Below are 55,184 nucleotides of genomic sequence, written 5' to 3'. Positions count from 1 at the left end.
GTCTTCCAGTCGTTCCACCTGCTCGGCCGGACGTCGGCGGTGGACAACGTGGCGCTGCCGCTGGTGTACCGCGGGGTGGGGAAGGCGGAACGGCGGACGCGGGCGCGGCGGGCGCTGGAGGCGGTGGGGCTGGGGCACCGGCTCGACCACCGGCCCTCGCAGATGTCGGGCGGTGAGCAGCAGCGGGTGGCGATCGCGCGGGCGCTGGTCGGCGAGCCGTCGGTGCTGCTGGCCGACGAGCCGACCGGGAACCTGGACACCCGCAACGGGGACGAGGTGATGGCGATCCTCGACCGGCTGAACGCCGACAGCGGGGTGGCCATCGTGCTGGTCACCCACGAGCCGGACATCGCGGCCCACGCGCGCCGCCAGATCCACGTGCGCGACGGCCGGGTGGAGCTGGACACCGCGCACCGGCCCGCCGCGACCGGCGAGGAGGCAGACGCGTGAGGGGCGCGGAGGCGTTCTTCATGGCGCTGGAGGCCCTCAGGGTCAACCGGCTGCGCAGCACGCTCACCATGCTCGGCGTCATCATCGGCGTCCTCGCCGTCGTCGTCCTCGTCGCCATCGGCTCCGGCGCCAAGAACGCCATCGAGCGCGAGATCTCCGGCCTGGGCAGCAACATCATCCTTGTCGTCCCCGGCCAGCTCAGCGTCGGCGCCGTCCCGACCCAGAGCAGGATGAACCTGTCGGACGCCGCCTACGTCCGCCGCGTCGTCGGCGACCCCGGCAAGGTGACCGTCTCCGTCCAGTCCGGCGAGACCGTGCGCGTCGGCAGGAAGGATGCCTTCGTCACGATCGTCGGCACGGACGAGAACCTGCCCAACATCTTCCAGCGTCCCCTCGACCGTGGCCGCTACCTGACCGAGACCGACGTCGACACCCGGCGGAGGGTCGCGGTGCTGGGTGCGGAGGTGGCCGACGAGATGTTCGGCGACGTCGACCCCGTGGGCCGCCAGATCACCGTCTCGGGCGCCCGCTTCCGCGTGGTCGGCGTCTACACGACGGTCGGCGCGACCTTCGGGGTGGCCCGCGACAAGGAGGTGCACGTCCCCGTCACCACCGCGCAGCGGCTGATCGGCGCCAGCAGGATCAACGGGATCGCGGTCGGCGCCTCGGGCCCCGACGAGATCGAGCCGCTCCAGCGGAAGGTCGTCGCCGCCCTGGGCGAGCGGTATCCGGGCGAGCGCTTCTCCGCCGTCACCCAGACCCAGCTGCTCGGCACCATCGGCAGCGTCCTCGGCATGCTCACCGGCGTGCTCGCCGCCATCGCGGGCATCTCGCTGCTGGTGGGCGGGGTCGGCGTGTCCAACATCATGCTCGTCAGCGTCCGCGAACGCACCCGGGAGATCGGCCTGCGCAAGGCGCTCGGGGCGCGCCAGCGCGACATCCTCGCCCAGTTCCTCATCGAGGCCGTGCTGCTGACGACCATCGGCGGCCTGGTCGGCATCCTGTTGGGTGTGGGCGGCGCGCTGGCCATCCAGTCGCTCACGCCGGTGCCCGCCGCCATCACTTGGTGGTCGATCGCGCTGGCGTTCGGGGTGTCGGCCGCGGTGGGCGTCTTCTTCGGGGTCGCCCCTGCACGCCGGGCGGGCCGCCTCGACCCGGTCATCGCTCTGCGCGCCGAGTAACGCGCGCGAGGCCCGGTCATCGCCCCGCGCGCCGAATGACCCGCGCGAGATCCGAGGGTCGATGGCCGGTCAGGGGTCGCGCTTCCTCAGCCGCCGGGGGTGACCAGCCCCCGCTCGTAGGCGACGATCACCGCCTGTGCCCTGTCCCTGACGTCGATCTTGGCGAACACCGCGGTCACGTGGTTCTTCACGGTGCTCGGCGAGACGGCGAGCCGTTCGGCGATCTCGGCGTTGGACAGGCCTTTCGCGATGAGCACGAGCACCTCCTGCTCCCGCGCGGTGAGCCCGTCGATCTCCGCGCGCGGCCGGCCCCCGCGGACGTAGGTGCGGATCAGCCCGGTCAGCAGGCGCGGCGCGACGGCCGCCGCGCCGCCGTGGACCACCCTGACGGCCTCGACCAGTTCCTCGGGCGAGACGTCCTTCGGCAGGAAGCCGTCGGCTCCGGCCCTGAGCGCCGTCACGACGTTCTCGTCCAGGTCGAAGGTGCTCAGCATGAGGATCTTGGTCAGCGCGAACTCGGCGACGATGGCCGACGTCGCCTCGATGCCGTCCACGCCGGGCATGTGCAGGTCCATGATGACCACGTCGGGGCGCAGCTCGCGGCAGCGCGCCACGGCGGCGGCGCCGTCGCCCGCCTCGCCGACCACGGAGATGTCGGGCTGGGCGTTCAGCATGAGCCGGTATCCGGTCCTGACGAGGGCGTGGTCGTCCACGAGCAGCACGGTGATCACAGCGGAAGCCTCGCACGGACCTCGAAGCCGCCGACCTCGCGGGGCCCGGTGAACAGCTGCCCGCCGCAGAGCGCCACCCGCTCGGCCATGCCCGCCAGCCCGAAGCCGCCGGGGGAGGACGAGGGCCCGGCCGTACCGTCGTCCAGCACCTCGACCTCGACCGCCCGCTCCTCGTAGCTGATCCGCACGGTGGCCCGCGCCCCGCGCGTGTGCTTGCGGGTGTTGGTGAGCGCCTCCTGCACGATCCGGTAGACGGCCAGGTCGATCGCCGCGGGCAGCGGCACGGGCGTGCCGTCCACCGCCAGGCTCGCCGGCAGCCCCGCCGCGCCGGCCTGCTCGACCAGCGCGGGCAGCCCGGCCGCGCCCGCCCCGGTCGCCTCGCCGCCGCCGGGGCCGTCGGCCCGCAGCACGTCGAGCAGGTGCCGCATCTCCGTCAGCGCCTGCCTGGCGGTCTGCTCGGCCCACAGCAGCGCCTCGCGGGCCTCCGGCGGATCCGGGGGCATGACCGCGCGCGCCCCGCCGACCAGCGCGTTGATCACGCTGAGGTGGTGGGCGACGACGTCGTGCAGCTCGCGGGCGATACGGCGGCGCTCCGCGCGGACCGCCTCGTCGGCGCGCTCCCTGGCCGAACGCTCGCGCAGCTCGACACGTGCCCTGACGAGCTGCCCCACGCCCACGGCCACCAGGTAGGAGGCGATGGCCAGGCTCTCCGTGGGCGTCCTCACCGCGAGGGCGATGCCGTAGGCGGTGGCGAGCGCGACAGCGGTGACCAGCGTCCTCCTGCCCTCGGTGTAGCGGCCGAGGCTGTAGAGGGCGATCAGCGCGGTGGTGGCCACCGAGTTGGTGCCGGTGAGGGTGCCGACGACGTCGAGCCCGGCGACGGCGACGGCGACGGGGATCGGGTGGCGGCGCCGGGCGAGAAGAGGGAGGGCGGAGGCCAGGAGCATGGCGCCGCCGGCGACGAGGGGCGGATCGCCGACGAGTCCGGCGACGAGGCCGACCACGGCGATGGTGCCGAGCACGATGACCAGCGTCGCGTCGAACACCTCGGGACGGCCGAAGAACCGCCATATCGCCCGCCCTACGCGCATGGCCTGAACCCTAACCAGTCGCCGCGGTCGGCGCGGGTCTCCGGGCGGCGGGGCAGGAGAGTGGATCATGTGGTGCGGGTTTCGCCCGGGTCGCCGGCACTGCGGTAACGTCGGCGCATGAGCGAGTCGGTGCGAGTCGTCTGGGACGACGCCCTCACTGCCTATGATTTCGGCCCGGGTCACCCCCTCGCTCCCATCAGGGTCGAGCTGACCATGGCGCTGGCCCGCGAGCTCGGCGTTCTCGACCGGACCGAGGTCGTCGGCTGCGTACCGGCCACCGACGACGAGCTGGCCCTCGTCCACAAGCGTGACTACATCGAGGCGGTCAAGCGCGTCTCGGCGGACGGCCGCCCTGACCTGGCCGCGGGCCTCGGCACGCCGGACAACCCGTCCTTCGCGGGCGTCCACGAGGCCTCCGCGCTCATCGCGGGCGCCTCGCTGGCCGCCGCCCGCACGGTCTGGGAGGGTACGGCCGAGCACGCCGTCAACATCGCCGGCGGCCTGCACCACGCCATGGCCAACGTGGCCAGCGGCTTCTGCGTCTACAACGACCCCGCAGTGGCGATCGCCTGGCTGCTGGCGCAGGGCGCCTCGAAGGTCGCCTACGTCGACGTCGACGTCCACCACGGCGACGGCGTCCAGGCGCTCTTCTACGACGACCCCCGCGTGCTGACCATCAGCCTGCACGAGAGCCCCCGCACGCTCTTCCCCGGCACGGGATGGCCGGAGGAGACCGGCGCGGAGGGCACCGCGGTCAACGTGGCGCTGCCCGCGGGGTGCGGCGACGAGGGCTGGCTGCGCGCCTTCCACGCGGTCGTGCCGCCGCTGCTGAGGGAGTTCGCGCCCGAGATCCTGGTGACCCAGCACGGCTGCGACAGCCACGCGCTCGACCCGCTGGCCCACCTGATGCTGAGCGTCGACGGCCAGCGCGCCGCCTATGCCGCGCTGCACCGCCTGGCCCACGAGACGGCCGGCGGGCGCTGGATCGTCACCGGAGGCGGCGGTTACGAGCTGGTCCAGGTGGTGCCGCGGGCGTGGACGCACCTCATCGCCGAGGTGTCGGGCCATCCCGTCGACCCCTCGACGAGGACGGGCGCGGCCTGGCAGGCCCTGGTGCGCGAGCGGACGAGGGAGACGCCGCCGCTCACCATGACCGACGGGCGCACCCCGGCGTTCAAGGACCTGTCGGGCGGCTACGACCCGGGCGACGCCGTCGACCGCGCGATCATGGCGACGCGGCAGGCCGTCTTCCCCTACCACGGCCTCGACCCGATGCCCTGACGCCGCGGGCCCAGCACGTTCGTGAGCGTGCCTACGACGCGCCCGGGCGCCCGACGTGAGCGTGCCTATGACGCGCCCGGGCGGTCGATGTGTGCGTGTCCGCGACGCGCCCGGGCGGTCGATGTGTGCGTGTCCGCGACGCGCCCGGGCGGTCGATGTGTGCGTGTCCGCGACGCGCCCGGGCGTTCGATGTGTGCGTGTCCGCGACGCGCCCGGGCGTTCGATGTGTGCGTGTCCGCGACGCGCCCGGGTGCCCGAGTCGTCGGAATTTCGCAGCCTGTGCGGTGGTTCAGACCATTCGTGGGCCGTTAGGCTCCGACAGGTGGGAAGGAGAGTCCATTGCTGACCCGTGACGAACTCCGCGAGCACCTGATCAGGACGCGCATCGCCGGAGATGTGGCCACCAGCAGGGAGAACAATCTCGACCACTACCGGTCCGTCGCGAACCGAGACCCTTACTTCCTCTTCGGCCTGACCAGTCTCGAGAACTGGTCCTACCGCGACGTCCTCGCCCAGATGGCCAAGTCGGCGGGTGTCGTCGCCGATCCCGGGCACCGCGAGGGCCAGGACACCATCGATCCCGAGCGCACGATCGACGCGCTCGACCTCATGGCCGACCGCATCGTCGGCGTGCTGGCCAGGCCGGCGCCGCGCGTGCTGTTCGCCACGGGGCATCCGACCGGTCTGCTCGCCATCCACCTGCCGCTGGCCGCGGCCGTGGCGGCCAGGGGCGCGACGCTGCTGAGCCCCGCCGAGGGCTGGACCTACTGGGGCGCCGGCTTCGGCAGGAAGCGCAAGATCCGCTACCTGGGCGACGTGGCGATGCTCGACGACCGGGGCGGTTTCGTGCACACGCACGACTCGGCGCCCATGGAGGCGATGCTGGCCGAGCTCGGCGACGCGCGTCCCGATCTGGTGATCGCCGATCACGGCTGGGCGGGAGCGGCCGGAGAGGCGGGCATCCCGACCGTCGGGTTCGCCGACAGCAACGACCCCGCGCTCTTCCTGGGCGAGGCCGAGGGCAAGATCGACGTGGTCGTCCCACTCGATGACAATGTGCTACCGCGCTATTACGCGCCGTTGACCGATCGGCTCGTCACACGAGTCTCACGAGCCCTTTGAGTCGAATTCGGCCCTCCCTATACCGTCTTTTCGCGCCTGCATTCCAAGAGGCTCGTCGTCCCTTTGCCAACTTTTGAGGGGCGCTGGGCGACTCTTATGTGTACGAACATAGACAGGTGGCACGTCCAGGCGAGGGGCACGGCCCGGCTGCTGGCCAGCAATTTCGCTGGTTTCGCTGACAGGCGGCTCCGATGACTGAGAAAGTAGGGGGTTTGCGCACTCGGAGTCCCGACTTACGCTGACGGCAGTACACGTGCGTGAGCAATGGCACCAGTGGGGATAACCCGGAAACACGTGCGGAAGAGGCGTCCGATGGGTGCAGGCGAAAGACCTCTCAGCGAGGTGAAGTTCCTGACCGTTGCCGAGGTGGCCACGGTCATGCGGGTGTCCAAGATGACGGTGTACCGGTTGGTGCACTCTGGCGAGCTGCCGGCCATCAGGGTCGGGCGCTCGTTCCGAGTTCCTGAGCAGGCGGTCCACGACTACCTCAGGGAGGCGTACATCGAGGCTGGGTAAGCCCGAGAGGTAGCGGTGTGATCGGTGGTCACATCGCGAGTGTTGCCACACGGTCACCCCCAGGGGGCGATCTACCGTGGATCGCCGGTAGTCTGTTGACCGGTGTGCGCTCGCACACCGATTCAGCCTTGCTATCAGTTACCTGGGGGTCCCGTGGGCTCTGTGATCAAAAAGCGCCGCAAGCGGATGGCCAAGAAGAAGCACCGCAAGCTGCTGAAGAAGACGCGCATCCAGCGTCGTAACAAGAAGTAGCCGCAGTCTGTGAGGCGCCGATGACCCACACCGTGCTTGTCACCGGGGTCTCGCGCCACGTCGGCGCCCGAGTGGCGAGCGTTCTCGCGGCGGACCCGGGCATCAGTCGCGTCATCGGAGTGGACACCGTGCCGCCGCCCTCGCTCACCCGAGATGGCGGCATCTCCCTCGGCCGGACGGAGTTCGTCCGGGTGGATCTTCGCAGCCCCGACATCGCTCAGGTGATCGCGGCGGCGGACATCGACATCGTTGTGCACATGAGCCTGGTCAGCGCTCCCTCGGGCAGCGCGGGCCGAGCCTCCATGAAAGAGCACAACGTGATCGGCACCATGCAGTTGCTCGGTGCCTGTCAGCGGTCGTCGACCGTGCGCCGCGTGGTGGTGCGTTCCACCACCGCGGTCTACGGCTCGTCGCCCAAGGATCCGGCGGTGTTCACCGAGGACGTCGTACCTCACGACAGCCCGTCTCATGGCTATGCCAAGGACGCGGCCGAGGTCGAAGGCTATGTCCGGGGCTTCGCGCGCCGCCGTCCCGATGTCACGGTGTCGACGCTGCGTTTCGCGAACTTCATGGGTCCCGGCGTCGACTCGCCGCTGACGCGTTATTTCAGCCAGTCCGTCCTGCCGTCCGTGTTCGGGTTCGACCCCCGGCTGCAGTTCGTCCACGAAGACGACGCGGTCGAGGTGTTGCGGCGGATGGCGCTGGACGACCACCCCGGCACGTACAACGTGACCGGGGAAGGCGTGCTTCTGCTGTCGCAGTGCGCGCGCCGGGCGGGCGCCATCACCCTCCCGCTCCTCTCGCCCGCCTTCCGCCTGCTGGGCGAGGCCGCTCGCGGCGCGGGCCTGGTCGACTTCTCGCCGGAGCAACTGCGGCTGCTGTGTCACGGCAGGGTCGTCGACGGCACCAAGCTCGCGGCCGAGCTCGGCTGGAAGCCCAAGTTCACCACCGCGGCGGCTTTCGACGACTTCCTGCGGTCGAGGAGAGGTGTCCGGAGTTGAGCGCTTCGCCCGAAGAACGCCGGGTGATTCCCATCACCGATGCGCCCTCCTACGCGGGAGAGGACCACGACGACGCGATCGCCCGCCTGCTGGCCTTCCTGCGCCGCCGGATCGCCGGCGAGTACGAAGTGGACGAGTTCGGCTACGACTCCGAGCTCACCGACAAAGTCCTGCTGGAGCTGATCAGGCCGCTCTACCACCGGTGGTTCCGGGTCGAGACCGTCGGCCTGGACAACATCCCGGCCGACAGCGGCGCGCTGATGGTCGCCAACCACTCGGGCACGCTCCCCGTCGACGCCCTGATGATGCAGGTGGCCGTCCACGACGAGGGCGGGCGGGCGCTGCGACTGCTCGGCGCCGACCTGGTCTACCAGCTTCCGGTGCTCGGCCACCTGTCCCGCAAGACCGGCCACACCCTGGCCTGCCCCGAGGACGCCGACCGCCTGCTGCGCAAGGGCGAGCTCGTCGGCGTGTTCCCCGAGGGCTTCAAGGGCGTCGGCAAGCCGTTCTCCGAGCGATACCAGCTGCAGCGCTTCGGCAGGGGCGGCTTCGTCGCGTCCGCCATCCGCGCCGGCGTGCCGATCGTGCCCACGGCGATCGTCGGGGCGGAGGAGATCTATCCCAAGATCGGCGACCTGCGCTTCCTCGCGCGCCTGCTCGGCCTGCCGTACCTGCCGATCACGCCGCTGTTCCCGTGGTTCGGCCTGTTCGGCCTGATCCCGCTGCCGTCGAAGTGGATGATCGAGTTCGGCGAGCCGATCAGGACCGACACCTTCGAGCCGGCCGCCGCCGACGACCCCATGCTGGTCTTCGAGCTCACCGACCACGTCCGCGAGGTCGTCCAGCAGCTGCTCACGGCCCTGCGCCTGCGCCGCGGTCACGCCTTCTTCTGAGCCCCCCGGTACGGCACGCCGCACCCCTCGCGGAGGGCGCGTGAACCCGGATCGCCCCTGAGGGAGAGATACCGGGGACCGCGTCGATTCCACGAAGGGGGCCGGCCTGTTGACCGCGCCAACTCCTGTCGGGTTCAGGGACGACGAGCTGATCCGTGGCTCCCTGGCCGACCCTGAGCAGTTCGCCGAGCTGTTCGACCGCTATGCGGGAATGCTGTACCGCTACGTCTCCCGGCGCCTGGGGCCCGAACCCGCCGAGGACCTGGTCGGCGAAACCTTCCTGATCGCCTTCGCCAAGCGCAAGAAATACGACATGTCCTACACGGACGCGCGGCCGTGGCTGTTCGGCATCGTCACCAAGTTGCTCGCACGCCACCACCGCAGGGAGGCCACCAGGTACCGGGCGCTGCTGCGGGTGCCGACGGACGAGGTGACGGAGTCGCCCGTGGAGCGGGTGCTGACGGGCGTGACGGCGCAGGCGGCGCGGCCGCTGCTGGCCGGCGCGCTCGCCGCGCTGCCCGCGAGGGACAGGGACGTCCTGCTGCTGATCGCCTGGGGCGACCTGGCCTACGAGGAGGTGGCGCAGGCGCTGTCCATCCCGGTCGGCACCGTGCGCTCCCGCCTCAACCGAGCGCGCAGGAAGGTCCGCGCCGCGCTCGGCGACACCAACCCGATGCTGGAGGAGGCGTGACCATGGACGACCTGCGGATGCTCCGCGACTTCGGCGACGAGCTGGAGCACGAGCCGCCCGCCACGCTGGCCGGCCGGCGCCGGAGCTTCATGGAGCGCCGCCCCCGCCGAGGGTTCAGGCTGGGCGGCTGGCCGATGCTGGGCCTGGCCGCCGTCGCGACCGCGGCGGCCGTCGCCGTCCCGATGGTGGTGCTCAAGGGTGGCGACCAGCTCACGGCCGGTACGGTGGCCCCGCCCGCGGGCGCGCGCCCGGCCAAGTCCGGCCAAGCGATCAACGTGCTGCTCGTCGGCTCCGACACCCGCGAGGGCGAGGCCAACGCGAAGTACGGCCCGATCCAGTCCAGGACCGGGGCGGGCGCCCGAGCGGACACGATCATCCTGCTGCACCTGTCGGCCGACGGGAGGAGCGCGGACGCGGTCAACCTGCCCCGCGACTCGATGGCGGAGCTGCCCTCCTGTGCCGGCGCGCCGGGCGGGCAGCGGATGCTCAACGCCGCGCTCGACGCCGGTGGCCTGCGGTGCGTGTGGGAGAGCGTCGAGAAGCTGACGAAGGTCAGGATCGACCACGCGGTGGAGGTGGACTTCGCCGGTTTCAAGACGATGGTCGACGCCGTCGGGACGGTGCGCGTGAAGGTGGACACCCCGATCGACGACAGGAAGTCGAAGCTGAAGTTGCCCGCGGGCGAGCACGAGCTCAACGGGGAGCAGGCACTGGGCTACGTCAGGCTCCGCTACTACGCCGACGGCAGCGACCTGTCGCGCATCAAGCGCCAGCACGGTTTCCTGGCCGCGATGGCGGCGGAGGTGCGGAGCGACCCGGCCAAGCTCGCCGCGCTCATCCGGGCCGCGAGCGAGGTGGTGACGACCGACGACGGGCTCGGTGTGAGCCAGATGGCCGACATCGCGCGCGGCGTGTCGGGCGCGAAACTGCACTTCTCCACCGTCCCGGTCGAACCGCATCCGCAGGACCGCCACCGGCTGCAGTGGAAGCAGCCCGAGGCTGGCCGGCTGTTCCAGGCCATCGCCGACGACCAGCCTATTGGACCAAAAGTCCAGTAAAGGTTATCGTCGGCGCATGAGAGCGTGGACGATCGCGGCAGGGGTGCTGGCAGGTGTGGCCATCGGGGCGGTCGCGGCCCGCGGGCGGCGCGCCCCTCACCTGGTGACGGCGCGAGGACGGGCCCTCACCGTCACCACCCCTGACGGCGTACGGCTGGCCGTGGAGGTCGACGAGCCCGACGCTCCGGCGTACGCCGTCGTGTTCGCCCACGGCTGGGTGCTCACCAGGCACTCGTGGCACTTCCAGCGGGAGGCGCTGGCCGGACGCGCGATGCTCGTCGGCTACGACCAGCGGGGACACGGCGACTCCGGCGCGGGGCCCGCCGACCGCCGCACGATCGAGCAGCTCGGCGAGGACCTGCACGCCGTCATCGAGGCCGTCGTGCCCCCGGAGCTGCCCGTGGTGGTGGTCGGCCACTCGATGGGCGGGATGACGGTGATGGGCCTGGCCGCTTCCCGTCCCGCGCTGTTCGGCTCCCGCATCGTCGGCGCGGCGCTGGTCAGCACGTCGTCCGGCCGGCTGGGCGAGAGCACGTTCGGCCTGCGCGGCCCGCTGGGCAGGCTGGCGCCGCGGGTGACCCCCCTCGTCATGAACGGGCTGCGGGACTCCATGATCAACCCGATGACGACGCTGCCCGTCACCCGCTTTCTCGCCTTCGGCCCGCGCAGGGAGCACCTGCGCTTCGTCAACCGCATGATCGCCGGTACGCCGGCGGCGGTGATGGCGGGCTTCTTCCACGGCATGCTCGCCCACGACAAGCTGGCGGCGCTGCAAGCGCTGGCCTCGGTGGAGACGCTGGTGCTGGTCGGCGCGCTCGACCGGCTCACACCGCCGGAGCACAGCCGCAGGATCGCCGCGGCGCTGCCGTCGGCCAGGCTGGTGGTGGTGCCGGGAGCGGGGCACATGGTCGGGCTGGAGAACCCCACGGCGGTCAGCCGGGAGCTGGCCGCCCTGCTGGAGCGCTGCGCCGCGCGACCGCCGGTTCCCCGGCCACCCGAAGGCGCGGGTGCCGCCGCCCTGTGAGCCTCCCGCGTGGGGGCGGCGGGTCAGCCGGAGCGGTGCTGGCGGCGCAGCGCGATGCCCGCGGCGATGCCGCCCGCGACGGCGCCCACCCCGGCGGCGATCGGCAGGGCGGTCAGCGTGGCCTTGCGCCCCGTGCGGAAGTCGCGGATCGGCCAGTTGTGCTTCTTGGCGTGCTCGCGCAGCTCCGAGTCGGGGTTGATGGCCACGGCCCGGCCGACCAGCGACAGCATCGGCAGGTCGTTGGCCGAGTCGCTGTAGGCGGTGCAGCGGGTCAGGTCGAGGCCCTCGCGGCGGGCCAGCGCCCGCACCGCCTCGGCCTTGGCGGGGCCGTGCAGCAGGTCGCCGACCAGGCGGCCGGTGTAGACGCCGTCCTGCGACTCGGCCACCGTGCCGAGGGCGCCGGTCAGGCCCAGCCGCTGGGCGATGACCCTGGCCAGCTCGACAGGGGTGGCGGTGACCAGCCAGACGCGCTGCCCGGCGTCGAGGTGCGACTGGGCCAGCGCCCGGGTGCCCGCCCAGATCCGGTCCGACATCGTCTCGTCGTAGATCTCCTCGCCGAGCCGTACGACGTCGTCGACCTTGCTGCCCGCGACGAAGGCCAGCGCGGTCTCGCGAGCCACCGCGATGTGCTCGGGGTTCTCGTTGCCGCGCAGCCGGAAGACCGCCTGGCCGACCGCGAACTTCAGCAGGTCGGACGTGGTGAACATGCCGCGCGTGGCGAGGCCGCGGGCGAAGTGGTAGATCGAGGCTCCGCGCATCATCGTGTTGTCGACGTCGAAGAAGGCCGCGGCCTGCATGTCGGGCTCGGGGGGAACGGTGGCCACCGCGGCGGCTGCCGCCACCTCGCCGGCAATCTCCGCCTCAGCCGCCCGATGCCGTCGTAGTAGCCGCCTCATAGCCCCTCAGCTTAACCGGGAAGTATTGACTAGCCGTTAGGCAGCCGCAGCCCGTCGATGTAGTCGAGGTAATCGTTGGCCTGCTGCTGGTCGACGTCGTTGAGCTGCTCCAGCATCGGGTCGACCTTCTCGTGCTGCTCGGCCACGAAGTCGTCGATCTTCGACTGGTCGCGGGGCACCGCCCGGTCCATCCGCTCGATCGCCGAGCGGGTGCTCTCCTCCATCTCCTGGAGCGTGGCGCCGACGTGCGGGCCGCCGCCGCCCGCGTCGAGCAGCGCCGCCAGCTCCTCGGCCCGCTCGCTCGCGGCGTCGAGGGCGCCGCCCGCCTTGTCGGGGTTCAGCTCCATCACCGCGCCCTCCGCGGCCCGTTTGAGCGGATAGAGCATGTCGCCCGGCACCGCGCGGTAGGTCACGATCGTCGACAGCGTCATCGCCGTCGCGAGGCCGGCCGCCAGCACCGGGGAGAGCCAGCGCAGCGGTCCACGACGGCGCGCGGGAGGCGCCGCGGTGGCCGGTCCGGGCGCCGCCAGGGTCTCGGACAGCAGCGTCTCGCGCAGCCTGGCTCTGAACGCGGGGTCGGGCCCGCCTCCCAGGGGGAGGTTCGCGCCGAGGTCGGTCAGCTGTCCGAGGAGGGCATCAGCGTCATGATCGGACAGCCGGCGATGGAATGGCGACCTACCCATGAACGCTCCCTGCCGCCCCCGCATGTCGATCCACTGGTGATACCTGCCTAACGACCTGCCGCGGGGTGAGGTTACGCCAGATCCGGCTTGAGAGCCCTGGCCAGCGATCGGATCGCTCGGAACTGCAGCGCTTTGATCGCTCCACTCTTCTTCCCCATGATCAGTGCGGTCTCCGCCAGTGACAGGCCGTGCAGGAACCTCAGGACCACGCATTCCTGCTGCTCGGGATTGAGCTCCCGGACGGCGCGCAGCACGCGGTCGTTGATGATCGCCGTGACGACGGCGTTCTCAGGGATGTGCTCGCCGTCGACGGGGACGTCGAGCACCTCCGCCGTGGTGACCTCGAGGCGGTAGCGACCGGACTTGAAATGATCGGTGACCAGGTTCCGGGCGATGGTCACGAGCCAGGCGCCGAAGTCACGACCCTGCCAGGTGAAGTCGGTGATTCGGCGAAGCGCGCGCAGGAAGGTCTCGCTGGTGAGATCCTCGGCGAGGGGATGGGAGCCGACTCTGAAGTAGATGTACCGGTAGACGAGGTCGAGATAGCGGTCGTAGAGCGTTCCGAAAGCGTCGTTGTCGCCGGCTTTGGCCCGTAAGACCAGTGCGCGCAGCTCATTGTGATCGGTGTCCGGCACGTCTTCACGTACAGCAAGCTCGCCCGTCCGGGCTCCTCCGAGTGCGGAGGGGGGAAGTAGCCCGGCGAACGACCACGAGTCAGGCATCCGGTATCCCTAGGGGTAAGGGGTGCGGCGTGCTCGAACACTCTAGAAATCAACTGGAAATTCCACAATCCGCACAGGGTGCGTCATGGCTACCAGTAACCGGCGGATACCGTGTGGACCGACCCGCTTCCCTCTTCGGCTACCGGTTGGGAGGTAATGTCCGGCAGCATTGGGGGCACCATGGAACTCCTCGTCGCAGTGATCGCGTTCGCCGGTGCCCTGCTCGCCGGGATCGCCGCGTTCGCCCTGGTACGCCGTTTTCAGGAAGACCGTGATGGCTGGCTGATCGCCTGGACCGTGGCCGCGATCGCCCTGTGCCTCTCGCTCGCCGCCGTCGGGCTCGGCACGCTGCAGACCTTCGGGCCGCTCACCTTCCGGCTCTACCAGCTGTTCGGGGCGCTGCTGGCGCCGCTGTGGCTGGCCATCGGCCTCGTCCAGCTGCTGGCGGAGAAGGGCAGGGCCAGCTTCGCCACCTGGCTGCTGGGCATCGCCGTCACCATCGTCTCCGGCTACATCCTGATCCTCGACCCCGTGATCGAGGAGGCCAAGCTCAAGAACACGGTCCTGCCGTCCGGCAGCCTGCACTGGGGTCTGGTCGCCGGATCGGTCCTGACGGGCGTCCACGCGCTCGTCGTCCTGGTGATGCTCGGCTGCCTGGTGATGGCGGGCCTGCGCTGGCGCAAGGGCGACGAGTACGACACCGACAACCTGCACGCCAGCCTGGTCGTCGGGCCCAGCGCCATCGCGCTGGTCGGCGCCGTGCGGTTCAGCGTGCCGGCGGTCTTCACCGTCGCGCTGCTCGTCGTGGCCGCGGCCGGTGTCTGGTACTCCGTGCTGCGCCCGCTGGCGCCGTACGAGGACGAGGAGGAGGGCGAGATCGCCGAGGAGCAGTGGGAGTCCCGTCCCGCCGGCCGCAGGGCCGCGAGGGAGCCCGCCGTGCCGCCGCCGGCCGTCCAGCAGCCGGCGGTCCAGCAGCCGGCCGTCCAGCAACCGGCGCAGCCCCGCAGGTCGGGTCTCGGCGATCTGGTCGCTGAGTACCGCGCCGGCGAGCAGGAGGTCGACTACGCCGCCCGCATGGATCCCTTCGCCTCGGGTCCTGCCACCGGCACGTTCATGTCCAACGGCGCCGACGGCCGCTACGGCCAGCTCCCGCCCAGCGGCCCCCAGGGCGGTCACCACGCGGCCACCCCGGCCGGCGCCCACGCGACGAGCTCGCACACCGGCCCGCACTCCATGCCGGGCGGCCACGCGAGCCCGCACACCGGCCCGCACTCCATGCCGGGCGGCCATCCGCCGGAGACCGGCATGTTCGGCGTGCCCGAGGGCCTGGCGGCGGCATCACCCGGCTACGGCGGGCACGCCCGCGAGCCCGAGTACAGCATGCCCGCCACCGGCGCCGTCTACCCCGGCGCCGAGATCCCCGGCTTCTCGACCGGCTCCACCACGGTTCCCGCCGGTGGCGGCTCGCGGCCCTCGCCGAGCATCTACGGCCTGCTGACCGTGTTCACGATCATGGACGGCTCCGGCGAGGCCTTCGACCGGCTGGCCGAGCAGACCGTGGAGGCCGTCCGGCGCAGCGAGCCCGACACGCTGGTCTACGCCTGCCACGCGGTCAAGTCGGCCCCGCTGCAGCGCATCGTCTACGAGCTGTACCGCGACGAGGTCGCCTACGCCGACCACCAGCGCCAGCCCCACATGGAGCGCTTCCTCACCGATCGCCAGTCGATGGTGCTGGCCACCAACGTCATCGAGCTCAGCGTCAACGCGGCCAAGGTCGTGCCGTTGCCGACCGCCTTCCAGGTCTGAGGCGGGCCGTCCGCACGGGTCAGCCGCACGAGTCAGCCGCGCAGGTCAGCCGGACAGGTCAGGCGGAAAGGGCCGCGCGCAGACGCTCCTCGGAGACCCGCCAGAAGTCGTGCTGCACCCCGTCGACGAGAGTGACGGGAATCATCTCCCAGTACTTCTCGGTCAGTTCGGGCGAGGAGTTGATGTCGACCTCCTCCCACGGGACGCCCGTGTCCGCCGCCACCCTGGCGATGATCGCGCGGGCGTCGTCGCACAGGTGGCAGCCTGGCTTGCCCAGCAATGTGATGCGGTGCATCCCCTCAGCCTAGCCACGACTTTGTGCGTCGGTTCACAAAGGGATTAATCTGAAAGGCGGCCCGATTACTGATACCGCAGCCCAAGGAGCCTCGGCACGTGATGCGTCAGTCCCAACCGCGTGACCGCGGCATCCCCGAGGCGACGGTGGCCAGACTCCCCTTGTACCTGCGCGCCCTCAACGGGATGGCCGAGCGCGGCATCGCGACGGTGAGCTCGGAGGACCTGGCGGCCGCGGCGGGCGTCAACTCGGCCAAGCTGCGCAAGGACCTGTCACACCTCGGCTCCTACGGCACCCGCGGCGTAGGCTACGACGTGGAGTATCTCGTCTACCAGATCTCGAGGGAGCTCGGTCTCACCCAGGACTGGGCCGTCGCGATCGTCGGAGTCGGTAACCTCGGCCGGGCGCTCGCCAACTACGGGGGCTTCGTCTCCAGGGGTTTCCGCGTCGCCGCGCTGCTCGACGCCGACCCCGAAATCGTGGGCGACGACATAGCGGGGTTGAATGTTGAGCACATCGACGAGCTGGAAGCCGTCATCAAGAGGCGTGGGGTGTCGATCGTCGTGCTGGCCACCCCGGCGGCCGCGGCGCAGGAGTTGTGCGACCGCGTGGTCGCGGCGGGGGTGACCAGCATCCTGAACTTCGCCCCTGTCGTGCTCTCTGTGCCTGACACTGTCGATGTCCGTAAGGTCGACCTGTCGATCGAGCTGCAGATCCTCGCGTTCCATGAGCAACGCAAAGCGGATCGGATGAGTGGGGGGCCGTTGATGGCCGTGGACAGCCAGTGAGCGTTCTTGCGATCGGACTGAGTCACCGGACCGCTCCGGTGTCGCTGCTCGAGCGCGTGTCGGTGTCCGGCGACGCGCTGGTCAAGCTGATGCAGGACGTTCACAGGGAGGTGAACGTCGCCGAGGTCATGGTGATGTCGACCTGCAACAGGGTCGAGATCTACACCGCGGTGGACAGGTTCCACGCGGCCGTGACCGCCGTCACCACCCTCCTGTCCACGCACTCGGGCGTCCCCGTGGACGAGCTGACCCCGCACCTCTACGTGCACTACGAGGACCGCGCGGTCGAGCACCTGTTCACCGTCGCCGCCGGCCTCGACTCCATGGTCGTCGGCGAGGGCCAGATCCTCGGCCAGACCCGCCAGGCACTGCGGCTCGCCCAGGAGCAGGGCACCGTCGGCGCGACCCTGAACGAGCTGGCCCAGCAGGCGCTGCGCGTCGGCAAGCGGGCCCACGCCGAGACGGGCATCGACCGCGCGGGCGCCTCGCTCGTCACCGCGGGCCTGTCCTTCGCGGGTGACCTGACCGGCAGGCGCGCCCTGGTCGTCGGCGCCGGCGCGATGAGCGGCCTGGCCGTCGCCACGCTGGCGCGGGTCGGCATCACCGACGTCGTGGTCGCCAACCGCACCTACGACAAGGCCGTACGGCTGGCCGAGTCGGTCGGCGGCAGGGCCGTGCAGCTGTCCGAGGTCTCCCGCGAGATCGGCGACGCCGACCTCGTCATCTCCTGCACGGGCGCGGGACACCACGTCATCACGCCCGACATGCTCGAGGGCCCGGCCTTCCTGCTGGACCTCGCGATGCCGCACGACATCGACCCCGCCGTCCGCGCCGTCGACGGCGTCACCCTGGTCGACCTGGAGACGATCCAGCGGTCCGGTGTCGGCGCCGGCGAGCGCGACGCGGTCGAGGCGGTCCGGCGGCTGGTCGCCCAGGAACTCGAGGCGTTCCTGTCGGCCGAGCGCGCCGCCCGCGTCACCCCGACGGTGGTGGCGCTGCGCAGCAAGGCGGCCGACGTCGTCGAGGCCGAACTCGGCAGGCTGATGATGCGCCTGCCCCACCTGGACGGCCGGGCCCGCGACGAGGTGGCGCAGACCGTCAGGCGCGTGGTGGACAAGCTGCTCCACGAGCCGACCGTGCGTGTCAAGCAGCTCGCGGCCTCGCCCGCGGGCGATCATTATGCCGAGGCTCTGCGCGAGCTGTTCGATCTCGATCCCACGGTGCCCGAAGCCGTGAGAGGGGTGGACCTGTGAAGCTCGGCACCCGTCGCAGCCTGATGGCGACGACCCAGTCGCAGATGGTCGCCGACCTCTACACGGAGAAGACCGGCCAGGCCATCGAGCTGGTCGGCATCACGACGTTCGGCGACGTGTCCAAGGCCCAGCTGTCGCAGCTCGGCGGCACCGGCGTGTTCGTCAGCGCCCTGCGTGACAAGCTCGTCACGGGTGAGGTCGACTTCGCCGTCCACTCGCTCAAGGACCTGCCGACCAAGCAGGACCCCCGCTTCGTGGTCGCGGCGCTGCCGGCGCGCCACGACGTCCGCGACGCGCTGGTGGGCCGGACGAAGTTCGCCGACCTGGCGCCCGGCGCCAAGGTCGGCACCGGGTCGCCCCGGCGCATCGCGATGCTGCGCGCCCTGCGCGACGACCTCGACTACGTGCCGATCCGCGGCAACGCCGACACGCGCATCGGCAAGGTCACCTCGGGCGAGCTCGACGCGGTCGTTCTGGCCGCCGCGGGCCTGACCCGCATCGGCAGGGTGTCCGAGATCTCCCAGATCTTCGAGGTCGAGGAGATGCTGCCTGCTCCCGGTCAGGGCGCTTTGGCCGTAGAGTGCCTCTCGACCAGGTCTGACCTGGTCGACTTCCTCAGCGTGCTCGACGACCCGCGGACCAGGTCCGCGGTGACGGCCGAGCGCGCGGTGCTGTCCGCTCTCGAGGCGGGATGCTCGGCCCCGGTCGGCGCGTTCGCCCTCGACGACGGGCACACGCTGAATTTGACCGCGACGGTCGTCGCCCTCGACGGCCGGGAAGCGGTGCGCAAGTCCGCCGCCGGTTCTCCTTCGGAGGCCATGGAGCTGGGCCGCGATCTCGCGGCCACCATGATCGCTGAGGGGGCCGACAGATTGATGGGGGAGCAGTCCCATTGAGCCCCGATAGTCCGACCGCTGCTTTCGTCGCCTTCGTGGGCGCGGGTCCAGGCGACGCAGGCCTGCTCACGCTCCGTGGCGCCGAACTCCTGGGCAAGGCCGACGCCGTCGTCCTCGACCAGGAGGCCTTCGGCCCTCTTCTCAAGCACTGCAAGGAAGGCGTCGAGGTCGTCCAGGACGACTTCGTCAAGCGCGCCAAGGCAGGGCAGCTCGTCGTACGGCTGTGCGAGGGCGATCCGATGCTGTTCTCCTCGATCACCGAGGAGGTCGCGGCGTGCGCCGCGGCCGAGGTGGACTTCGAGATCGTGCCCGGTGTCCCGCCCGCCACGGCCGTGCTCGCCTACGCGGGCATCCCGCCCGCCTCCGACGTCCCCGAGTTCAGGATCGTCGACGCCGCGCAGGAGCAGGACTGGGCCGCCCACGCCGCGTGCGCGGGCACGCTGGTCATCTACAACGGGATCGAGCAGGCCGTCGCGATCGGCAAGGCGCTGATCGCCAACGGCAAGCCCGACTCCACGCCGGTCGCGGTGAGCAGCGCCGGCACCACGACCGAGCAGTTCACCGTCGCCACCACGCTGGGCCGGCTGCAGCCCGACCTCAAGCACGCCGGGTTCACCGAGCCCGCGCTCATCGTGGTCGGCGAGGCGGTCGGCCTGCGCGACAGGCTGTCGTGGTTCGAGACCAAGCCGCTGTTCGGCTGGCGCGTGCTGGTGCCGCGCACCAAGGAGCAGGCCGCGGGCCTGTCGGAGCAGCTGCGTTCCTACGGCGCGGTGCCGGAGGAGGTGCCGACCATCTCGGTCGAGCCGCCGCGCACCCCGCAGCAGATGGACCGCGCGATCAAGGGCCTGGTCACGGGCCGCTACGAGTGGGTCGCCTTCACCAGCGCCAACGCCGTCAAGGCGGTGCGGGAGAAGTTCGAGGAGTACGGCCTGGACGCCCGCGCCTTCGCCGGGCTCAAGGTCGCCGCCGTGGGCGAGGCCACCTCGCGGGCCCTGGTCGACTTCGGCGTCAAGCCCGACCTGCTGCCCTCGGGCGAGCAGTCCTCCGAGGGTCTGGTCGCCGAGTGGCCGCCGTACGACTCGATGCTCGACCCGATCAACAGGGTCCTGCTCCCGCGCGCCGACATCTCCACCGACACGCTGGTGGCCGGGCTGACGGAGCTGGGCTGGGAGTGCGATGACGTCACGGCCTACCGCACCGTCCGCGCCGCGCCGCCGCCCGCGCCGATCCGCGAGGCGATCAAGGGCGGCGGGTTCGACGCCGTCCTGTTCACCTCGTCCTCGACGGTGCGCAACCTGGTCGGCATCGCCGGCAAGCCGCACAACGTCACGGTGATCGCGGTCATCGGCCCGCAGACCGCCAAGACGGCCGAGGAGTTCGGGCTGCGCGTCGACGTGATGGCCGACAAGCCGTCGGCTTCGGCCCTGGCCGCCGCGCTGGCCGAGTACGGGCGTAAGCAGAGGCAGGCGGCGCTGGAGGCGGGCGACGTCCCGCGCAGGCCGTCGCAGAACCGCAGGGGAGCGCGCAGGCGCGCCAAGTAACCCCCGTCCCCGGGGGCACGTGTGAGGAGAGTCATGACCGCCGAGTTCCCCGCCGCCCGACCGCGGCGGCTGCGCCGTACCCCCGCGCTGCGGAGGATGGTGTCCGGCACGCGGCTGCATCCGGCCGATCTGATCCTTCCGCTGTTCGTCAAGGAGGGCATCACCGAGCCGCAGCCCGTCGGCTCGATGCCGGGCGTGGTCCAGCACACCCGCGAGTCGCTGCGCAAGGCCGTCCACGAGGCGGCCGAGGTGGGCCTCGGCGGGGTGATGCTGTTCGGGGTCCCCGCGGTCAAGGACTCCTACGGCACGGCCGCCGACGACCCCGACGGCATCACCCAGCAGGCGCTGCGTGACGTGGTGTCCGAGGTGGGCGACGCGCTGGTGGTCATGGCCGACACCTGCCTCGACGAGGTCACCGACCACGGCCACTGCGGCATCCTGACGCCCGAGGGCGAGGTCGACAACGACGCCACGCTCGACCGCTACGTCTCCATGGCCGTCGCCCAGGCCCGCGCCGGCTCCCAGATGATCTCGCCGAGCGGCATGATGGACGGCCAGGTCGGCGCGATCAGGTCCGGGCTCGACGCGGCGGGCTTCGCCCAGGTGCCGATCATGGCCTACTCGGCCAAGTACGCCTCCGCCTTCTACGGGCCCTTCCGCGAGGCCGTCGAGATGCCGAAGAACTTCGGCGACCGCAAGGCCTACCAGCAGGACCCGGCCGGGCCCGTCGGGGAGGGTCTGCGCGAGGTCCGCCTCGACGTCGCCGAGGGCGCCGACATCGTCATGGTCAAGCCCGCCCTCCCCTACCTCGACATCCTGCGCGAGGTGCGCGACACGGTCGAGGTGCCGGTGGCCGCCTACCAGGTCAGCGGCGAGTACGCGATGGTGGAGGCGGCGGCGGCCAACGGCTGGATCGACCGCGACCGCGCGATCATGGAGTCGCTGGTCGCGATCCGACGCGCCGGGGCCGACCTGATCCTCACGTACTGGGCGACGGAAGTGGCGCGACGCATCTGAGCAGAGGGGTTTCCCGTCGGGTCATGGGACCTATGCGTTAGAGTGCGAGGACAAGTGCTGGTGTGTCCCTTGTGAAGCCGTCTCGAGTGCCCGGGGACCTCTCTCAGGCACGGACTCGAACGGGGAGACACCATGGTGGGGGTACCACTCGCTCGGCGTACCAAAAAGCGGACGCGCCCGACCCGGGTCGAATCGGTCCTGCAGTACGCGGCCCTCGGCTGGGCGAGCGTACCGGGCGCCCATCCGCTGCGCCGGGGGGCCCGCGCCTGTTCGTGCGACCGGATCGGCTGTCCGGATCCCGGCGCCCATCCGCTCTCGCCCGCCTGGTCCCTGCAGGCCACGACGGACACGACGCAGCTGACCCGCTGGTGGCAGCGCGAGCCCGAGGCCAACGTGATCCTGCCCACCGGCCGCGTGTTCGACGTCTTCGACGTACCGCTCACGGCGGGCCTCACCGCGCTGTCCCGCATGGACACCGCCGACTTCCACTCCGGCCCGGTCGCCTCTCACGGCGACCGGGTGCTCTTTTATGTGGCCACCCGCGGCAATCCCGAGGACGAGGACGAGTGGTGGACGTGCAGCCTCGACGTCGCGCCCACCTCGATCGACGAGACGCCCGGCCTGCGGTGGCACTGCCGCGACAGCTACGTCCTGGCCCCGCCCTCCACCATGGCCGGCGGCCAGCCCGTGTCCTGGCTGCGGCCTCCCGACGGGCGTCCCCTTCCCGACCCGCTCCGCGTGCTCGACTGGCTCGTCTGATCCCGGGCCGCCCGCCCGAAGCCGTCCTCCGGGGGTCTCACACGATGAGGAGGACGAAGATGCCGCAGACGATGATGTTGATCAGCCAGCCGTGGGTGTCCATCCAGCTCCGCACCTTGGGCATGACGGCCGTGGCCCGGTGCCGGAACAGCAGGTAGGCCAGCAGCGGCAGCGCCGCGATCAGGAGCGTCACCAGCAGGAACGGCACCGCCGCGCGCAGCGGGGCGTGGTTCTGCTGCAGGTTCACGCCGACGGTGAGCATCGCCACGATGTCGGTCGGCATCAACAGCACGAGCAGCAGCGCGGTGGTGAACGCCTTGCGCGGACCGGTCTCCAGCAGCTTGTCGAGCCATTTGGGCGGCTTGGAGGTCGCCCGTCCCAGGTAGCTCTTGAGCGCGATGGCGACCAGGAGGGCGACCAGGACGATCTGGATGATCCAGCCCAGCGACCCCTTGTCATGGGGGTCGCCCAGCGGGATCGCGCCGTCGAGCAGGGCGGCGAGCCAGCGGGTCAGCATCACTCCGACGGTCGCGGCGAGCGCGATGCCGACCAGGTAGGCGAGGGAGACCCGCACCGCGTACCGGTGCATGACCAGGACGATCGCCGTCATGATCTGCGGACCCGCCATCATGGTGACGGCCAGGGGCAGGATTTGCAGGTTCATGGGCGTCTTCCGTCGTAGCGTCGCTGGCCGTCCGGTCGGCATGGCCGGAGAGCCGGCCCCTCCCGGCTCCGGCGCACGCTCATCACCACTCCGTCACTCCCCGTGCGTACCTGAGATACCCCGCATCCTTTGCGCCTTCCCCCAAATGCCCATAAAGCGGACTTGACTCCGTGTCCGTGCCACCAGGTGAGGGCCACGCAAGGGGGGAGGGCCCCTGACCGTAGGCTGGGACGCGTGAGCCGTACACAGAACTCAGAGGACCTCTTCGAGCGAGCCCGCGCCATCGTGCCCGGGGGCGTCAACTCCCCGGTGAGAGCGTTCGGCGCCGTCGGCGGCACGCCCCGTTTCATGGCCTCGGGCCAGGGCCCCTACATCACCGACGTCGACGGCAACCGCTACGTCGACCTGGTCTGCTCGTGGGGCCCGATGATCCTCGGCCACCGCCACCCCGCCGTCGTCGAGGCCGTCTCCGGCGCGCTCCAGCACGGCCTGTCGTACGGCACCGCCACCCCCGGCGAGGTCGAGCTGGCCGAGGAGATCGTCTCCAGGGTCGCTCCCGTGGAGAAGGTGCGCCTGGTCAGCTCGGGCACCGAGGCGACCATGAGCGCCGTACGGCTGGCCCGCGGCTTCACCGGGCGTTCCAAGGTCGTCAAGTTCGCCGGCTGCTACCACGGCCACGTCGACGCGCTGCTCGCCTCGGCCGGTTCGGGCGTGGTCACCTTCGGCCTGCCCGACACCCCTGGTGTCACGGGCGCGGCGGCGGCCGACACGATCGTCCTGCCGTACAACGACCTGGCGGCGGTCGAGGAGGCCTTCCGCACGGGCGAGATCGCCTGCGTGATCACCGAGGCGTGCCCGGCCAACATGGGCGTGGTGCCGCCGCTGCCCGGTTTCAACCGGCGGCTCAAGGAGCTGTGCGCGGCCAACGGCGCCCTGCTCATCCTCGACGAGGTGCTGACGGGCTTCAGGGTGTCCAGGGCCGGCTGGTACGGTCTCGACCCCGTCGACGCCGATCTCATGACGTTCGGCAAGGTCATGGGTGGCGGCCTGCCTGCGGCGGCGTTCGGCGGCCGGGCGGACGTCATGGCCAACCTGGCGCCCGAGGGCCCCGTCTACCAGGCGGGCACGCTGTCGGGCAACCCGCTGGCGTGCGCGGCCGGCCTGGCCACGCTGCGCGGCCTCGACGACGACGCCTACGCCAGGGTGGACGCCGCCGCCGCGGCGGTCTCGCTCGCGGCGACGAAGGCGCTGGAGGCGGCGGGCGTCCCGCACCGGCTGCAGAGCGCGGGCAGCCTCTTCTCGATCTTCTTCACCGATCGGGAGGTGACGGACTTCGCCGCGGCCCAGACGCAGAACACCAAGGCGTACACGGCGTTCTTCCACTCGATGCTCGACCAGGGCGTCTACCTGCCGCCGTCGGCGTACGAGGCGTGGTTCCTGTCGGCGGCGCACGACGAGGAGGCGCTGGGGCTGATCGTCGAGGCGCTGCCCGCGGCGGCGCAGGCGGCGGCCCAGGCGGGCTGACCGCCGCCCTCAGGGGCGGCCCGCGGTGACGGGTTCGGGGAGGGACCGGTCCGGCCGGCGCGCCGCGCGCGGCCGGGTGCCCGCGTAGAGCGCGCCGGACACGATGAGCACCCCGGCCGCCAGCTTGAGCCACGAGATGCTCTCCCCCGTCACCAGCGCCGCCGACGACAGCCCGAAGACGGGGACGAGCAGCGTGTACGGCGCGACCGTCGAGGCGTCGTAGCGCCGCAGCAGCCAGCCCCACAGCCCGAACCCGCCGAGGGTCGAGATGAAGGCCACGTAGGCCAGCGACGCCACGCCCTCCCACGCGAAGGTCAGCCGCGGCACGCCGTCCACGGCCAGTGACAGCAGCAGCAGCGGCGGCGCCGACAGCGCGCTGACCCACACCATGAAGCGCAGCGGGTCCGGCGGCGCGGCCTTGCGCTGGATGACGGTGCCCAGGCCCCAGGCGGCCGCGGCTCCCACGCACATCAGGAACGCGCCGACCGGCCCGCCGGAGCCGAAGTCGACGGCCACGACGGCCAGCCCGGCGAAGGCGACGGCGAGACCCGTGATCCGGCGCGTGCCGGGCCGCTCGCCGAGCAGGACCGCCGCGAAGACCACGACGAACAGCGCCTGTGTCTGCAGCACCAGCGAGGACAGTCCCGGTGGCATCCCCGCCCGCATGCCGACGAGCAGCAGGCCGAACTGCCCGACGCCGACCGAGGCCGCCACGCCGGCGATCCACCGCCAGCCCACGGTGGGCCGGCCCACCAGCAGCATCGCCGGAAAGGCCGCGAGGGTGAACCGGAGCGCCGCGTAGAGCAGGGGCGGGAAGTGCCGCAGACCGACCTCCATGACGACGAAGTTGAACCCCCACACGGCGGCGAGGCCGACAGCGAGCAATACATGCCGCAAACGCATGCACCCATGCTCACAAGGGACGACTCTTGAGCACAAGCGACATCTTCTACGGTGAAAGGTTTAGAATGGCTACATGCTCGACCTCAACCGGCTGAAGGCGCTGCACGCCGTCCACGTCTACGGGTCGGTGGGCGCCGCCGCCGACGCCCTGATGGTGACGCCGTCCGCCGTCTCGCAGCAGCTGGCCAAGCTGGAGCGGGAGACGGGCGCGACCCTGCTCGAACGCAACGGCAGAGGGGTGAAGCTCACCGACGCCGCGGGCCTGCTGGCCGAGCACGCCGAGCGCATCCTGGCCTTGGTCGAGACCGCCGAGGCCGACTTCGAGGCGCTGCGCGGCGCGGTCGTCGGCAAGCTGGCCGTGAGCGCCTTCCCGACAGCGGCCAGAGGGCTGATGCCGCGCGCGCTGTCCCTGCTCAAGCAGCGCCATCCCGACCTGGCGGTGTACCTGACCGAGCGCGAGCCCGAGCGGCAGATCAGGGAGGTCGCCAGGGGCGAGCTCGACCTCGTGGTCGCGCAGGACTGGATGAACCGGCCGCTGGCCATCCCCGACGGGCTGTCGCGGGCGACGCTGCTCGACGACATCGCCGACGTCGCCATGCCCGCCGCCCACCCGCTGGCCGCCGGCAAGGAGGTGGAGCTGGCCCAGCTGTGCGGAGAGCGGTGGATCAGCACCGCGCCCGGCACGATCTGCCACGACTGGCTGGTGTTCACGCTGCGCAGCGCCGAGCTGGAGCCGGAGATCACCTGCATGGCCGACGAGTACCCGACCCAGCTCGCGCTGGTCGAGGCGGGCCTCGGCTGCGCGATCGTGCCCAGGCTCGGCAGGGTCCACATCCCCGCGGGAGTGCGGATGGTGCCCATCAGGCCCAGGCAGACCCGCCGCATCTACGCGCTGTGGCGCACCGACGCGGCCCGGCGGCCCGCCATCCGCGCCGCCGTCGACGCGCTCATGCACGCCAGCAGGGAGCTGGAGACCGGCTGGATCAGCTGATCGCGATCGCGACCATCCCGCCGAGGATGACGCCCGCGGCGACCAGCCTGCGGCCGAGGTCCCCCTCGGCCAGCAGCCGCCCGCCCATGACCACCGCGATCAGCACGCTCACCTCCCGCATCGGCGCGACCACGCTGACCGGCGCCAGCTGGAAGGCGAACAACGCCAGCAGGTACGACAGCGGCACCAGCGCGGCCGCCCCCAGCACCTTCGGCCAGTGCTGCCGCCACACCTGCGCGACCAGCCGCCACCGGCCGCCGACGACGACGAGCGGCGTGATCGCCAGCATCCTGAACATCTCGCCGAGATAGATCAGCACCATCGGGACGACCGCGAACTCCTTGACCATCTGGGCGTCCCACACCGTGTAGGCGGCGATGAACGTGCCCGTCATCAGCCCGAACAGCAGCCCCTTGACGTCGCCCGCGCCGCCCCCGCTGAGCAGGAACACCCCCACGCCCACCAGCAGGATGCCCGCGATGCCGAGATGGGTCGGGTGCTCGCCGAGGAACACCACCGCCACGGCGCTTGCCAGCATCGGCCCCGTGCCCCTGGCCACCGGGTAGACCACCGACAGGTCGCCGTGCCGGTAGCCGCGCTGGAGCAGCACGAAGTAGGCCAGGTGCAGCGCCGTGCTGACACAGATCAGCGGCACCACCCGCCACGACGGCACGGCGCCGGAGACCAGGGCGGCGGGCGTCCACACCACGGTCGAGGCGGCGGCGACCAGCCACAGGAAGACCACGGAGTCGGCCTTGGCCGCCTGCTTGCTCAACAGGTTCCATCCGGCGTGGGAGACGGCGGCGACCAGGACAAGGGCGAGTGCGAGGGGGTTCACACCTCCACTGTCGCAGGCGGATCGACGGGAACGGATAGGGTGGGGCCACCATGGCTGAGACGACCGTCGTTCACCTGCTGCGACATGGCGAGGTGCACAACCCCGAAGGCATCCTGTACGGCAGGCTGCCCGGCTACCGCCTCTCGGAGACCGGCCGCCTGATGGCCGAGACGGTCGCCAAGGCCGTGGCCGACCGCGACATCGTCCGCATCTACAGCTCCCCGCTCCAGCGGGCGCGCGAGACCGCCGCCCCGCTGGCCGAGAAGCTGGGGATCGAGGTCACCGTCGACGACCGGCTGATCGAGGCCGGCAACGTGCTCGAAGGCCGGAAGATCGCCCGCCTGATGAGGAGCCCTGGCAACTACCGCCACTTCTGGCATCCCGGCCGGCCCTCGTGGGGCGAGCCGTACGTCGAGGTCGTGGCACGGATGCGCGGCATGGTCGAAAGCGCGCGCGCCGAGGCGCGCGGTCACGAGGCGGTGCTGGTCAGCCACCAGCTGCCGATCTGGATGATCAGGACGGCGGCCGAGGGCCGCCGGCTGTGGCACGACCCGCGCCGCCGCCAGTGCGCCCTGGCCAGCCTCACGACCTTCACCTTCGAGGGAGGCAGGCTCGTCAGCGTCGGCTACAGCGAGCCCGCCGCCGCGCTCGTCAAGAGCGGCCCCAGCGTCCCGGGCGCCTGACCGCGCCGGTAGAGTGGCAAGCTCTACCGGCTGTAGTACAAGGAGATCACTCTCCCGTGCGCGCGAAACCCCACGCCCTCGCCTTCCTGGCCCTGCTCGCCGTCGCCGGCTGCGCGGGGAGTCCGGGCGGCCAGCCGCAGGCGGGCGACACCAGGTTCGTCGCGGGCGACGGCAAGGTGACCGTGTTCCCCGCGGCCGACCGCAAGCAGGCGCCCGCCGTCGAGGGCACGACCCTCGACGGCGGCAAGGTCTCGCTCGCGGCCCACAAGGGCAAGGTCGTGGTGCTCAACTTCTGGGCATCGTGGTGCGGCCCGTGCCGGGCCGAGGCGCCGGTGCTCAAGGACATCTACGCCAAGACCAAGGCCGGTGGCGTGGAGTTCGTCGGCATCGACTTCAAGGACCGCCAGGCCGACGCGCTGGCCTTCGAGCGCACCGAGCAGCCCGGCTACCCCAGCATCTTCGACCAGCCCGGCAAGGTGGCGCTGTCGTTCCAGGGCACCGTGCCGCCCGCCGCGATCCCCTCCACGCTCGTCATCGACGAGCAGGGCAGGGTGGCGGCCAGGGCGCTCGGCGCGGTCAAGTACAACGACCTGCTCAAGGCCGTGACCCAGGTGCGCGATGAGTGACGTCGTCGCCTCGGGCTCGCTGCTGCTCGCCATACCGATCGCGGTGCTGGCCGGGCTGGTGTCGTTCCTGTCGCCGTGCGTGCTTCCGCTGGTGCCGGGCTACCTGTCGTACGTGACGGGCATGAGCGCCGACCCCAGGCGCGGCCGGCTGGTGCTCGGCACGGCGCTGTTCGTGGCCGGCTTCGCGGCGGTGTTCGTCGCGGGCGGCGCGCTGTTCGGCGGCCTCGGCTCGGCCCTGTACGGCAGCGCCGACGTCATCACGCGCGTCGTCGGCGTGCTGACGATCGTGCTCGGTCTGGCCTTCCTCGGCGTCATCCCCGGGCTCATGCGCGACGTGCGCATCCACCGGGTGCCCAGCGCGGGGCTCGCGGGCGCGCCGCTGCTCGGCGTGGTGTTCGGCCTCGGCTGGACGCCGTGCATCGGCCCCACGCTCGCCGTCGTCCTCTCCCTCGGCTACACCGAGGGCAGCGCCGCGCGGGGCGCCTTCCTCGCCGTGGCGTACGCGCTCGGGCTCGGCCTGCCGTTCGTGGTCGCCGCCCTGGCCTACAGCAGGGCGCTGCGCACCTTCAGCGCCATCCGCAAGCACTCGCGCCTCATCACCAGGATCGGCGGCGGCATGCTCGTCACGGTCGGCCTCCTGCTCGTCACCGGGCTGTGGGGGCAGATCATCGCGGGCATGCAGACGTGGATCGGCGGATTCGAGCCGGTGATCTGATGGCGATCGACGAACTGCGGACGCAGGCGCCCCGACCGGCCAAGCTCGGCCCGGTCGGCTGGCTGCGCTGGTTCTGGCGCACGCTCACCTCGATGAAGACCGCGCTGATCCTGCTCTTCCTGTTCGCGTTGGCCTCCATCCCCGGCTCGCTGGTGCCGCAGCGCTCGGTCGAGCCCGACAAGGTCGCGCTGATCTACCAGAACGACCCGGCCCTCGCCGAGTGGTACGACCGCCTCCACCTGTTCGACGTCTTCACCGCCCCCTGGTTCGCGGCCATCTACCTGCTGCTGTTCGCCTCGCTGATCGGCTGCGTCATCCCGCGCACCACGACCTACCTGAAGGAGCTGCGCCGCAAGCCGCCGACGGCCCCGAAGAACCTGTCGCGCCTGCCGCACCACGCCGTGGTCGAGGGCTCGCTCGAGGTCGAGGAGGCGGCCCGGAGGCTGCGCAAGCTGCGTTTCAGGGTGGCCACGGGCCCCGGCTGGGTGTCGGCGGAGAAGGGCTACCTGCGCGAGACCGGCAACCTGCTCTTCCACGTGGCCCTGCTCGGGCTGCTGGTCGCCGTGGGCATCGGCTCCCTGTACGGCTACCGCGGCAACGTCCTGGTCGTCGAAGGCGACGGGTTCGCCAACACCGTGGCCGCCTACGACCGCTACATGCCGGGCAACCGCGTCTCGGCCGAGTCGCTGGAGCCGTTCTCCTTCACGCTGAAGGACTTCCAGGCCTCCTACCAGGTCGCCGGCGCCAAGCGCGGGCAGGAGCTCGACTACACCGCCAGGCTGTCGGTGCAGGACTCGCCGGCCGCGCCCGCGCGCGACTACGACCTCAAGGTCAACGAGCCGCTCGACGTCAACGGCACGCTCACCTACCTGATCGGCCACGGCTACGCGCCCGTCTTCAAGGTGACCGACGGCAAGGGGCAGGTGGCCTTCGAGGGGCCGGTGCCGTGCCTCATCGAGCAGAAGGCGACGCTGACCTCCGGCTGCGTGATCAAGGTGCCCGACGCGCAGCCCACCCAGCTCGGCTTCCTGCTCACCTTCCTGCCGACCAGCGTGCAGCTGGGCGACGGCAGCCACGTCTCGGCCTTCCCCGGCGCCGCCAGGCCTGAGGTGAAGATCCTCGGCGCGTTCTCGGGCGACCTGGGCGTGCGCTCGGGCAAGCCGCAGTCGGTGTACGAGCTGGCCCCGCCCGAGGTCATGAAGAAGCTGACCCCCCTCGTCATGGGGTCGAAGGCGCCGCCGCCGCTCGCCGTCGGCGCGTCCTTCGACCTGCCGGGCGGCGTGGGGAAGATCGAGTTCACCGGCGTGAAGGAGTGGATGACGCTCCAGATCGCGCACGACCCGGGACGCATGCCCGCGCTGCTGGCCTCCGCGCTCGCGACCGTCGCCCTGGTCCTGTCGCTGATGATCCGCCGCCGCCGCGTCTTCGTCCGGATCAAGGACGGCGCCGCGGACGTGGGCGGGCTGACGCGCACGGAAGGGTCGGCCGCGGGATTCGCCGACGAGTTCGCCGACATCGTCAAGGTCCTATCCGCAGGAGAGAAGGATGTCCGCTGACCAACTGGCAGGACTGAGCGACGACCTGGTCCTCGCCACCGTGCTGCTCTACCTGGCCTCGATGATCGGGTTCGCGCTCGAGCTCGCCTTCGGCAGGGCCCGCACCAACACGGGCGCCACCTCGATCACCCTCACCGAGGACGGCGTCACCGAGGACGCGCCCGCCGTCGCCGCGAAGGCGACGGTCGCGGTGGGGACAGCCGGCGGTGGCGGCGTGGCCGAGGCCGCGGGCGGCGGCGCCGTCGTCGTCAGCCCGCCCGAGCCGCCGTCGTGGGCGCCCAAGGCGGGCATGGTCGCGATCGTCCTCGGCTGGCTCGGCTGGGCCACCAACCTGGGCTCCCTCGTCACCCGCGGCCTGGCCGTCGACCGGTGGCCGTGGGGCAACATGTACGAGTTCGTGGTCGCCATCTGCTTCGCCGCGGTGACCGCCTTCCTCGTGACCCAGCTGCGCAGCAACGTCCGCTTCCTCGGCGCGTTCGTCATGGTGACATCGGCGCTGGGGCTCGGCTTCGCCGTCATCTGGCTGCACGTGCAGGCGGGGCCCGTCGTCCCCGCGCTCGACTCCTACTGGATCGCCATCCACGTCTCCGCCGCGGTCATCGCCAGCGGGCTGTTCATCGTGGCAGGCGTCTCCGGCATCCTCTACCTCATCCGCAAGGACGGCTTCTCCCGCCTGCCCACGCGCGACGACCTGGAGCGGGTCGCCCACCAGGCGATCGTGCTGTCCTTCCCGATCTGGACCTTCGCCGTCATCGCCGGCGCGCTGTGGGCCGACAAGGCGTGGGGCCGCTACTGGGGCTGGGACCCCAAGGAGGTCTGGGCGTTCATCACCTGGATCGCCTACGCGGCCTACCTGCACGCCCGCGCGACCGCAGGCTGGCGGGGACGCGCCATCACGATCGTGCAGCTGGTGGCCTTCGCGTGCCTGCTGTTCAACCTGGTCGGCGTCAACATCTTCCTCGGCGGCCTGCACAGCTACGCCGACGTCGGCAACTGACCGCCCTTCCTTGCGGGCAGGCGGTGGTCCACCGTTCCACCGGGGGTCACCGCCCGCCGTCCGTGCCGTGCACTCCGGCGGGTCCTCGGTGACCCGCCGTCTCCTTCGGAAGGGTCAGTCGTCGTCGCGCAGGCGGCGGTCGAGGTCGCGCAGGAAGTCGGGGTCGTCGTCGGGGCCGCGGGGCGCCTCACCCCTGTCCGTGGCGGAACGACCGGGCAGCTGGAACGGGCGTGACCGCGTCGGACGGCCGAGCAGCAACCAGAACACGCTGCCGACCAGCGGGACGAGGACCACGATGAGCACCCACAGGATCTTCGGCAGGTTCCTGGACTCCTCGTCGGGAGTCGTGATGACGTCGAACAACGAGTAGAGCCAGAAGGCCAGCACCGCCAGTCCGATTAGCACGCCAGGCATGCCCGTACTGTAGGCCATGGAGCGCGTGATCGTGTCCGCGCGCTCTCCCATATCGGGTGACTCGGGAAGATCCCCGTCGTACCGTGGTACCTGTTTCTCCGGCGGTCTTTCCCGGCAGTCCGACCCAGGAGGCGCTACCGGGCATCGCCCGGCGACTGCACGTCTCGATGTTCCCGCGCGGGGCCGGCGCGGGAGAGTTGGCACCGCGGCGCGCCGCCGCGGGGCGAGGGCACGGAGCCATGGCTCCGACGTCGTGAAGAGGTGCGATGGCCTTGTCTGACGATCGGCGGACCGGCGACAGGGGCCGCCATCGACGGGGCAGCCGGTGGTGGCGGCGGGGTTCGTACCTGTCGTCGCGGCGTTCGGACGGTCCCCGCGAGTCGTTCTGGGGCGGTGACAGGGCGGAGCGCCCCCTGGAGGAGCCCGACAGCCGTCCCGAGCGCCGCCGCCCGTCCTGGTGGCCCGCCGAGCGTGGCACGGGGTCCCCTGAGCGCGGCGCGGCGGCCTCGGCGGGTTCTCCCGCGTACGGCAGGCCGGCCGACAGCCCCCGCGCGGGCGACGGGCGCGCAGGCGCGCACCCCTACGCCGGACGGCTGGAGAAGGAACGCGACGACGGCTACCGGGCCGACTTCAGGGGCGAACGGTACGCCGCCTCCGTGCTCGACCGGCCGCAGTACACCTGGCAGGACTTCGAGCTCGTCGACGACCGCCCCAGGGCCCAGCCCAACCGGCCCGACCTGCCGCCCCAGGGAGACGGGCTGGCCCACTGCGGGCGGCTCGAAGCCATCCTGCACCGCCAGTGGGACGCCAGGCAGGGCCCTCCCTCGGCCGACGCCGTCCGGGCCGTCGAGAGCCTCGCCAGGCTGCCCGAGCGGCTGAAGGACCTGCTCGCCGAGAAGCTGGAGGGCATCTACGTCGGCGCGGGCGGCGTCCCGGACCTCGACGACATGGGATACCTGCGGGGAGCGCCGCTGCCGTCGGGACGGGCGACGTGGGACATCTGCGCCGGCGCGTACGGCGACCGCAAGATCGTCGTGGGTGACCGGCCCTCACCCACACCCGACGTGATGATGCACGAGGTCGGCCACGCGATCGACGACGTCGACGCTCCGTACGACGATTGGGTGTCGGACTCGCCGGAGTTCGTGGCACTCTACGAGCAGGCCGAACCTCTCCTGGCCTCGTCCTTCCACCGGCAGGGCGGCGGGCTCGGACGCAAGGAGTTCTTCGCGGACGCCTTCGCGGCGATCGCCTCGCGTCAGCGTCCGGCCCTGGTCGACATGCTCGGCGGCGACACGCGGACGGCGCTCGACGTCATGTTGTTCTTCAACCGGCGCTACGGAATCTAGGTGATCGACCATGTACGTGATCCGGCTCGCTGACGGAACCCTGCGCGTGCCGGAGAGCCTGACCAGCGAGGACGGCCGTCTCATCGGCAACGCCTACGTCGAGGTGGCGCCCGGCGACCCCGACTACGAACGGTGGCTGGCCGAGTCGCTGACCGAGGAGGAACTGGCCGAGCGGCGCCGGCGGTGGGAGGAGGAGAACGACGACCTGGAGCGCGCGTTCCTCGCCTTCAAGTCCGAGCAGGAGGACGTCTGACGGCGGGGGAGCGCATCACAACTCGACCCTTGGACCGTGCGACATGACGGCGGCCGGACGCGCTGGAGCGGCTTGGAGGACCGGTCTCGGCCCGCCGCGCTCGCGGCCCTGCTCGCCGTACGGCTGAGCGCCCTGTCGGGTGACCCTGCGTGTTCCGGGTTGCACGCGCAGGATCACCGTTGACGGACGTCAGACGCGCGGGGACTCGCCTGCGGGCCGGTCGGCCGTAAGGGCGTCCTCGCCACGAAGAAGGGCGTGTACTTCCGACTCGCGGAAGCGACGGTGCCCTCCGGGGGTCCGGATGCTACTGATGCGGCCTGCCGCGGCCCAGCGCGTCACCGTCTTCGGGTCTACCCGGAAGAGGGCGGCGACCTCTCCCGGCGTCAGCAGACGCTCGCTGCTACTCTCCACCAATCTCTCCCCCTCGCATCCCGCTTCCTGCCAGCGGGCGGACAGGTACCCAGTGTGTCGAGCGAAGCCTGATTTATCCGTGCTTTTGACAAAGATCACGGGTTGTTATCGGCCAACTGCCCGATTGTTATATGATAGAGCCTCTTTGGGGCTCTCGTGGGTGTTTCTTTACGAAAGCGCCTAACTGTGAACACTAGCAGCGCTCGCGCCTGGTGCGTAGAGCGACCAGCCGCAGGGGCCGAGTAACCTCGGAGCTGTGCGTCCCGTTCTCGTTTACACCGCGTCGCGGATCGGCCTGTTTGTCGTGACCCTGGGTGTGCTGTACCTGTTGAACGTGCGGAACCCGCTGATGCTGATCGCCGTGGCGTTCGTCATCAGCGGGATTGCCAGCTACGTCCTGCTGTCCAAGCAGCGTGACGCCATGAGCGCACGCATCAGCGACAAGGTCGACCGGCCGAAGCCGGAGGCCGACTAGGGCAGGGGGAACATGCCAATCCGGGCATGGTACTCCCGTCCGAGTCGCGTCGTGTCGCTACCAACGAGTAGTCCGTCCTTGTGCGCCAGAAATGCCTTGACTCCGATCCCGCGCTCCCGGCCCGGATTCCAGCTGAGCGCCTTTCCTGAGACGGGGTGAATGGCCGCGATCCCCTCGCGCGGCACCGCCCCCGGTCCGGCCGAGTCGTGCCCCCGCGGATTGTCCATCCAGCGCTGGTGGCCCCCCACGTAGACGGCGGCGCCCGTCACGGCCACCGAATAGAGCGAATCGCCCCCGGTGTGGTTGACCCAGGTCGGCTTGACCCGGTCGCCCCTGGCGTAGGTCTCGAACCTCGACGCGCTGTCGCAGAGCTTGCGCGCGCCGCCGTAGCCGCCGGTCGTGACGACGACGAAGTAGCTGCCGTCGGGGGCGGCGTCGAGCCCTCTGACGTAGGACGGGAAGACGTCCCTGCAGGCCGGCGCGTAGGCGTCGGTGCGCCAGTCGGCCACCTTCGCCCGCGCCGCGCCGACGTCGATGACGCCCAGCTGGGGCCTGGGCAGGCCGTTGAGAGTGGTGAAGCTGCCGTCGACGATCAACCGGTCGCGGGTCAGGGCCAGCGCGTGCACCTTGACCTGGGGCGTGCGCGCGGCGCCCGGTGTGATGGCGAACGTGGGGTCGGCCGCGCCCGTCGTGGCGTCGAGCCTGGCCAGGGCCACCCGCGGGCGGGTGAAGTCGCCGCCGGCGTACAGCTTCGAGCCGCTCCTGGCCAGCGTCGTGACCTGGCCGCCCCTCACCTGCGGATCGAAGCCCTCCACGGCCGAGCCGTCGGACACGCTGAGCCTGAGGAGGCCCGAGCCGCCGACGTACACGGTGTCGTCCTCGCCGGGGGCCAGCGCGTAGACGGGGTCGTCCAGCGACGGGGCGAACTCGGGCAGGATCGCGCCCGTGCGCACGTTGTAGGCGAAGAGATTGTCACGTTCCACGACGAAGGTCCGGCTCGAGTCGCTCACCTCGGAGAAGGCGCCGCCGACGATGACCGTGTCGCCGACCAGGGTGATGGCGTTGACGATGCCGTCGAGGACGTGAGGCGTGGTGTCGACCGGATTGGTGGCCACCACGCGGGTGTGCGCGACCGGGGTGGCGGCGACGAGCGCCGCGAGGGCGGTTCGGACAAGCATTCGCCAAGTCTTAGCACACTCTGAGTAATCGAGGTGCTACTTCCGGTTTATCGTCGCTCAAGCCCTAGGCTTGACCCCATGACCCGCGCTCAGTTGGACAAGCAGCCGCATGAGGTCGCCGCGATGTTCGATCGCACGGCCAGGCGATACGACCTCGTCAACGACGTCATCTCGCTCGGCCAGGTGCGAGCGTGGCGCAAGGCCGTCGCCCAGGCCGTCGACGCGGGCCCCGGCGAGATCGTCCTCGACCTCGGAGCCGGTACGGGCACCTCCACCGATGCCTTCACCACGCTCGGCGCCCGCGCCATCGCCTCCGACTTCTCCCTCGGCATGCTCTCCACCGGTGTCCGGCGCCGGGGCGGCAACGCGCTCACCGGCGAGGGCGTGCCGTTCATCGCGGGCGACGCGCTGAACCTGCCGTTCGCCGACGACGTCTTCGACGCGGTGACGATCTCGGTGGCGCTGCGCAACGTGCACAACACCGAACAGGCGCTGCGCGAGATGCTCCGCGTCACCAAGCCGGGCGGCCGGCTGGTGATCCTCGAGTTCTCCCACGTGACGGTCAAGTCGTTCGACGTGGTCTACCGCGAGTACCTGATGAAGCTCCTGCCCAAGGTGGCCAGGGTCTTCGGCTCGAACGACGACTCCTACGACTACCTCGCCGAGTCGATCAGGGACTGGCACGACCAGCCGGCCCTGGCCACGATCATCCAGCGGGCCGGCTGGGAGCGGGTCGCCTGGCGCAACCTCAACCTCGGCATCGTCGCCATGCACCGGGGTCACAAGCCCCAGGGCTGAACCACTTCCATGGTCACCAGGCCGCCGTTGGCCGGGTGCCGGTAGAAGACGACCGCCTAGGCCAGGCAGGCGGTCCTGATCTCGGCCGCGTAGTCCTCCAGCAACTCGAGGCTGAGCCCCGAGCGCAGGCCGAGGAGGAGCAGCACGCTCGCGCCTTCCACGCTCATCCTGAGCACGAGCGGCAGCCGGCCCCTGTCCGTGCGCATGGACGTCCTCCTGGCCAGGCCCTGGAAGCGGTGCCGCACGGTCACCGCCACCACCTGCCCCATGATCTGCCGCCTGGCGGCGGGCGTTCCCATGCAGGCGAGCACCACGCCGACCACGGCCATCCCCGCCGTGGTGGCGTCCGTCCACGCCGCCACCTGCGCGGTGACCAGGAAGAACAGCCCGGCCGACGTCGCCTCCGTCCGCCATCTGAACACCGCTCCGAGGCGGGCGGGCAGGTCGCGCGCCTGCGGGATGTACGGATGGCCGCGCGGGTGCCCTCCGCGTTCAGCCAACCGGTCGTCGTTCTCCGTCGTGCCGGCGTCGGCCGGTCCGACGTTCGCTGAGCTCCAGAGGAGGAAGCTCCCCTTGCGCGATCCACGCCTGGGGGTGACTCTGGTCATGTCTCACGGCTCCGATGTCCTGTCGTGGGTACGCGGTGCTGGGGGACTTCAGGGCGGGTGGTGGCGGGACCCATCCGCCCGCGTCTGCTGCGCGGACATCCGACTGGATCGTTCCCGGGGAGGGGCGCGCTTCTTCACGTCTGCTCACCGCTTCTCGTACGGCCAGGGACTAGGATGGGGTTTCCCTCCGGGAAGTGTCATGCAATTCCCGCTGGGATTATTGGAGAGATGCCCGCGTTTGAAGGGATTCAACCCTTGGGCGGTGGGTAATACTTCGACACGCTTGTGAGGAGAGCTGAGTGGCGCGGGAGCCGAGCCCCACCGTCAGCCGACGCCGTCTCGCCGCAGAGCTGCGTCGACTCCGAGAGGATGCCCAGAAGACGGGCACCCAGGTCGCCCAGGTCCTGGACGGATCGTCATCCAAGATCTCCCGCATGGAGAAGGCCCAGGTCATCGCGCATAAGGACGATGTGGCCCTGCTGGCGGACTTCTATGACGTGTCGCCCTCGGCCCGGGCGGCCCTGCTCGCCCTCGCGGAGGAGTCCGAGGGGAAAGGCTGGTGGGAGGCATTCGGAGACTCGCTCAACGAGTCGTACATGAGCTACATCGGCCTCGAGGCCGGTGCCGACTCGATGCTCACCTGGCAGAACGTGACCGTTCCCGGGCTGCTGCAGACCGTCGACTACGCACGCAGTGTCATCGGCCTCGGACATTCGCTCAGCGCTATCCCGCCTGCCGAGGTCGAGAGACTGGTGCGGGTCCGGATGCGGCGGCAGCAGATGCTCGAAGGACCCTCGCCGCTGGTGGTGAACGCGCTGATCGACGAGTCGGTCCTGCACCGAAGGTTCGGCACCCCTGAGGTGATGCGCGACCAGCTCCGCCACATCCTCGAGGTGGCGCAACTGCCCAATGTCTCCGTTCGGATCGTCCCTCTCGACGGCCCCCACGGCCCGTTGACGCACGCCTTCGTCCTCCTGAAGTTCCCATCCCGCGAGGGGCTGGACAGCATGCACGAGGACCTGGTGTATTTCGAGCACGCGACAGGTGCCGTGTTCGAGGAACGTTATGCCGAGACGTACCGAGTTGAGCAGCTATTTCGCCAAATGTCAGCAGACGCGTTGTCTGAGGAGGATTCGCTGAAGTTGCTCGGAGAGCTCGGCCGGTGAGTCTCACGCCCGCTGTCGGGGTATGCCCTCTTTGCCCCCGACAGTGAGGATGTGCGATGGAGTCAGCGATCCCTGAAGAGATCGTGTGGCGCAAGAGCAGCTTCAGTGCACTCAACGGTGAGTGTGTGCAGGTCGCCCACGTCCATGATGGCGGCGTACTGGTCAGGGACTCCAAGCAGCCCGACGTGGCCGTCTTGTGCTTCAGTGCCGGTGAGTGGCGTGCGTTTCTCGCCGGTGTGCGAAACGGAGAGTTCGACTGAAAATATCCCAGAGGGCAAGGGTTCACTATCGGTTCATCACGATTGTATAAAGGTCCTGCGCGGCTGTCCGAGAGTCGATTAAATCGCGCGCAGTGTTGCTTGCAAACAACGCGCGCTCCGGCATGCCTAGACTCCGGGTGCCTGTAGATATGGGATGGACCGTACCGTGAACGCTGGTGTGGCTGAGACCGCTGTTGAGGACTGGCGCAAGAGTAGTTTCAGCAACCTCAGTGGGGAGTGTGTCGAGTTCGGGCGCTCCGCTGACGGGGGCGTGATGCTGCGCGACTCCAAGGATCCCGCCGGTGCGGTGCTGGCCTTCACGCCCGGTGAGTGGCGAGCCTTCCTGGCCGGGGTGCGCAACGCCGAGTTCGACGTCTGACGCGCTGCCGGTGACCCGGTCAAGGCCCTCTGTCGTTGACGGAGGGCCTTCTGTATGGGTAAGCGCCTACCCGGCTGCCACCTGGATCCGGAAAAGCGCTAGACTGCGTGCCGACAAAGTTTGTGAAGAGCTTCACAAAGGAACGAAGGCCACCACTCAGAGGCCCACCAGCGTGTAGGACAGGACAGGTCCGTGACCGTGCCAGCCGACATCAGGCAAGCGCAGGAGCCAGCCGCGACACCGCGAGGAACGAGCCGGCCAGCGGCGAAGCGGGCGCGACAGTGAACGCCACCGACGCCGACGTCATCGTCGTCGGCGCGGGTCCCGCGGGTTCGGCGACGGCGTTCCATCTCGCCCAGGCCGGGCTCGACGTCCTGCTACTCGAGAAGACGCGCTTCCCCCGCGAGAAGGTCTGCGGCGACGGTCTGACCCCGCGCGCGGTCAAGCAGCTGATGAACATGGGCGTCGACATCGACGCCCCCGGCTGGGTCAGGAACAAGGGCCTGCGCGTCGTGGGCGGCGGCGGCCGCTACGACCTCGACTGGCCGCAGCTCGACAGCTTCCCCGACTTCGGCCTGGTGCGCACCAGGCAGGACTTCGACCAGATCGTCGCGGCCAACGCGGTGAAGGGCGGCGTCCGCCTGATGGAGGGCGTGAACGTCACGGGCCCGATCCTCGACGACCGCAGCGGTCACATCGTCGGCGTCACGACGAAGGACGGCGTCTCCTACCGCAGCCGCGTGGTGGTCGCCGCCGACGGCAACTCCACCCGGCTCGCCCTGGCGATGGGGCTGTACAAGCGGGAAGACCGTCCGATGGGCGTCGCCGTACGGACCTACTTCGAGTCGCCGCGCCACGATGACGACTACCTGGAGATCTGGCTGGAGCTCTGGGACGAGGAGACGCTGCTGCCCGGCTACGGCTGGGTGTTCGGCGTGGGCGACGGCACCTCGAACGTCGGCCTCGGCCTGCTCAACACCAGCGAGGCGTTCAAGAACATCGACTACCGCGACCTGCTCAAGCGCTGGACGCGGAACATGCCCGCCGAGTGGGGCTTCACCGAGGCGAACATGACGACCCCGATCAGGGGGGCGGCGCTGCCGATGGCCTTCAACCGGCAGCCGCACTACACCAGGGGCCTGGTGCTCGTGGGCGACTCGGGCGGGGCGATCAACCCGTTCAACGGCGAGGGCATCGCGTACGCGATGGAGACCGGTGAGATCGCGGCCGAGGTCATCGTCAAGGCGTTGCGCGGCACCACGCCCGCGCAGCAGGAGCGGATCCTGCGCGCCTACCCGAAGGTGCTCAAGGACGCATACGGCGGATATTTCACGCTAGGCAGGTGGTTTGTCGAAGCTATCGGGAAGCCTGGCGTGATGAGCTTCGGCACACGACATGGTCTGCACCATCCCAGGCTGATGCGCTTCGCACTCAAACTCCTTGGTAATCTCACCGACCGGCGAGGCGATGCGTCAGACCGGATCATCAACGCTCTCGCGAAGGTCGCCCCACCAGCATGAACGTTTCATCCGCCCGGCACACACACAGATCAGACTGCGCGCCCGCGCGCGTGGAGATGGGAGAGGAGGCGTAGCGATGGATCTTTACGTGCCCGTCCTGGTGCTCGCCGTTCTCGCGGGAGGGTTCGCGCTCTTCTCGGTCGCGATCGCCCCGTTCACCGGTCCCAAGCGCTGGAACCGCGCCAAGCTTGACGCCTATGAATGCGGCATCGAGCCGACGCCCCAGCCCGTCGGTGGCGGACGCTTCCCGCTGAAATACATGATCACCGCGATGCTCTTCATCGTGTTCGACATCGAGATCATCTTCCTCTACCCGTGGGCCGTGTCGTTCGACATGCTCGGCGTCTTCGGGCTGGTCGAGATGGTGTTGTTCATCGTCACCGTGCTGGTGGCCTACGCCTACGTGTGGCGCCGCAAGGGTCTGGACTGGGACTGAAAATGGGACTTGAAGAGAAACTCCCCAGCGGGTTCATCCTCAGCACGGTCGAGGCGGCCGCCGGATGGGCCAGGAAGAACTCGGTGTGGCCGGCCACGTTCGGTCTCGCCTGTTGCGCGATCGAACTGATGGCAACCGGTGCATCGCACTACGACCTGGCGCGCTTCGGCATGGAGCGCGCTTCGGCGTCTCCCCGGCAGGCCGACCTGATGATCGTCGCGGGCCGCGTGTCGCAGAAGATGGCGCCGGTGCTCCGGCAGATCTACGACCAGATGGCCGAGCCCAAGTGGGTCATCGCCATGGGCGTGTGCGCCTCCAGCGGCGGCATGTTCAACAACTACGCCATCGTGCAGGGCGTCGACCACGTCGTCCCCGTCGACATCTACCTGCCCGGCTGCCCGCCGCGGCCGGAGATGCTCATCGACGCGATCGTGAAGCTGCACGACAAGATCCAGAACATGAAGTTCGGCGCGCACCGCGCCAAGCAGATCGACGAGCTCGAACTGCGGGCGCTCCGTACGCTGCCGCTGATCGACCAGGAGGCCGCCAAGTGAGCGAGAACCTCCCCGAGGTGCCCGCCAACCTGCCCGAGGAGCCGGTGGCTCGCCACGGCATGTTCGGCGCCACCGGCACCGGTGACACCTCCGGCTACGGCGGCCTCGTCGTACGGCGGGCCCCCCGCCTGTCGACCTCCCGCCCCTACGGCGGTTACTTCGACGAGCTCGTCGACAAGCTCGAGTCGGTCGTCGACGACGCCATCGAGCGGGTCGTCGTCGACCGCGGCGAGCTGACCCTCCACGTCAAGCGCGAGAAGCTGGTCGAGGTGTGCCTGCGCCTGCGCGACGAGCCCGAGCTGCGCTTCGAGCTCAGCCTGGGCGTGAGCGGCGTCCACTACCCGCACCTCGTGGGCGAGGAGCTGCACGCGGTCATCCACCTGTGCTCCATCACCCACAACAGGCGTGTCCGCGTCGAGGCGAGCGCGCCGGACTCCGACCCGCACATCCCCTCGACGGTCAGCGTCTACCCGACGCACAACTGGCACGAGCGCGAGACCTACGACTTCTTCGGGATCGTCTTCGACGGCCACCCCGCGCTGACCCGGATCATGATGCCGGACGACTGGGACGGTCACCCGCAGCGGAAGGACTACCCGCTGGGCGGCATCCCCGTCGAGTACCGCGGCGCCGAGATCCCCTCGCCGGACAACAGGAGGTCGTACGCGTGAGCGAGCACAGCGAGCGGAGCGTCGACGAGCGAAGCGAGGACTACGCGTGAGTACTGGTTATGACGAGGCGACCGAGGGCACGGTCTACTCGGTCAACGGTGCCGACTGGGACGACGTCGTCGGCGCGGTGCGCGACTCCGAGGAGGAGCGCCTGGTCGTCAACATGGGCCCGCAGCACCCGTCCACGCACGGCGTGCTCAGGCTCATCCTGACCCTCGACGGTGAGACGGTCACCGAGGCCCGTACCGGCATCGGCTACCTGCACACCGGCATCGAGAAGAACATGGAGTTCCGGACGTGGACCCAGGGGACCACGTTCGTCACGCGCATGGACTATCTCGCGCCGCTGTTCAACGAGACGGCGTACTGCCTGGGCGTGGAGAAGCTCCTCGGCATCGAGGACCGCATCCCCGAGCGGGCGCAGGCCATCCGCGTGATGATGATGGAGCTCAACCGCATCTCCTCGCACCTGGTCGCGATGGGCACGTTCGGCATGGAGCTGGGCGCGACCACGCCGTTCCTCTTCGGCTACCGCGACCGCGAGATGGTCATGGACCTGTTCGAGTACATCACGGGTCTGCGCATGAACATGGCCTACGTCAGGCCGGGCGGCGTGAGCGTCGACCTGCCCGCGGGCACCGTCGACAAGATCGGCGAGTTCCTGAAGGAGATGCCCAAGCGCATCAAGGACATCCGCAAGCTGCTCGACGAGAACCCGGTCTACACCCGCCGCACCAAGGACGTGGCCTACCTCGACCTGACCGGCTGCATGGCGCTCGGCGTCACCGGTCCGATGCTCAGGGCCGCCGGCCTGCCGTGGGACCTGCGCAAGTCGCAGCCGTACTGCGGGTACGAGACCTACGAGTTCGAGGTCGCCACCGAGCAGAGCTGCGACGTCTTCGGCCGCTACCTGGTCCGCATGACGGAGATGGAGGAGTCGCTCAAGATCATTGAGCAGGCTCTCGACCGCATCGCGGGACCGCTGAAGAACAAGCCGGTCATGATCGAGGACAAGAAGATCGGCTGGCCTGCCCAGCTGGCGCTCGGCCCCGACGGCTTCGGCAACTCGCCCGACCACATCGCGCACATCATGGGCAGCTCCATGGAGGCGCTGATCCACCACTTCAAGCTGGTCACCGAGGGCTTCAGGGTCCCGGCGGGCCAGGCCTACGCCTCGGTGGAGTCCCCCCGCGGCGAGCTCGGCGCGCACGTGGTCAGCGACGGCGGCACCCGGCCGTACCGCGTCCACTTCCGCGAGCCGTCCTTCACGAACCTGCAGGCCGTACCGGCAACCTGCGAGGGTGGCCAGGTCGCTGACGTGATCGCGGCCGTGGCATCCATCGACCCGGTCATGGGAGGTGTTGACAGGTGAGGGAGCGCAGCGACCGAACAATGGACACAGCAGTGCAACTCATGGGTCCGACGAAGGAGGACGCATGAGTTACTCGCCGGAAGTCCGGGAGCGTCTCGAGAGGGACGCCAAGGAGATCATCGGGCGTTATCCGAAGTCGCGCTCGGCGCTGCTGCCGCTGCTCCACCTGGTGCAGTCGGAGGACGGTTACGTCTCCGACGACGGCCAGGAGTTCTGCGCGGAGATGCTCGGCCTGAGCAAGGCCGAGGTCGTGGGTGTGGCGACGTTCTACACGATGTACAAGCGCAAGCCGATGGGCGACTACCACGTCGGCGTGTGCATCAACTCGCTGTGCGCCGTCATGGGCGGCGACCAGATCTGGGAGGAGCTGTCGGAGCACGTCGGCGTCGGCCACGACGAGACGACCGCCGACGGCAAGGTCTCGCTGGAGCGCCTCGAGTGCAACGCGGCCTGCGACTTCGCCCCGGTGATGATGGTCAACTGGGAGTTCTTCGACAACCAGACGCCCGAGTCGGCCAAGCAGCTCGTCGACGACCTGCGCGACGGCAAGAGCGTCTCGCCGACGCGCGGCCCGAAGCGCCTGTGCACCTTCAAGGAGGCCTCGCGGGTGCTCTCCGGGCTGCCCGACGACCTGGCCGGTGACGGCCCGTCGGCGGCCGGCCCCTCGCTGGAGGGCCTGAAGGTCGCCAAGGCCAACGGATGGAAGGCTCCCGAGGCATGAGCACGACACTCACCCCGGTCCTGACCGCCAACTGGGACCAGCCCAACTCCTTCACGCTGCAGGGCTACGGCCCCTACGACGCGGCGAAGAAGGCGCTCGGCATGGACCCCGACGCGGTCATCCAGGCCGTCAAGGACTCCGGTCTGCGCGGCCGCGGCGGCGCCGGCTTCCCCACCGGCATGAAGTGGGGCTTCATCCCGCAGGGCGACGGCAAGCCGCACTACCTCGTCGTCAACGCCGACGAGTCGGAGCCGGGCACCTGCAAGGACATCCCGCTGATGATGGCCAACCCGCACTCGCTGGTCGAGGGCGTCATCATCACCTCCTACGCCATCCGCGCCAGCCACGCCTTCATCTACGTGCGCGGTGAGGTGCTGCACGTGATCCGCAGGCTGCACGCGGCCGTGCGCGAGGCGTACGAGAAGGGCTACCTCGGCAAGGACATCTTCGGCTCGGGCTACGACCTGGAGCTGGTCGTGCACAGCGGCGCCGGCGCCTACATCTGCGGCGAGGAGACGGCACTGCTCGACTCGCTCGAGGGTTACCGGGGTCAACCGCGTCTCAAGCCTCCGTTCCCTGCCGTGGCGGGCCTGTACGCTTCGCCCACTGTTGTGAACAACGTGGAGTCTGTGGCCAGTGTTCCCAGCATCATCGCGAACGGCGCCGACTGGTTCGCCGCGATGGGCACCGAGAAGTCCAAGGGCTTCGGCATCTTCTCGCTGAGCGGCCACGTCACCCGTCCGGGCCAGTACGAGGCGCCGCTCGGCATCACGCTGCGCGAGCTGCTCGACATGGCGGGCGGCATCCGCGAGGGGCACCAGATCAAGTTCTGGACCCCGGGCGGCTCCTCCACGCCGATCTTCACCGACGAGCACCTCGACGTCCCCCTCGACTTCGAGGCGGTCGGCGCCAAGGGCTCGATGCTCGGCACCCGCGCGCTGCAGATCTTCGACGAGACCACCTGCGTGGTCCGCACCGTGCTGCGCTGGACCGAGTTCTACGCCCACGAGTCGTGCGGCAAGTGCACGCCGTGCCGCGAGGGCACCTACTGGCTCAAGCAGGTGCTCAGGCGCCTGGAGGCCGGCCAGGGCACCGAGGACGACCTCGCGCTGATCACCGACATCGCCGACAACATCCTGGGCCGTTCCTTCTGCGCCCTGGGCGACGGCGCGACCAGCCCGATCCACTCGTCGGTGAAGTACTTCCGCGACGAGTACCTCAAGCACTTCGAGGTCGGCGGCTGCCCGTTCGACCACAAGAAGTCCACCGTGTGGGGTGACAAGTGACCACTACCGCAGTCGAGACCTCAGTCGTCACCCTCACGATCGACGGCTTCCAGGTCACCGTGCCCAAGGGCACGCTCATCATCAGGGCCGCCGAACTGCTGGGCATCCAGATCCCCAGGTTCTGCGACCACCCGTTGCTCGACCCGGCGGCCAACTGCCGCCAGTGCCTGGTCGACATCCCCGACGCGGGCAACGGCCGCGGCTTCCCCAAGCCGCAGCCGTCGTGCGCGATCGAGGTCGCCGAGGGCATGGTCGTGCAGACCCAGCTCACCTCGCCGGTCGCCGAGAAGGCGCAGCGCGGCGCGATGGAGCTGCTGCTCATGAACCACCCGCTGGACTGCCCGGTCTGCGACAAGGGCGGCGAGTGCCCCCTGCAGAACCAGGCGATGTCCAACGGCCAGGGCGAGTCGCGCTTCCACGAGCACAAGCGCACCTTCCCCAAGCCGCTGCCGCTGTCGGCGCAGGTGCTGCTCGACAGGGAGCGCTGCGTGCAGTGCAAGCGCTGCATCCGCTTCTCCGACGAGATCGCGGGCGACCCGCTCATCGAGTTCTTCGAGCGTGGCGCCAAGGAGCAGGTGGGCGTCGCCGACGGCAAGCCGTTCGACTCCTACTTCTCCGGCAACACCATCCAGATCTGCCCGGTCGGCGCGCTGACCAGCGGTGCCTACCGCTTCCGCGCCAGGCCGTTCGACCTGGTCTCCTCGCCGAGCGCCTGCGAGCACTGCGCCTCCGGGTGCGCGCTGCGCACCGACCACCGCCGCGGCAAGGTCACCCGCCGTCTGGCCGGCCTGGACATGCAGGTCAACGAGGAGTGGAACTGCGACAAGGGCCGCTTCGCCTTCACCTACGCGACGCAGCCCGACCGGCTCAGGACCCCGCTGGTCCGTAACGAGGAGGGCCTGCTGGTTCCCGCCTCGTGGCCGGAGGCCCTCGCGGTGGCCGCCGCGGGTCTGGCCAAGGCGCGCGGCAAGGCGGGCGTGCTGGTCGGCGGTCGCGTGACCGTCGAGGACGCCTACGCCTACGCCAAGTTCGCCCGCGTCGCGCTCGGCACCAACGACGTCGACTTCCGGGCCAGGCCGCACAGCGCGGAGGAGGCGCAGTTCCTCGCGCACGCGGTCGCCGGCAAGGGCATCGAGATCTCCTACACCGACCTGGAGCAGGCGCCCGCCGTCCTGCTGGTCGGGTTCGAGCCCGACGAGGAGTCGCCGATCGTCTTCCTGCGCCTGCGCAAGGCCTGGCGCAAGAAGGGCCTGAAGGTCACCTCGATCGCGCCGTTCGCGACCGAGGGCCTGGCCAAGATGGGCGGCACGCTCATCAGGACGCTGCCGGGCGGCGAGGCCGACGCGCTCGACGAGCTCGGCTCCGTGGCCGAGGGCACGATCATCCTGGCCGGCGAGCGGCTGGCCACCGTCCCGGGCGCGCTGTCGGCCCTGGTACGGCTCAGCGCCGCCTCCGGCGCCAGGCTGGCCTGGATCCCGCGCAGGGCCGGGGAGCGCGGCGCCATCGAGGCGGGCGCGCTGCCGAACCTGCTCCCGATCGGCCGCCCGGTCGAGGACGAGAGCGCCAGGGCCGAGGTGGCCAGGGCGTGGAACGTCACCTCCCTGCCCGCCACGCCGGGCCGCGGCACCGACGCGATCCTGGCCGCCGCGCTGAACGAGGAGGTCGACGCGCTGCTCGTCGCCGGCGTCGACCCGCGCGACCTGGCCGACGCCGAGGCGGCGCTGGCCGCCCTGGAGAACACGCCGTTCATCGTCAGCCTCGAGGTGCGCGCCAGCGCGGTCACCGACCGGGCCGACGTGGTCCTGCCGGTCGCCGCCGTCGCCGAGAAGGCCGGTACGTTCGTGAACTGGGAGGGCCGCGGCCGCTCGTTCGAGCGGGCGCTGAAGGTCCCCGGCATCATGAGCGACCTCAACGTGCTGTCGGCCATCGCCGACCACATGGACGTGCACCTGGGCCTGCCCGACGCCGCCGCCGCCCGCAAGGAGCTCAGCGGCCTCGGCGCCTGGCGCGGCACCAGGGTCGGCGCGCCGAACGCCGCCGCGACGGCCCAGCCGGCGCCCCAGGCGGGCGAGGCCGTGCTGGCCACCTGGCACCAGCTGCTCGACGCCGGCCGCCACCAGGACGGCGAGCCGTACCTGGCGGGCACCGCCCGCCCGGTCGAGGCGCTGCTCTCGGAGAGCACCGCGGCCGAGATCGGCGTGGCCGACGGCGGCAAGATCGTAGTGGGTGAGACGGTGTCCCTGCCGGTGCGCGTCGTGGACCTGCCCGACCGGGTGGTCTGGGTGCCGACGAACTCCCCGGGCTGCTCGGTCAGGCGCGACCTGGGCGCGCTGGCCGGCGACATCGTCAAGATCGGGAGCGCCTCATGAGCGTGACAGTCCTCGCGACGGATCCGACCCTCGCCGACTTCGGCAAGGATCCGCTCTGGATCACCATCATCAAGGCGGTCGGCGTCTTCGCCTTCCTGATGGTGGGCATCCTGTTCGGCGTCTGGTACGAGCGCAAGCTGATCTCCCGCATGCAGAACCGCTACGGCCCCAACCGGGCCGGCAAGTTCGGTCTGCTCCAGTCGGTCGCCGACGGCGTGAAGATGGGCCTGAAGGAAGACATCTTCCCCAACACGGTGGACAAGGTGCTCTACCTGCTGGCTCCGGTCATCATGGTGGTCCCGGCCTTCCTGGCCTTCTCCATCGTGCCGTTCGGGCCGATCGTGAACATGTTCGGCGTCCAGACGCCGCTGCAGCTGGTCGACCTGCCGGTCGCGGTGCTGTTCATGCTGGCGATGGGTGCGGTGTCGGTCTACGGCGTGGTGCTGGCGGGCTGGTCGTCCCGCTCGCCGTACGCGCTGCTCGGTGGTCTGCGGTCGGCGGCCCAGGTGGTCTCCTACGAGATCGCGATGGGCCTGTCGTTCGTGGCGGTGTTCCTGTTCGCCGGCACGCTGTCGACCTCGGAGATCGTCGCGGCGCAGGCGTCGGGCGGCACGCTGCAGCTGTTCGGGCTCGAGATCCCGATGCCCTCGTGGTACGTGATCCTGCTGCTGCCCTCCTTCCTGATCTACGTGGTGTGCGCCTTCGGTGAGGCCGCCCGTATCCCGTTCGACCTGCCCGAGGGCGAGGGCGAGCTGGTGGGCGGCTTCCAGACCGAGTACTCCTCGTCGCTGAAGTTCGCCCTGATCATGATGGGCGAGTACCTGCACACCTTCACCGCCTCGGCGATGGCGATCACGCTGTTCCTCGGCGGATGGCGGGCGCCGTGGCCGATCTCGCTCTGGGACGACGCGAACACCGGCTACTGGCCGTTCCTGTGGTTCTTCATCAAGTTCGTCCTGGTCTTCTCGTTCGTCGTGTGGGTCCGCGCCTCGCTGCCCCGCGTCCGTTACGACCAGCTGATGGCGCTGGGCTGGAAGGTGCTGATCCCGCTCAACCTGGCGTGGATCATGCTCGTGGCCACCGTCAAGCTGCTCAGGACCCCCAACGTCGACCTGACCTTCGTGTACGTCATCGGGGCGATCGTGGTCGTCGGAGCCTTCGCCATCTGGTTCCGCTTCGACACCGTGAACCAGCGCCGCAAGGAGGCGGAGAAGGCCAAGGTGGCGGCTGAGTTCGAGCAGCTCGCCAACGAGCCGACCGCCGGCGGCTTCCCTGTGCCGCCGCTTGACCTGCCGCACTACCACGGGGTGGGGCGCAAGGAGGTTCCCAGTGGGAGCAACTGATTGGCTGAACCCCGTGAAGGGGTTCGGCGTGACCTTTCACACGATGTTCAAGAAGCCGGTCACGACGAACTACCCGGAGGTGAAGAAGCCGACGGCTCCTCGCTTCCACGGTCGTCACCAGCTGAACCGCTGGCCCGACGGGCTGGAGAAGTGCGTCGGCTGCGAGCTGTGCGCCTGGGCGTGTCCCGCCGACGCGATCTACGTCGAGGGCGGCGACAACACCGAGGAGGAGCGCTACTCGCCGGGTGAGCGTTACGGGCGCACCTACCAGATCAACTATCTGCGGTGCATCCTGTGCGGCCTGTGCATCGAGGCGTGCCCGACCAGGGCGCTGACGATGACCAACGAGTACGAGCTCGCCGACTCCGACCGGGAGAGCCTCATCTACACCAAGGAGATGCTGCTCGCTCCGCTCACCGCGGGCATGGAGCAGCCTCCGCACCCCATGCGGCTCGGCGAGACCGAAGAGGACTACTACCGCTTGGGGCGCGAGAATGGGTGAGACCATCACGTTCTGGGTGCTGGCCGTCGTCTCCGTCGGCGCCGCACTCGGAATGATCTTCAGCCGCAAGGCGGTCTACTCGGCGCTCCTGCTGGGCGGTGTGATGCTCTGCCTCGCGGTGCTCTACGCCGTGCAGGAGGCGCCCTTCCTGGCCGCGGTGCAGATCATCGTCTACACCGGCGCGATCATGATGCTCTTCCTGTTCGTGCTCATGCTGGTGGGCGTCGACTCGGCCGACTCCCTGGTGGAGACGCTCAAGGGACAGCGCTTCTGGGCGGGCCTCGCCGGTGTCGGCTTCGCCGTCCTGGTGATCCTCGCGATCGGGAACGCGCTGTTCGTCCCCGAGCCCGCGGGTCTGGCCGCCGCCACGGAGCAGGCGGGCGGCAACGTACCGGCGCTGGCCAGGCTGGTGTTCACCCGCCACGTCTTCGCCTTCGAGATCACCTCCGCGCTGCTCATCACCGCCGCGCTCGGCGCGATGGTGCTGGCGCACCGCGAGAGGGCCGAGCCGAAGCCGTCGCAGAAGGACCTGGCGCGCGCCAGGTTCGCCACCGGCGACCCGTCGCCGCTGCCCGCGCCCGGCACCTACGCCAGGAACAACGCCATCGACATGCCCGCGCTGCTGCCCGACGGCTCGGTCGCCGAACTGTCGGTCAACCGGCACATCGCGCGCTGGGACGTCGAGCACGACCATCTGCCCGACGACCCCAAGCTCGCCCAGGCCATCAAGCACGCGGTCGAGGAGGAACCCGTGACAGAGGATTCTGCGACGGACTCCGAGCACCTGGGTGAGGTGACCAAGTGACCACCGAGTACCTGGTCCTCTCCGCACTGCTCTTCGCGATCGGCGCGCTCGGCGTGCTGATCAGGCGCAACGCGATCGTGGTCTTCATGTGCGTCGAGCTCATGCTCAACGCCTGCAACCTCGCGTTCGTCACCTTCGCCCGCATGCACGGCAACCTGGACGGCCAGATCATCGCCTTCTTCGTGATGGTCGTGGCCGCGGCCGAGGTCGTGATCGGTCTGGCGATCATCGTGACGATCTTCCGAACCCGCAGGTCGGCGTCCGTGGACGATGCCAACCTGCTGAAGTACTAAGAGGTGACAGTGGAACCGGCAGAGATCATCCCGCACTCCGGTGGAGTGATCGGGGCCTCATGGCTGATGATCGCACTGCCCCTCTTGGGCGCGGCGATCCTGTTGCTCGGCGGCCGCCGTACCAACGCCTGGGGGCACTACCTGGGCGTCCTGATGTCGCTCGGTTCGTTCGTCGTCGCGGTGCTCGCCTTCATGGAGCTCGATGGTGGTCGTTACAGCGTCCACCTGTACGACTTCATTCCCGGAATGGCGGACATCAGCCTGCTGATCGACCCGCTGTCGATCAGTTTCTGTCTGCTGATCACGGGTGTGGGTTCGCTGATCCACATCTACTCGATCGGCTACATGTCGCACGATCCCGACCGGCGCAGGTTCTTCTCCTACCTGAACCTGTTCGTCGCGGCGATGCTGCTGCTGGTGCTGTCGGCCAACTACGTCGGCCTGTTCATCGGCTGGGAGGGCGTCGGTCTCGCCTCCTACCTGCTGATCGGCTTCTGGCAGTTCAAGCCGACGGCGGCGGTCGCGGCCAAGAAGGCGTTCATCGTCAACCGCGTCGGTGACTTCGGCCTGCTGATCGCGATGTTCACGATGTGGACGACGTTCGGCTCGCTGGCCTTCAGCGACATCTCCGCCAAGGTCGGCCAGGCCTCGGAGGGCACGCTCACCGCCATCGGCCTGCTGCTCCTGCTCGGCGCCTGCGGCAAGTCGGCCCAGCTGCCGCTGCAGTCCTGGCTTCTCGACGCGATGGAGGGCCCGACCCCGGTCTCGGCCCTCATCCACGCCGCGACCATGGTCACCGCCGGCGTCTACCTGGTGGTCCGTTCCGGCTTCGTCTTCGAGGCCGCGCCCACCGCGCAGTTGGTCGTCACCATCGTCGGCGTGGCCACGCTGCTGGCCGGTGCCATCATCGGTTGCGCGAAGGACGACATCAAGAAGGGCCTGGCCGGTTCGACGATGTCGCAGATCGGCTACATGATGCTCGGCGCGGGCCTTGGCCCGGCCGGCTACGCCTTCGCGATCGGCCACCTGATCACGCACGGCTTCTTCAAGGCCGACCTGTTCCTCGGCGCCGGATCGGTCATGCACGGCATGAACGACGAGGTCGACATGAGGAAGTACGGCGGCCTGCGCAAGTACATGCCGCTGACCTTCGCGACGTTCTTCGTCGGCTACCTGGCGATCATCGGTTTCCCGCTGCTGTCCGGCTACTTCACCAAGGACGGCATCATCGAGACCGCGATGGAGCACAACCAGATCCTCGGCTGGCTGGCCGTGATCGGCGCCGGCATCACCGGCTTCTACATGTCGCGGATGGTCTTCATGACCTTCTTCGGCGAGAAGCGCTGGGCCGACGACGCGCACCCGCACGAGTCGCCCAAGGTCATGACGATCCCGCTGGTCATCCTGTCGATCGGCTCGATCTTCCTCGGTGGCTACCTGGTGCTGAGCAACCGGCTGATGCTCTTCCTCGCCCCGGCCGTCGGCCGTCCGGAGGAGCTGCCCACCTTCCACTGGAACAGCGTCGCGGGTCTCGCCACGCTCGCCCTGGTGGCGGTCGGCGCCGGGTTCGCCTGGATGAAGTACGGCAAGGCGCCGGTCCCCGAGACGGCCCCGCGCGGCTCGTTCCTCACCACCTTCGCCAGGCGTGACCTCTACGGCGACGCACTCAACGAGACACTGCTCATGCGTCCGGGACAGTGGCTCACCCGCATCGCGGTGTTCTTCGACAACCGCGGCATCGACGGCCTGGTCAACGGGCTGGCGGCGGCCGTCGGCGGCACCTCCGGCCGGATGCGCCGGCTCCAGACGGGCTTCGCGCGGACGTACGCGCTGTCCATCCTCTTCGGCGCCGCGGTCCTGGCCGGCGCTCTGCTCCTTGTAGGGAACCTGTGATGCCCTGGCTTACGATCCTGATGGCAGTGCCCGTGGTGGGCGCTGTCCTGGTGGCCCTCACGCCGAAGGGCAGCGGCAAGCTGGCCAAGCAGCTCGCGCTGGCCGTCTCCGTCGTCGTGCTGGGGCTCACCATCGCGATGGCGGCGCAGTTCAGCCCGAAGGGCCCGCGCTTCCAGTTCGTCGAGACCTACGACTGGATCCCGCGCTTCGGCGTGCACTACGGCGTCGGTGTCGACGGCATCGCGCTGGTGCTGATCGCGCTGTCGGCGGTGCTGGTGCCGATCGTGGTGCTGGCCTCCTGGAACGACGCCGACGCCCCGCACGCCAAGTACTCGGTGAAGACGTACTTCGCGCTCCTGCTGGTGCTCGAGGCCATGATGATCGGCGTCTTCGCGGCGACCGACATCTTCCTGTTCTACGTCTTCTTCGAAGCCATGCTGATCCCGATGTACTTCATGATCGGGTCGTACGGCGGCGCGCAGCGGTCCTACGCGGCCGTCAAGTTCCTGCTCTACTCGCTGTTCGGCGGCCTGCTCATGCTGGTCGCGGTCATCGGCCTCTACGTCATCGCGGGCAAGAACACCTTCCTGTTCCCCGAGCTGATCGGGGCCATCCAGGACCCGACCACGCAGAAGTGGCTGTTCGCCGGCTTCTTCTTCGCCTTCGCGGTGAAGGCGCCGCTGTGGCCGTTCCACACGTGGCTGCCCGACGCGGCGGCGCAGGCTCCGGCCGGCGCGGCGGTGCTCCTGGTCGGCGTCCTGGACAAGGTCGGCACGTACGGCATGCTCCGCTTCTGCCTGGAGCTGTTCCCGGACGCGTCGAAGTTCTTCACCCCGCTGGTGATCGTGCTGTCGGTGGTCGGCATCATCTACGGCGCCATCGTGGCCATCGGCCAGACGAACATGAAGCGCCTGATCGCCTACACCTCGATCTCGCACTTCGGCTTCATCGCCCTCGGCGTGTTCGCGATGACGGCGAACGCGGGCGCCGGGGCCACGCTCTACATGGTCAACCACGGCTTCTCGACCGGCGCGCTGTTCCTGATCGCCGGGTTCCTCATCGCGCGGCGGGGCTCGCCGTACATCGAGGACTACGGCGGCGTGCAGAAGGTCACGCCGAAGCTGGCCGGCGTGTTCCTGATCGCGGGCCTGTCCGGTCTGTCGCTGCCCGGCCTGTCGTCCTTCGTCAGCGAGTTCATGGTGCTGATCGGCACCTACGAGCGCTACCTGGTCCCCGCGATCATCTCGGCGACCGGCGTCATCCTGGCGGCCATCTACATCCTGTGGATGTACCAGCGGGTCGCGGGCGGGCCGACGGCCGAGCCGGTCAAGGAGTTCAAGGACCTCAACGGCCGCGAGCTGTGGGTGGTCGCCCCGCTGATCGCTCTGATCATCGGACTGGGCTTCTTCCCCAAGCCGTTGCTTGACGTGATCAACCCGGCGGTGGACCACACCCTGTCCAACGTCCAGGTGGAGAAGTTCACCCCGGCGATTGCCGAGAAGGGGGCCGGACAGTGAACGGCACCATCCAAGCGCCGACGATCGAGTACGGCCTGCTGGCGCCGATGCTGGTGATCTTCGGCGCGGCGGTCATCGGCGTGCTGGTGGAGGCGTTCGCGCCTCGCTACCTGCGCAAGTCGATCCAAGTGCCGGTGACGCTGCTCAGCATGGCCGGGGCCTTCGTCCTGGTCGTCTTCCAGGTGATGAGCGGACTGCCGACCGCGCCCGCGGCCATGGGCGCCGTCGCGGTCGACGGTCCCGCCCTGTTCTTCTGGGGCGTCATCCTCGTCCTGGCCTTCGTCAGCACGCTGCTGGTGCTCGACGACGACACCTTCGTGGCCTCGGCGGCCGCCGTACCCGGCAGCGCGGCCGAGGAGGAGGCGGAGATCACCGGTGGCGCGCACACCGAGATCTACCCGCTGATCCTGTTCGCGGTGGGCGGCATGCTGCTGTTCTCGTCCGCGAACGACCTGCTGGTGATGTTCGTCGGCCTCGAGGTCATGTCGCTGCCGCTGTACCTGCTGTGTGGCCTGGCGCGCCGTCGCCGCCTGCTGTCGCAGGAGGCGTCGATGAAGTACTTCCTGCTCGGCGCGTTCTCCTCGGCCTTCTTCCTGTACGGCATGGCCTTCGTGTACGGCTTCGCCGGCTCGGTCGACCTGGTCAAGATCAGCGAGGCGCTCGGCAAGGTGGGCGGCCTGGACACGGTGCTCCTCATCGGTCTGGCGCTCCTCGGCGTCGGCCTGATGTTCAAGATCGGCGCCGCGCCCTTCCAGGCGTGGAAGCCTGACGTCTACCAGGGCGCCCCGACCCCCGTCACCGCGCTCATGGCCTCCGGCACGCTCGTCGCGGCCTTCGGCGCGGTCCTGAGGGTCTTCTGGGTGGCTCTGGGCAACCTCGACTGGGACTGGCGTCCGGTCCTGTGGGGTGTGGCCATTCTCACGATGATCGTCGGCGCGATCCTCGCGATCACCCAGACGGACATCAAGCGCATGCTGGCCTACTCCTCGATCGCGCACGCGGGCTTCCTGCTCATCGGTGTGATCGCGACCAGCACGCAGGCGCAGGGCAACGCCGACACCCTGTCGGCGATCATGTTCTACCTGCTCGTCTACGGCATCACGACGGTCGGCGCGTTCGCCGTCGTCACGATGGTGCGCGACGCGGGCGGCGAGGCCAACCACCTGT

60 protein-coding genes (2 of these 60 cut by a window edge) are annotated in these 55,184 nt (G+C 70.0%); 47 read left to right on the top strand and 13 right to left on the bottom strand.

Annotation, left to right across the window (positions count from 1 at the left end; translation table 11 throughout):
* Positions 1–450 carry the 3' portion of an ABC transporter ATP-binding protein gene (locus tag ABZX22_RS12270; RefSeq protein WP_354907829.1) on the top strand. The gene continues 270 nt to the left of window position 1, outside the view, so the window shows 450 of its 720 coding nt (coding positions 271–720); its start codon lies beyond the left edge, outside the window; its stop codon occupies positions 448–450.
* Entirely contained in the window at positions 447–1,631 is a 1,185-nt protein-coding gene (locus tag ABZX22_RS12265) for an ABC transporter permease (RefSeq protein WP_354907828.1), read from the top strand. Before ABZX22_RS12270 ends, ABZX22_RS12265 begins: the two co-directional genes overlap by 4 nt.
* Positions 1,632–1,717: 86 nt before the next feature.
* On the opposite strand, the gene ABZX22_RS12260 is transcribed toward ABZX22_RS12265, so the two are convergent.
* Together ABZX22_RS12260 and ABZX22_RS12255 are read right to left on the bottom strand one after the other, a co-directional pair.
* Positions 1,718–2,362 carry a response regulator transcription factor gene (locus ABZX22_RS12260; RefSeq protein WP_354907826.1) on the bottom strand — a complete coding sequence of 215 codons (645 nt, stop codon included), beginning with the start codon at positions 2,360–2,362 and terminating at the stop codon, positions 1,718–1,720.
* On the bottom strand, positions 2,359–3,453 hold the full coding sequence (locus ABZX22_RS12255; protein ID WP_354907825.1) for a histidine kinase: 1,095 nt from the start codon (positions 3,451–3,453) through the stop codon (positions 2,359–2,361). Before ABZX22_RS12255 ends, ABZX22_RS12260 begins: the two co-directional genes overlap by 4 nt.
* A 117-nt stretch (positions 3,454–3,570) precedes the next feature.
* On the opposite strand from ABZX22_RS12255, the gene ABZX22_RS12250 reads away from it, so the two are divergent.
* The 9 genes from ABZX22_RS12250 to ABZX22_RS12210 all read left to right on the top strand — a co-directional run bounded on the left by ABZX22_RS12250 (position 3,571) and on the right by ABZX22_RS12210 (position 11,291).
* Complete coding sequence (locus ABZX22_RS12250) at positions 3,571–4,734, top strand: acetoin utilization protein AcuC (protein WP_354907823.1); 1,164 nt, start codon at positions 3,571–3,573, stop codon at positions 4,732–4,734.
* Between the two features lie 339 nt (positions 4,735–5,073).
* Entirely contained in the window at positions 5,074–5,856 is a 783-nt protein-coding gene (locus ABZX22_RS12245; protein WP_354907822.1) for a phosphatase, read from the top strand.
* A gap of 312 nt (positions 5,857–6,168) precedes the next feature.
* A complete protein-coding gene (locus ABZX22_RS12240) occupies positions 6,169–6,372 on the top strand; it encodes a helix-turn-helix domain-containing protein (RefSeq protein ID WP_026214222.1) in 204 nt (67 codons plus the stop codon).
* A gap of 153 nt (positions 6,373–6,525) precedes the next feature.
* The gene (locus ABZX22_RS12235; RefSeq protein WP_018654693.1) at positions 6,526–6,624 is read left to right on the top strand and encodes an AURKAIP1/COX24 domain-containing protein; all 99 of its coding nucleotides are present in this window, start codon (positions 6,526–6,528) and stop codon (positions 6,622–6,624) included.
* Positions 6,625–6,644: 20 nt separating this feature from the next.
* Positions 6,645–7,625, top strand: a complete 981-nt coding sequence (locus tag ABZX22_RS12230; RefSeq protein ID WP_354907819.1) for an NAD-dependent epimerase/dehydratase family protein — start codon at positions 6,645–6,647, stop codon at positions 7,623–7,625.
* A 23-nt stretch (positions 7,626–7,648) separates the two neighbouring features.
* A complete protein-coding gene (locus ABZX22_RS12225) occupies positions 7,649–8,518 on the top strand; it encodes a lysophospholipid acyltransferase family protein (protein ID WP_354907818.1) in 870 nt (289 codons plus the stop codon).
* A 109-nt stretch (positions 8,519–8,627) separates the two neighbouring features.
* Positions 8,628–9,209, top strand: a complete 582-nt coding sequence (locus ABZX22_RS12220; protein ID WP_354907816.1) for an RNA polymerase sigma factor — start codon at positions 8,628–8,630, stop codon at positions 9,207–9,209.
* Between the two features lie 2 nt (positions 9,210–9,211).
* On the top strand, positions 9,212–10,267 hold the full coding sequence (locus tag ABZX22_RS12215) for an LCP family protein (protein ID WP_354907954.1): 1,056 nt from the start codon (positions 9,212–9,214) through the stop codon (positions 10,265–10,267).
* 16 nt (positions 10,268–10,283) lie between these two features.
* Positions 10,284–11,291, top strand: a complete 1,008-nt coding sequence (locus ABZX22_RS12210; RefSeq protein WP_354907815.1) for an alpha/beta fold hydrolase — start codon at positions 10,284–10,286, stop codon at positions 11,289–11,291.
* A gap of 23 nt (positions 11,292–11,314) precedes the next feature.
* Here the strand turns inward: ABZX22_RS12210 and ABZX22_RS12205 are convergent, their stop codons facing one another.
* The 3 genes from ABZX22_RS12205 to ABZX22_RS12195 form a co-directional block, all read right to left on the bottom strand.
* A complete protein-coding gene (locus tag ABZX22_RS12205) occupies positions 11,315–12,187 on the bottom strand; it encodes an HAD-IB family hydrolase (RefSeq protein WP_354907813.1) in 873 nt (290 codons plus the stop codon).
* Positions 12,188–12,216: 29 nt separating this feature from the next.
* Entirely contained in the window at positions 12,217–12,870 is a 654-nt protein-coding gene (locus tag ABZX22_RS12200) for a DUF5667 domain-containing protein (protein WP_354907812.1), read from the bottom strand.
* A 71-nt stretch (positions 12,871–12,941) separates the two neighbouring features.
* Complete coding sequence (locus ABZX22_RS12195; RefSeq protein ID WP_354907811.1) at positions 12,942–13,505, bottom strand: sigma-70 family RNA polymerase sigma factor; 564 nt, start codon at positions 13,503–13,505, stop codon at positions 12,942–12,944.
* 267 nt (positions 13,506–13,772) lie between these two features.
* Here ABZX22_RS12195 and ABZX22_RS12190 point away from each other — a divergent pair, with 267 nt between their 5' ends.
* A complete protein-coding gene (locus ABZX22_RS12190; RefSeq protein WP_354907810.1) occupies positions 13,773–15,398 on the top strand; it encodes an antibiotic biosynthesis monooxygenase in 1,626 nt (541 codons plus the stop codon).
* Positions 15,399–15,456: 58 nt separating this feature from the next.
* On the opposite strand, the gene ABZX22_RS12185 is transcribed toward ABZX22_RS12190, so the two are convergent.
* Positions 15,457–15,693 (bottom strand): glutaredoxin family protein, encoded by a 237-nt coding sequence (locus ABZX22_RS12185; protein WP_354907809.1) that lies wholly within the window; start codon positions 15,691–15,693, stop codon positions 15,457–15,459.
* Positions 15,694–15,794: 101 nt separating this feature from the next.
* Between ABZX22_RS12185 and ABZX22_RS12180 the strand changes: the two genes are divergently transcribed.
* The 6 genes from ABZX22_RS12180 (at position 15,795) to ABZX22_RS12155 (ending at position 21,947) form a co-directional block, all read left to right on the top strand.
* Positions 15,795–16,481 (top strand): redox-sensing transcriptional repressor Rex, encoded by a 687-nt coding sequence (locus tag ABZX22_RS12180; protein WP_354907807.1) that lies wholly within the window; start codon positions 15,795–15,797, stop codon positions 16,479–16,481.
* A complete protein-coding gene (locus tag ABZX22_RS12175) occupies positions 16,478–17,734 on the top strand; it encodes a glutamyl-tRNA reductase (protein ID WP_354907806.1) in 1,257 nt (418 codons plus the stop codon). Before ABZX22_RS12180 ends, ABZX22_RS12175 begins: the two co-directional genes overlap by 4 nt.
* Positions 17,731–18,630 carry a hydroxymethylbilane synthase gene (gene hemC, locus ABZX22_RS12170; protein WP_354907805.1) on the top strand — a complete coding sequence of 300 codons (900 nt, stop codon included), beginning with the start codon at positions 17,731–17,733 and terminating at the stop codon, positions 18,628–18,630. The genes ABZX22_RS12175 and hemC overlap by 4 nt, the downstream gene beginning before the upstream one ends.
* Entirely contained in the window at positions 18,627–20,171 is a 1,545-nt protein-coding gene (locus ABZX22_RS12165) for a bifunctional uroporphyrinogen-III C-methyltransferase/uroporphyrinogen-III synthase (RefSeq protein ID WP_354907804.1), read from the top strand. Before hemC ends, ABZX22_RS12165 begins: the two co-directional genes overlap by 4 nt.
* Before the next feature lie 33 nt (positions 20,172–20,204).
* Positions 20,205–21,188 carry a porphobilinogen synthase gene (gene hemB, locus ABZX22_RS12160; protein WP_354907802.1) on the top strand — a complete coding sequence of 328 codons (984 nt, stop codon included), beginning with the start codon at positions 20,205–20,207 and terminating at the stop codon, positions 21,186–21,188.
* A gap of 132 nt (positions 21,189–21,320) precedes the next feature.
* Positions 21,321–21,947, top strand: coding sequence for a bifunctional DNA primase/polymerase (locus ABZX22_RS12155; protein ID WP_354907801.1), 627 nt, complete (start codon positions 21,321–21,323; stop codon positions 21,945–21,947).
* Between the two features lie 37 nt (positions 21,948–21,984).
* On the opposite strand, the gene ABZX22_RS12150 is transcribed toward ABZX22_RS12155, so the two are convergent.
* Entirely contained in the window at positions 21,985–22,611 is a 627-nt protein-coding gene (locus ABZX22_RS12150; protein WP_354907800.1) for a GAP family protein, read from the bottom strand.
* A gap of 234 nt (positions 22,612–22,845) precedes the next feature.
* Between ABZX22_RS12150 and hemL the strand changes: the two genes are divergently transcribed.
* Positions 22,846–24,135 carry a glutamate-1-semialdehyde 2,1-aminomutase gene (gene hemL / locus ABZX22_RS12145; RefSeq protein WP_354907798.1) on the top strand — a complete coding sequence of 430 codons (1,290 nt, stop codon included), beginning with the start codon at positions 22,846–22,848 and terminating at the stop codon, positions 24,133–24,135.
* 9 nt (positions 24,136–24,144) lie between these two features.
* On the opposite strand, the gene ABZX22_RS12140 is transcribed toward hemL, so the two are convergent.
* Positions 24,145–25,038 carry an EamA family transporter gene (locus ABZX22_RS12140; protein ID WP_354907796.1) on the bottom strand — a complete coding sequence of 298 codons (894 nt, stop codon included), beginning with the start codon at positions 25,036–25,038 and terminating at the stop codon, positions 24,145–24,147.
* Positions 25,039–25,111: 73 nt separating this feature from the next.
* Between ABZX22_RS12140 and ABZX22_RS12135 the strand changes: the two genes are divergently transcribed.
* Entirely contained in the window at positions 25,112–26,029 is a 918-nt protein-coding gene (locus ABZX22_RS12135) for a LysR family transcriptional regulator (protein WP_354907795.1), read from the top strand.
* On the opposite strand, the gene ABZX22_RS12130 is transcribed toward ABZX22_RS12135, so the two are convergent.
* Positions 26,022–26,867 (bottom strand): SMR family transporter, encoded by an 846-nt coding sequence (locus tag ABZX22_RS12130; protein WP_354907794.1) that lies wholly within the window; start codon positions 26,865–26,867, stop codon positions 26,022–26,024. The two genes, ABZX22_RS12135 and ABZX22_RS12130, sit on opposite strands and share 8 nt — an antisense overlap.
* A gap of 50 nt (positions 26,868–26,917) precedes the next feature.
* Here ABZX22_RS12130 and ABZX22_RS12125 point away from each other — a divergent pair, with 50 nt between their 5' ends.
* The 5 genes from ABZX22_RS12125 to ccsA are packed head-to-tail and all read left to right on the top strand — an operon-like array spanning position 26,918 to position 31,444.
* The gene (locus ABZX22_RS12125; protein WP_354907793.1) at positions 26,918–27,550 is read left to right on the top strand and encodes a histidine phosphatase family protein; all 633 of its coding nucleotides are present in this window, start codon (positions 26,918–26,920) and stop codon (positions 27,548–27,550) included.
* 56 nt (positions 27,551–27,606) lie between these two features.
* Positions 27,607–28,176: a TlpA disulfide reductase family protein gene (locus tag ABZX22_RS12120; RefSeq protein WP_354907791.1), complete on the top strand. Its 570-nt coding sequence runs from the start codon at positions 27,607–27,609 to the stop codon at positions 28,174–28,176.
* On the top strand, positions 28,169–28,891 hold the full coding sequence (locus ABZX22_RS12115; protein ID WP_354907790.1) for a cytochrome c biogenesis protein CcdA: 723 nt from the start codon (positions 28,169–28,171) through the stop codon (positions 28,889–28,891). The genes ABZX22_RS12120 and ABZX22_RS12115 overlap by 8 nt, the downstream gene beginning before the upstream one ends.
* Positions 28,891–30,447: a cytochrome c biogenesis protein ResB gene (locus ABZX22_RS12110; protein WP_354907788.1), complete on the top strand. Its 1,557-nt coding sequence runs from the start codon at positions 28,891–28,893 to the stop codon at positions 30,445–30,447. The genes ABZX22_RS12115 and ABZX22_RS12110 overlap by 1 nt, the downstream gene beginning before the upstream one ends.
* Positions 30,437–31,444 carry a cytochrome c biogenesis protein CcsA gene (gene ccsA / locus ABZX22_RS12105; protein ID WP_354907787.1) on the top strand — a complete coding sequence of 336 codons (1,008 nt, stop codon included), beginning with the start codon at positions 30,437–30,439 and terminating at the stop codon, positions 31,442–31,444. The genes ABZX22_RS12110 and ccsA overlap by 11 nt, the downstream gene beginning before the upstream one ends.
* Positions 31,445–31,558: 114 nt before the next feature.
* Here ccsA and ABZX22_RS12100 read toward each other — a convergent pair whose 3' ends face one another.
* On the bottom strand, positions 31,559–31,858 hold the full coding sequence (locus ABZX22_RS12100) for a PLDc N-terminal domain-containing protein (RefSeq protein ID WP_354907786.1): 300 nt from the start codon (positions 31,856–31,858) through the stop codon (positions 31,559–31,561).
* 272 nt (positions 31,859–32,130) lie between these two features.
* On the opposite strand from ABZX22_RS12100, the gene ABZX22_RS12095 reads away from it, so the two are divergent.
* Together ABZX22_RS12095 and ABZX22_RS12090 are read left to right on the top strand one after the other, a co-directional pair.
* A complete protein-coding gene (locus ABZX22_RS12095) occupies positions 32,131–33,207 on the top strand; it encodes a hypothetical protein (RefSeq protein WP_354907785.1) in 1,077 nt (358 codons plus the stop codon).
* 10 nt (positions 33,208–33,217) lie between these two features.
* Positions 33,218–33,460 (top strand): hypothetical protein, encoded by a 243-nt coding sequence (locus ABZX22_RS12090; RefSeq protein WP_354907784.1) that lies wholly within the window; start codon positions 33,218–33,220, stop codon positions 33,458–33,460.
* 189 nt (positions 33,461–33,649) lie between these two features.
* Here the strand turns inward: ABZX22_RS12090 and ABZX22_RS12085 are convergent, their stop codons facing one another.
* A complete protein-coding gene (locus tag ABZX22_RS12085; protein ID WP_354907783.1) occupies positions 33,650–33,871 on the bottom strand; it encodes a BldC family transcriptional regulator in 222 nt (73 codons plus the stop codon).
* A gap of 256 nt (positions 33,872–34,127) precedes the next feature.
* On the opposite strand from ABZX22_RS12085, the gene ABZX22_RS12080 reads away from it, so the two are divergent.
* Positions 34,128–34,346, top strand: a complete 219-nt coding sequence (locus ABZX22_RS12080) for a DUF4229 domain-containing protein (RefSeq protein WP_354907782.1) — start codon at positions 34,128–34,130, stop codon at positions 34,344–34,346.
* On the opposite strand, the gene ABZX22_RS12075 is transcribed toward ABZX22_RS12080, so the two are convergent.
* Complete coding sequence (locus tag ABZX22_RS12075; protein WP_354907780.1) at positions 34,343–35,524, bottom strand: hypothetical protein; 1,182 nt, start codon at positions 35,522–35,524, stop codon at positions 34,343–34,345. The two genes, ABZX22_RS12080 and ABZX22_RS12075, sit on opposite strands and share 4 nt — an antisense overlap.
* Before the next feature lie 78 nt (positions 35,525–35,602).
* Here ABZX22_RS12075 and ABZX22_RS12070 point away from each other — a divergent pair, with 78 nt between their 5' ends.
* Positions 35,603–36,322, top strand: coding sequence for a demethylmenaquinone methyltransferase (locus tag ABZX22_RS12070; RefSeq protein WP_354907778.1), 720 nt, complete (start codon positions 35,603–35,605; stop codon positions 36,320–36,322).
* A gap of 56 nt (positions 36,323–36,378) precedes the next feature.
* Here the strand turns inward: ABZX22_RS12070 and ABZX22_RS12065 are convergent, their stop codons facing one another.
* Positions 36,379–36,930: a hypothetical protein gene (locus tag ABZX22_RS12065; protein WP_354907776.1), complete on the bottom strand. Its 552-nt coding sequence runs from the start codon at positions 36,928–36,930 to the stop codon at positions 36,379–36,381.
* Positions 36,931–37,229: 299 nt separating this feature from the next.
* Here ABZX22_RS12065 and ABZX22_RS12060 point away from each other — a divergent pair, with 299 nt between their 5' ends.
* The 18 genes from ABZX22_RS12060 to nuoN all read left to right on the top strand — a co-directional run.
* On the top strand, positions 37,230–38,096 hold the full coding sequence (locus ABZX22_RS12060; protein ID WP_354907775.1) for a DUF5753 domain-containing protein: 867 nt from the start codon (positions 37,230–37,232) through the stop codon (positions 38,094–38,096).
* A gap of 56 nt (positions 38,097–38,152) precedes the next feature.
* On the top strand, positions 38,153–38,356 hold the full coding sequence (locus ABZX22_RS12055; RefSeq protein ID WP_354907774.1) for a DUF397 domain-containing protein: 204 nt from the start codon (positions 38,153–38,155) through the stop codon (positions 38,354–38,356).
* A gap of 178 nt (positions 38,357–38,534) precedes the next feature.
* Positions 38,535–38,735 (top strand): DUF397 domain-containing protein, encoded by a 201-nt coding sequence (locus ABZX22_RS12050; protein ID WP_354907772.1) that lies wholly within the window; start codon positions 38,535–38,537, stop codon positions 38,733–38,735.
* A gap of 281 nt (positions 38,736–39,016) precedes the next feature.
* Complete coding sequence (locus ABZX22_RS12045) at positions 39,017–40,255, top strand: geranylgeranyl reductase family protein (RefSeq protein ID WP_354907770.1); 1,239 nt, start codon at positions 39,017–39,019, stop codon at positions 40,253–40,255.
* Between the two features lie 76 nt (positions 40,256–40,331).
* Positions 40,332–40,691, top strand: coding sequence for an NADH-quinone oxidoreductase subunit A (locus ABZX22_RS12040; RefSeq protein ID WP_354907769.1), 360 nt, complete (start codon positions 40,332–40,334; stop codon positions 40,689–40,691).
* 2 nt (positions 40,692–40,693) lie between these two features.
* Positions 40,694–41,245: an NADH-quinone oxidoreductase subunit B family protein gene (locus ABZX22_RS12035; protein ID WP_354907767.1), complete on the top strand. Its 552-nt coding sequence runs from the start codon at positions 40,694–40,696 to the stop codon at positions 41,243–41,245.
* Positions 41,242–41,916, top strand: a complete 675-nt coding sequence (locus ABZX22_RS12030) for an NADH-quinone oxidoreductase subunit C (protein WP_354907766.1) — start codon at positions 41,242–41,244, stop codon at positions 41,914–41,916. Before ABZX22_RS12035 ends, ABZX22_RS12030 begins: the two co-directional genes overlap by 4 nt.
* Before the next feature lie 46 nt (positions 41,917–41,962).
* Positions 41,963–43,288 (top strand): NADH-quinone oxidoreductase subunit D, encoded by a 1,326-nt coding sequence (locus ABZX22_RS12025; protein WP_354907765.1) that lies wholly within the window; start codon positions 41,963–41,965, stop codon positions 43,286–43,288.
* A 64-nt stretch (positions 43,289–43,352) separates the two neighbouring features.
* Positions 43,353–44,009 (top strand): NADH-quinone oxidoreductase subunit NuoE, encoded by a 657-nt coding sequence (nuoE, locus tag ABZX22_RS12020; protein ID WP_354907763.1) that lies wholly within the window; start codon positions 43,353–43,355, stop codon positions 44,007–44,009.
* Positions 44,006–45,295 (top strand): NADH-quinone oxidoreductase subunit NuoF, encoded by a 1,290-nt coding sequence (gene nuoF, locus ABZX22_RS12015; RefSeq protein WP_354907761.1) that lies wholly within the window; start codon positions 44,006–44,008, stop codon positions 45,293–45,295. The genes nuoE and nuoF overlap by 4 nt, the downstream gene beginning before the upstream one ends.
* Positions 45,292–47,664 carry an NADH-quinone oxidoreductase subunit G gene (locus ABZX22_RS12010; protein ID WP_354907760.1) on the top strand — a complete coding sequence of 791 codons (2,373 nt, stop codon included), beginning with the start codon at positions 45,292–45,294 and terminating at the stop codon, positions 47,662–47,664. The genes nuoF and ABZX22_RS12010 overlap by 4 nt, the downstream gene beginning before the upstream one ends.
* The gene (gene nuoH, locus ABZX22_RS12005; RefSeq protein WP_354907758.1) at positions 47,661–49,007 is read left to right on the top strand and encodes an NADH-quinone oxidoreductase subunit NuoH; all 1,347 of its coding nucleotides are present in this window, start codon (positions 47,661–47,663) and stop codon (positions 49,005–49,007) included. The genes ABZX22_RS12010 and nuoH overlap by 4 nt, the downstream gene beginning before the upstream one ends.
* Complete coding sequence (gene nuoI / locus ABZX22_RS12000) at positions 48,994–49,509, top strand: NADH-quinone oxidoreductase subunit NuoI (RefSeq protein ID WP_354907757.1); 516 nt, start codon at positions 48,994–48,996, stop codon at positions 49,507–49,509. The genes nuoH and nuoI overlap by 14 nt, the downstream gene beginning before the upstream one ends.
* A complete protein-coding gene (locus ABZX22_RS11995) occupies positions 49,502–50,314 on the top strand; it encodes an NADH-quinone oxidoreductase subunit J (RefSeq protein WP_354907755.1) in 813 nt (270 codons plus the stop codon). The genes nuoI and ABZX22_RS11995 overlap by 8 nt, the downstream gene beginning before the upstream one ends.
* Positions 50,311–50,607, top strand: coding sequence for an NADH-quinone oxidoreductase subunit NuoK (gene nuoK / locus ABZX22_RS11990; protein WP_183652029.1), 297 nt, complete (start codon positions 50,311–50,313; stop codon positions 50,605–50,607). Before ABZX22_RS11995 ends, nuoK begins: the two co-directional genes overlap by 4 nt.
* 66 nt (positions 50,608–50,673) lie before the next feature.
* On the top strand, positions 50,674–52,500 hold the full coding sequence (gene nuoL, locus ABZX22_RS11985; RefSeq protein ID WP_354907953.1) for an NADH-quinone oxidoreductase subunit L: 1,827 nt from the start codon (positions 50,674–50,676) through the stop codon (positions 52,498–52,500).
* Positions 52,500–54,017, top strand: coding sequence for an NADH-quinone oxidoreductase subunit M (locus ABZX22_RS11980; protein ID WP_354907754.1), 1,518 nt, complete (start codon positions 52,500–52,502; stop codon positions 54,015–54,017). The genes nuoL and ABZX22_RS11980 overlap by 1 nt, the downstream gene beginning before the upstream one ends.
* Positions 54,014–55,184, top strand: partial view of an NADH-quinone oxidoreductase subunit NuoN gene (gene nuoN / locus ABZX22_RS11975; RefSeq protein ID WP_354907752.1) — the 5' portion only. Its footprint extends 383 nt past the window's final position; only the first 1,171 of its 1,554 coding nucleotides appear in the window; its start codon is at positions 54,014–54,016; its stop codon lies beyond the right edge, outside the window. The genes ABZX22_RS11980 and nuoN overlap by 4 nt, the downstream gene beginning before the upstream one ends.

The organism is Nonomuraea sp. NPDC003804 (genome assembly GCF_040610675.1).
Taxonomy (GTDB): Bacteria; Actinomycetota; Actinomycetes; order Streptosporangiales; family Streptosporangiaceae; genus Nonomuraea.
Note: the sequence above shows the minus strand (reverse complement) of the source record. Positions and strands in the feature narration are given on the sequence as shown.

What these genes read in the sequence shown, in the direction of transcription:
- ABZX22_RS12240 (WP_026214222.1), top strand. Translation starts at nt 6,169, where the DNA reads ATGGGTGCAGGCGAAAGACCTCTCAGCGAGGTGAAGTTCCTGACCGTT.
- ABZX22_RS12190 (WP_354907810.1), top strand. Translation starts at nt 13,773, where the DNA reads ATGGAACTCCTCGTCGCAGTGATCGCGTTCGCCGGTGCCCTGCTCGCC.
- ABZX22_RS12200 (WP_354907812.1), bottom strand. Translation starts at nt 12,870, where the DNA reads ATGGGTAGGTCGCCATTCCATCGCCGGCTGTCCGATCATGACGCTGAT.
- ABZX22_RS12125 (WP_354907793.1), top strand. Translation starts at nt 26,918, where the DNA reads ATGGCTGAGACGACCGTCGTTCACCTGCTGCGACATGGCGAGGTGCAC.
- nuoH (WP_354907758.1), top strand. Translation starts at nt 47,661, where the DNA reads ATGAGCGTGACAGTCCTCGCGACGGATCCGACCCTCGCCGACTTCGGC.
- ABZX22_RS12210 (WP_354907815.1), top strand. Translation starts at nt 10,284, where the DNA reads ATGAGAGCGTGGACGATCGCGGCAGGGGTGCTGGCAGGTGTGGCCATC.
- ABZX22_RS12150 (WP_354907800.1), bottom strand. Translation starts at nt 22,611, where the DNA reads ATGAACCTGCAAATCCTGCCCCTGGCCGTCACCATGATGGCGGGTCCG.
- ABZX22_RS12110 (WP_354907788.1), top strand. Translation starts at nt 28,891, where the DNA reads ATGGCGATCGACGAACTGCGGACGCAGGCGCCCCGACCGGCCAAGCTC.
- ABZX22_RS12115 (WP_354907790.1), top strand. Translation starts at nt 28,169, where the DNA reads ATGAGTGACGTCGTCGCCTCGGGCTCGCTGCTGCTCGCCATACCGATC.
- ABZX22_RS12035 (WP_354907767.1), top strand. Translation starts at nt 40,694, where the DNA reads ATGGGACTTGAAGAGAAACTCCCCAGCGGGTTCATCCTCAGCACGGTC.
- ABZX22_RS12230 (WP_354907819.1), top strand. Translation starts at nt 6,645, where the DNA reads ATGACCCACACCGTGCTTGTCACCGGGGTCTCGCGCCACGTCGGCGCC.
- ABZX22_RS11980 (WP_354907754.1), top strand. Translation starts at nt 52,500, where the DNA reads ATGCCCTGGCTTACGATCCTGATGGCAGTGCCCGTGGTGGGCGCTGTC.
- ABZX22_RS12205 (WP_354907813.1), bottom strand. Translation starts at nt 12,187, where the DNA reads ATGAGGCGGCTACTACGACGGCATCGGGCGGCTGAGGCGGAGATTGCC.
- ccsA (WP_354907787.1), top strand. Translation starts at nt 30,437, where the DNA reads ATGTCCGCTGACCAACTGGCAGGACTGAGCGACGACCTGGTCCTCGCC.
- nuoE (WP_354907763.1), top strand. Translation starts at nt 43,353, where the DNA reads ATGAGTTACTCGCCGGAAGTCCGGGAGCGTCTCGAGAGGGACGCCAAG.
- ABZX22_RS12185 (WP_354907809.1), bottom strand. Translation starts at nt 15,693, where the DNA reads ATGCACCGCATCACATTGCTGGGCAAGCCAGGCTGCCACCTGTGCGAC.
- ABZX22_RS11995 (WP_354907755.1), top strand. Translation starts at nt 49,502, where the DNA reads ATGGGTGAGACCATCACGTTCTGGGTGCTGGCCGTCGTCTCCGTCGGC.
- nuoL (WP_354907953.1), top strand. Translation starts at nt 50,674, where the DNA reads ATGATCGCACTGCCCCTCTTGGGCGCGGCGATCCTGTTGCTCGGCGGC.
- ABZX22_RS12255 (WP_354907825.1), bottom strand. Translation starts at nt 3,453, where the DNA reads ATGCGCGTAGGGCGGGCGATATGGCGGTTCTTCGGCCGTCCCGAGGTG.
- ABZX22_RS12075 (WP_354907780.1), bottom strand. Translation starts at nt 35,524, where the DNA reads ATGCTTGTCCGAACCGCCCTCGCGGCGCTCGTCGCCGCCACCCCGGTC.
- ABZX22_RS12135 (WP_354907795.1), top strand. Translation starts at nt 25,112, where the DNA reads ATGCTCGACCTCAACCGGCTGAAGGCGCTGCACGCCGTCCACGTCTAC.
- nuoF (WP_354907761.1), top strand. Translation starts at nt 44,006, where the DNA reads ATGAGCACGACACTCACCCCGGTCCTGACCGCCAACTGGGACCAGCCC.
- ABZX22_RS12100 (WP_354907786.1), bottom strand. Translation starts at nt 31,858, where the DNA reads ATGCCTGGCGTGCTAATCGGACTGGCGGTGCTGGCCTTCTGGCTCTAC.
- ABZX22_RS12040 (WP_354907769.1), top strand. Translation starts at nt 40,332, where the DNA reads ATGGATCTTTACGTGCCCGTCCTGGTGCTCGCCGTTCTCGCGGGAGGG.
- ABZX22_RS12180 (WP_354907807.1), top strand. Translation starts at nt 15,795, where the DNA reads ATGCGTCAGTCCCAACCGCGTGACCGCGGCATCCCCGAGGCGACGGTG.
- hemB (WP_354907802.1), top strand. Translation starts at nt 20,205, where the DNA reads ATGACCGCCGAGTTCCCCGCCGCCCGACCGCGGCGGCTGCGCCGTACC.
- ABZX22_RS12055 (WP_354907774.1), top strand. Translation starts at nt 38,153, where the DNA reads ATGGAGTCAGCGATCCCTGAAGAGATCGTGTGGCGCAAGAGCAGCTTC.
- ABZX22_RS12065 (WP_354907776.1), bottom strand. Translation starts at nt 36,930, where the DNA reads ATGACCAGAGTCACCCCCAGGCGTGGATCGCGCAAGGGGAGCTTCCTC.
- ABZX22_RS12250 (WP_354907823.1), top strand. Translation starts at nt 3,571, where the DNA reads ATGAGCGAGTCGGTGCGAGTCGTCTGGGACGACGCCCTCACTGCCTAT.
- ABZX22_RS12140 (WP_354907796.1), bottom strand. Translation starts at nt 25,038, where the DNA reads ATGCGTTTGCGGCATGTATTGCTCGCTGTCGGCCTCGCCGCCGTGTGG.
- ABZX22_RS12070 (WP_354907778.1), top strand. Translation starts at nt 35,603, where the DNA reads ATGACCCGCGCTCAGTTGGACAAGCAGCCGCATGAGGTCGCCGCGATG.
- ABZX22_RS12155 (WP_354907801.1), top strand. Translation starts at nt 21,321, where the DNA reads ATGGTGGGGGTACCACTCGCTCGGCGTACCAAAAAGCGGACGCGCCCG.
- ABZX22_RS12090 (WP_354907784.1), top strand. Translation starts at nt 33,218, where the DNA reads ATGTACGTGATCCGGCTCGCTGACGGAACCCTGCGCGTGCCGGAGAGC.
- ABZX22_RS12215 (WP_354907954.1), top strand. Translation starts at nt 9,212, where the DNA reads ATGGACGACCTGCGGATGCTCCGCGACTTCGGCGACGAGCTGGAGCAC.